This window comes from Niallia endozanthoxylica (genome assembly GCF_008710145.1).
GTDB lineage: Bacteria > Bacillota > Bacilli > Bacillales > Cytobacillaceae > Bacillus_BD > Bacillus_BD endozanthoxylica.
Map to the genome: position 1 here is coordinate 1 of NZ_VYKL01000030.1, position 57,197 is coordinate 57,197.

Annotated in this window: 59 protein-coding genes, 1 pseudogene and 1 riboswitch (1 of these 61 running past the window's edge); of the genes and pseudogenes, 19 read left to right on the top strand and 41 right to left on the bottom strand. The window is 38.5% G+C overall.

The window, feature by feature from the left end:
- The first annotated feature begins 395 nt into the window (after positions 1-395).
- Together F4V44_RS18640 and F4V44_RS18645 are read left to right on the top strand one after the other, a co-directional pair.
- Complete coding sequence (locus F4V44_RS18640) at positions 396-2,120, top strand: ABC transporter ATP-binding protein (RefSeq protein WP_150441529.1); 1,725 nt, start codon at positions 396-398, stop codon at positions 2,118-2,120.
- Positions 2,117-3,988, top strand: coding sequence for an ABC transporter ATP-binding protein (locus F4V44_RS18645; protein ID WP_150441530.1), 1,872 nt, complete (start codon positions 2,117-2,119; stop codon positions 3,986-3,988). The genes F4V44_RS18640 and F4V44_RS18645 overlap by 4 nt, the downstream gene beginning before the upstream one ends.
- 74 nt (positions 3,989-4,062) lie before the next feature.
- On the opposite strand, the gene F4V44_RS18650 is transcribed toward F4V44_RS18645, so the two are convergent.
- From F4V44_RS18650 to brnQ, 7 genes are all read right to left on the bottom strand, one after another.
- Positions 4,063-5,187 carry a Ger(x)C family spore germination protein gene (locus F4V44_RS18650; RefSeq protein ID WP_150441531.1) on the bottom strand — a complete coding sequence of 375 codons (1,125 nt, stop codon included), beginning with the start codon at positions 5,185-5,187 and terminating at the stop codon, positions 4,063-4,065.
- Positions 5,184-6,278, bottom strand: coding sequence for a GerAB/ArcD/ProY family transporter (locus tag F4V44_RS18655; protein WP_150441532.1), 1,095 nt, complete (start codon positions 6,276-6,278; stop codon positions 5,184-5,186). The genes F4V44_RS18650 and F4V44_RS18655 overlap by 4 nt, the downstream gene beginning before the upstream one ends.
- Before the next feature lie 2 nt (positions 6,279-6,280).
- On the bottom strand, positions 6,281-7,642 hold the full coding sequence (locus tag F4V44_RS18660) for a spore germination protein (RefSeq protein ID WP_150441533.1): 1,362 nt from the start codon (positions 7,640-7,642) through the stop codon (positions 6,281-6,283).
- Positions 7,643-7,831: 189 nt separating this feature from the next.
- On the bottom strand, positions 7,832-8,377 hold the full coding sequence (locus tag F4V44_RS18665; RefSeq protein ID WP_150441534.1) for a shikimate kinase: 546 nt from the start codon (positions 8,375-8,377) through the stop codon (positions 7,832-7,834).
- A 120-nt stretch (positions 8,378-8,497) separates the two neighbouring features.
- Entirely contained in the window at positions 8,498-9,412 is a 915-nt protein-coding gene (locus F4V44_RS18670; RefSeq protein WP_150441535.1) for a proline dehydrogenase family protein, read from the bottom strand.
- A 119-nt stretch (positions 9,413-9,531) separates the two neighbouring features.
- Entirely contained in the window at positions 9,532-11,079 is a 1,548-nt protein-coding gene (pruA, locus tag F4V44_RS18675; RefSeq protein ID WP_150441536.1) for an L-glutamate gamma-semialdehyde dehydrogenase, read from the bottom strand.
- A 150-nt stretch (positions 11,080-11,229) separates the two neighbouring features.
- Positions 11,230-12,588 carry a branched-chain amino acid transport system II carrier protein gene (gene brnQ / locus F4V44_RS18680; protein WP_150441537.1) on the bottom strand — a complete coding sequence of 453 codons (1,359 nt, stop codon included), beginning with the start codon at positions 12,586-12,588 and terminating at the stop codon, positions 11,230-11,232.
- Between the two features lie 326 nt (positions 12,589-12,914).
- Positions 12,915-13,102: riboswitch (Lysine riboswitch) on the top strand.
- Between the two features lie 66 nt (positions 13,103-13,168).
- On the opposite strand from brnQ, the pseudogene F4V44_RS18685 reads away from it, so the two are divergent.
- Positions 13,169-13,858, top strand: a pseudogene (locus F4V44_RS18685) (amino acid permease); the annotation flags it as partial.
- Between the two features lie 73 nt (positions 13,859-13,931).
- Here the strand turns inward: F4V44_RS18685 and F4V44_RS18690 are convergent.
- Entirely contained in the window at positions 13,932-14,960 is a 1,029-nt protein-coding gene (locus F4V44_RS18690) for a glycosyltransferase family 2 protein (protein WP_150441539.1), read from the bottom strand.
- A gap of 164 nt (positions 14,961-15,124) precedes the next feature.
- Positions 15,125-16,801: a DUF6044 family protein gene (locus F4V44_RS18695; RefSeq protein ID WP_150441540.1), complete on the bottom strand. Its 1,677-nt coding sequence runs from the start codon at positions 16,799-16,801 to the stop codon at positions 15,125-15,127.
- Positions 16,802-17,194: 393 nt separating this feature from the next.
- Here F4V44_RS18695 and F4V44_RS18700 point away from each other — a divergent pair, with 393 nt between their 5' ends.
- Entirely contained in the window at positions 17,195-17,407 is a 213-nt protein-coding gene (locus F4V44_RS18700; RefSeq protein WP_150441541.1) for a methionine aminopeptidase, read from the top strand.
- A gap of 127 nt (positions 17,408-17,534) precedes the next feature.
- Here the strand turns inward: F4V44_RS18700 and F4V44_RS18705 are convergent, their stop codons facing one another.
- Genes F4V44_RS18705 through F4V44_RS18715 form a run of 3 tightly spaced genes read right to left on the bottom strand, consistent with a single transcriptional unit; the run spans position 17,535 to position 20,519 of the window.
- Positions 17,535-18,632: an FAD-dependent monooxygenase gene (locus tag F4V44_RS18705; RefSeq protein ID WP_150441542.1), complete on the bottom strand. Its 1,098-nt coding sequence runs from the start codon at positions 18,630-18,632 to the stop codon at positions 17,535-17,537.
- Between the two features lie 24 nt (positions 18,633-18,656).
- A complete protein-coding gene (ribD, locus tag F4V44_RS18710) occupies positions 18,657-19,760 on the bottom strand; it encodes a bifunctional diaminohydroxyphosphoribosylaminopyrimidine deaminase/5-amino-6-(5-phosphoribosylamino)uracil reductase RibD (RefSeq protein ID WP_150441543.1) in 1,104 nt (367 codons plus the stop codon).
- A gap of 12 nt (positions 19,761-19,772) precedes the next feature.
- Positions 19,773-20,519, bottom strand: coding sequence for a GTP cyclohydrolase II (locus tag F4V44_RS18715; RefSeq protein WP_150441544.1), 747 nt, complete (start codon positions 20,517-20,519; stop codon positions 19,773-19,775).
- A gap of 141 nt (positions 20,520-20,660) precedes the next feature.
- On the opposite strand from F4V44_RS18715, the gene F4V44_RS18720 reads away from it, so the two are divergent.
- Positions 20,661-20,999 (top strand): winged helix-turn-helix transcriptional regulator, encoded by a 339-nt coding sequence (locus tag F4V44_RS18720; RefSeq protein WP_150441545.1) that lies wholly within the window; start codon positions 20,661-20,663, stop codon positions 20,997-20,999.
- 191 nt (positions 21,000-21,190) lie between these two features.
- Positions 21,191-22,180 carry a potassium channel family protein gene (locus F4V44_RS18725; RefSeq protein WP_150441546.1) on the top strand — a complete coding sequence of 330 codons (990 nt, stop codon included), beginning with the start codon at positions 21,191-21,193 and terminating at the stop codon, positions 22,178-22,180.
- A 75-nt stretch (positions 22,181-22,255) separates the two neighbouring features.
- Here F4V44_RS18725 and F4V44_RS18730 read toward each other — a convergent pair whose 3' ends face one another.
- A complete protein-coding gene (locus F4V44_RS18730; protein ID WP_150441547.1) occupies positions 22,256-23,605 on the bottom strand; it encodes a glucose-6-phosphate isomerase in 1,350 nt (449 codons plus the stop codon).
- Between the two features lie 191 nt (positions 23,606-23,796).
- Here F4V44_RS18730 and F4V44_RS18735 point away from each other — a divergent pair, with 191 nt between their 5' ends.
- Positions 23,797-24,027: a DUF378 domain-containing protein gene (locus tag F4V44_RS18735; protein ID WP_150441548.1), complete on the top strand. Its 231-nt coding sequence runs from the start codon at positions 23,797-23,799 to the stop codon at positions 24,025-24,027.
- Between the two features lie 49 nt (positions 24,028-24,076).
- On the opposite strand, the gene F4V44_RS18740 is transcribed toward F4V44_RS18735, so the two are convergent.
- The 6 genes from F4V44_RS18740 to F4V44_RS18765 form a co-directional block, all read right to left on the bottom strand.
- Positions 24,077-25,276 carry an ornithine--oxo-acid transaminase gene (locus tag F4V44_RS18740; protein WP_150441549.1) on the bottom strand — a complete coding sequence of 400 codons (1,200 nt, stop codon included), beginning with the start codon at positions 25,274-25,276 and terminating at the stop codon, positions 24,077-24,079.
- A 120-nt stretch (positions 25,277-25,396) separates the two neighbouring features.
- Positions 25,397-25,798 (bottom strand): S1 domain-containing post-transcriptional regulator GSP13, encoded by a 402-nt coding sequence (yugI, locus tag F4V44_RS18745; RefSeq protein WP_150441550.1) that lies wholly within the window; start codon positions 25,796-25,798, stop codon positions 25,397-25,399.
- Positions 25,799-26,041: 243 nt separating this feature from the next.
- On the bottom strand, positions 26,042-27,220 hold the full coding sequence (locus F4V44_RS18750; protein ID WP_150441551.1) for an aminotransferase: 1,179 nt from the start codon (positions 27,218-27,220) through the stop codon (positions 26,042-26,044).
- Positions 27,220-27,720: an Lrp/AsnC family transcriptional regulator gene (locus tag F4V44_RS18755; RefSeq protein WP_150441552.1), complete on the bottom strand. Its 501-nt coding sequence runs from the start codon at positions 27,718-27,720 to the stop codon at positions 27,220-27,222. Before F4V44_RS18755 ends, F4V44_RS18750 begins: the two co-directional genes overlap by 1 nt.
- A gap of 190 nt (positions 27,721-27,910) precedes the next feature.
- Positions 27,911-28,438: a superoxide dismutase family protein gene (locus tag F4V44_RS18760; RefSeq protein WP_150441553.1), complete on the bottom strand. Its 528-nt coding sequence runs from the start codon at positions 28,436-28,438 to the stop codon at positions 27,911-27,913.
- 119 nt (positions 28,439-28,557) lie between these two features.
- Positions 28,558-28,761, bottom strand: a complete 204-nt coding sequence (locus tag F4V44_RS18765; protein ID WP_150441619.1) for a hypothetical protein — start codon at positions 28,759-28,761, stop codon at positions 28,558-28,560.
- Positions 28,762-29,127: 366 nt separating this feature from the next.
- Between F4V44_RS18765 and F4V44_RS18770 the strand changes: the two genes are divergently transcribed.
- The gene (locus F4V44_RS18770) at positions 29,128-29,508 is read left to right on the top strand and encodes a kinase-associated lipoprotein B (protein ID WP_150441554.1); all 381 of its coding nucleotides are present in this window, start codon (positions 29,128-29,130) and stop codon (positions 29,506-29,508) included.
- 82 nt (positions 29,509-29,590) lie between these two features.
- On the opposite strand, the gene kapD is transcribed toward F4V44_RS18770, so the two are convergent.
- The 3 genes from kapD to F4V44_RS18785 form a co-directional block, all read right to left on the bottom strand.
- A complete protein-coding gene (gene kapD, locus F4V44_RS18775; RefSeq protein WP_150441555.1) occupies positions 29,591-30,211 on the bottom strand; it encodes a 3'-5' exonuclease KapD in 621 nt (206 codons plus the stop codon).
- A 205-nt stretch (positions 30,212-30,416) separates the two neighbouring features.
- On the bottom strand, positions 30,417-30,803 hold the full coding sequence (locus F4V44_RS18780) for a hotdog fold thioesterase (protein WP_150441556.1): 387 nt from the start codon (positions 30,801-30,803) through the stop codon (positions 30,417-30,419).
- Between the two features lie 172 nt (positions 30,804-30,975).
- Complete coding sequence (locus F4V44_RS18785; RefSeq protein ID WP_150441557.1) at positions 30,976-31,170, bottom strand: hypothetical protein; 195 nt, start codon at positions 31,168-31,170, stop codon at positions 30,976-30,978.
- Between the two features lie 306 nt (positions 31,171-31,476).
- On the opposite strand from F4V44_RS18785, the gene F4V44_RS18790 reads away from it, so the two are divergent.
- A complete protein-coding gene (locus F4V44_RS18790) occupies positions 31,477-31,827 on the top strand; it encodes a DUF1450 domain-containing protein (RefSeq protein WP_223881966.1) in 351 nt (116 codons plus the stop codon).
- An 86-nt stretch (positions 31,828-31,913) separates the two neighbouring features.
- Here F4V44_RS18790 and F4V44_RS18795 read toward each other — a convergent pair whose 3' ends face one another.
- The gene (locus tag F4V44_RS18795) at positions 31,914-33,422 is read right to left on the bottom strand and encodes a leucyl aminopeptidase (protein WP_150441558.1); all 1,509 of its coding nucleotides are present in this window, start codon (positions 33,420-33,422) and stop codon (positions 31,914-31,916) included.
- A gap of 162 nt (positions 33,423-33,584) precedes the next feature.
- Here F4V44_RS18795 and F4V44_RS18800 point away from each other — a divergent pair, with 162 nt between their 5' ends.
- A complete protein-coding gene (locus F4V44_RS18800; RefSeq protein WP_150441559.1) occupies positions 33,585-34,064 on the top strand; it encodes a divergent PAP2 family protein in 480 nt (159 codons plus the stop codon).
- A gap of 84 nt (positions 34,065-34,148) precedes the next feature.
- Here the strand turns inward: F4V44_RS18800 and F4V44_RS18805 are convergent, their stop codons facing one another.
- The 3 genes from F4V44_RS18805 to F4V44_RS18815 all read right to left on the bottom strand — a co-directional run bounded on the left by F4V44_RS18805 (position 34,149) and on the right by F4V44_RS18815 (position 36,822).
- Positions 34,149-34,862 carry a 3D domain-containing protein gene (locus F4V44_RS18805; protein WP_150441560.1) on the bottom strand — a complete coding sequence of 238 codons (714 nt, stop codon included), beginning with the start codon at positions 34,860-34,862 and terminating at the stop codon, positions 34,149-34,151.
- A 282-nt stretch (positions 34,863-35,144) separates the two neighbouring features.
- A complete protein-coding gene (locus F4V44_RS18810) occupies positions 35,145-35,468 on the bottom strand; it encodes a YuiB family protein (RefSeq protein WP_150441561.1) in 324 nt (107 codons plus the stop codon).
- 127 nt (positions 35,469-35,595) lie between these two features.
- Positions 35,596-36,822: an NAD(P)/FAD-dependent oxidoreductase gene (locus tag F4V44_RS18815; RefSeq protein ID WP_150441562.1), complete on the bottom strand. Its 1,227-nt coding sequence runs from the start codon at positions 36,820-36,822 to the stop codon at positions 35,596-35,598.
- Positions 36,823-37,280: 458 nt separating this feature from the next.
- Between F4V44_RS18815 and F4V44_RS18820 the strand changes: the two genes are divergently transcribed.
- Positions 37,281-38,276 carry an NAD(P)/FAD-dependent oxidoreductase gene (locus F4V44_RS18820; RefSeq protein ID WP_150441563.1) on the top strand — a complete coding sequence of 332 codons (996 nt, stop codon included), beginning with the start codon at positions 37,281-37,283 and terminating at the stop codon, positions 38,274-38,276.
- Positions 38,277-38,394: 118 nt separating this feature from the next.
- On the opposite strand, the gene F4V44_RS18825 is transcribed toward F4V44_RS18820, so the two are convergent.
- Positions 38,395-38,757 (bottom strand): HesB/IscA family protein, encoded by a 363-nt coding sequence (locus F4V44_RS18825; RefSeq protein ID WP_150441564.1) that lies wholly within the window; start codon positions 38,755-38,757, stop codon positions 38,395-38,397.
- Between the two features lie 167 nt (positions 38,758-38,924).
- Between F4V44_RS18825 and F4V44_RS18830 the strand changes: the two genes are divergently transcribed.
- Positions 38,925-39,611: a DUF2225 domain-containing protein gene (locus F4V44_RS18830; protein WP_150441565.1), complete on the top strand. Its 687-nt coding sequence runs from the start codon at positions 38,925-38,927 to the stop codon at positions 39,609-39,611.
- Between the two features lie 28 nt (positions 39,612-39,639).
- On the opposite strand, the gene F4V44_RS18835 is transcribed toward F4V44_RS18830, so the two are convergent.
- A complete protein-coding gene (locus F4V44_RS18835; protein ID WP_150441566.1) occupies positions 39,640-39,879 on the bottom strand; it encodes a YuzB family protein in 240 nt (79 codons plus the stop codon).
- Positions 39,880-40,234: 355 nt separating this feature from the next.
- On the opposite strand from F4V44_RS18835, the gene F4V44_RS18840 reads away from it, so the two are divergent.
- On the top strand, positions 40,235-41,302 hold the full coding sequence (locus F4V44_RS18840) for an NAD(P)/FAD-dependent oxidoreductase (RefSeq protein WP_150441567.1): 1,068 nt from the start codon (positions 40,235-40,237) through the stop codon (positions 41,300-41,302).
- Between the two features lie 57 nt (positions 41,303-41,359).
- Here F4V44_RS18840 and F4V44_RS18845 read toward each other — a convergent pair whose 3' ends face one another.
- Positions 41,360-41,695 carry a YuzD family protein gene (locus F4V44_RS18845; RefSeq protein WP_150441568.1) on the bottom strand — a complete coding sequence of 112 codons (336 nt, stop codon included), beginning with the start codon at positions 41,693-41,695 and terminating at the stop codon, positions 41,360-41,362.
- Positions 41,696-41,844: 149 nt separating this feature from the next.
- Between F4V44_RS18845 and F4V44_RS18850 the strand changes: the two genes are divergently transcribed.
- Positions 41,845-42,081 carry a NifU family protein gene (locus F4V44_RS18850; protein ID WP_150441569.1) on the top strand — a complete coding sequence of 79 codons (237 nt, stop codon included), beginning with the start codon at positions 41,845-41,847 and terminating at the stop codon, positions 42,079-42,081.
- Positions 42,082-42,343: 262 nt separating this feature from the next.
- Here F4V44_RS18850 and thrB read toward each other — a convergent pair whose 3' ends face one another.
- The 3 genes from thrB to yutH all read right to left on the bottom strand — a co-directional run bounded on the left by thrB (position 42,344) and on the right by yutH (position 46,016).
- On the bottom strand, positions 42,344-43,255 hold the full coding sequence (thrB, locus tag F4V44_RS18855; RefSeq protein WP_150441570.1) for a homoserine kinase: 912 nt from the start codon (positions 43,253-43,255) through the stop codon (positions 42,344-42,346).
- A gap of 97 nt (positions 43,256-43,352) precedes the next feature.
- Positions 43,353-44,648, bottom strand: a complete 1,296-nt coding sequence (locus F4V44_RS18860) for a homoserine dehydrogenase (protein ID WP_150441571.1) — start codon at positions 44,646-44,648, stop codon at positions 43,353-43,355.
- 366 nt (positions 44,649-45,014) lie between these two features.
- Positions 45,015-46,016 carry a spore coat putative kinase YutH gene (gene yutH / locus F4V44_RS18865; protein ID WP_150441572.1) on the bottom strand — a complete coding sequence of 334 codons (1,002 nt, stop codon included), beginning with the start codon at positions 46,014-46,016 and terminating at the stop codon, positions 45,015-45,017.
- Positions 46,017-46,309: 293 nt separating this feature from the next.
- Here yutH and F4V44_RS18870 point away from each other — a divergent pair, with 293 nt between their 5' ends.
- Positions 46,310-46,813 (top strand): phosphatidylglycerophosphatase A family protein, encoded by a 504-nt coding sequence (locus tag F4V44_RS18870; protein ID WP_150441573.1) that lies wholly within the window; start codon positions 46,310-46,312, stop codon positions 46,811-46,813.
- 87 nt (positions 46,814-46,900) lie between these two features.
- On the opposite strand, the gene F4V44_RS18875 is transcribed toward F4V44_RS18870, so the two are convergent.
- From F4V44_RS18875 to F4V44_RS18885, 3 genes are all read right to left on the bottom strand, one after another.
- Entirely contained in the window at positions 46,901-47,668 is a 768-nt protein-coding gene (locus F4V44_RS18875) for a TIGR01457 family HAD-type hydrolase (RefSeq protein WP_150441574.1), read from the bottom strand.
- 51 nt (positions 47,669-47,719) lie between these two features.
- A complete protein-coding gene (locus F4V44_RS18880) occupies positions 47,720-48,343 on the bottom strand; it encodes a helix-turn-helix transcriptional regulator (protein WP_191090771.1) in 624 nt (207 codons plus the stop codon).
- 65 nt (positions 48,344-48,408) lie between these two features.
- Positions 48,409-48,855 carry a DUF86 domain-containing protein gene (locus F4V44_RS18885; RefSeq protein WP_150441576.1) on the bottom strand — a complete coding sequence of 149 codons (447 nt, stop codon included), beginning with the start codon at positions 48,853-48,855 and terminating at the stop codon, positions 48,409-48,411.
- Positions 48,856-49,095: 240 nt separating this feature from the next.
- Between F4V44_RS18885 and F4V44_RS18890 the strand changes: the two genes are divergently transcribed.
- On the top strand, positions 49,096-49,362 hold the full coding sequence (locus F4V44_RS18890) for a DUF3055 domain-containing protein (RefSeq protein WP_150441577.1): 267 nt from the start codon (positions 49,096-49,098) through the stop codon (positions 49,360-49,362).
- Between the two features lie 62 nt (positions 49,363-49,424).
- Positions 49,425-49,712, top strand: a complete 288-nt coding sequence (locus F4V44_RS18895; RefSeq protein WP_150441578.1) for a cytosolic protein — start codon at positions 49,425-49,427, stop codon at positions 49,710-49,712.
- Positions 49,713-49,785: 73 nt separating this feature from the next.
- Here the strand turns inward: F4V44_RS18895 and F4V44_RS18900 are convergent, their stop codons facing one another.
- The gene (locus F4V44_RS18900; protein WP_150441579.1) at positions 49,786-50,061 is read right to left on the bottom strand and encodes a YutD family protein; all 276 of its coding nucleotides are present in this window, start codon (positions 50,059-50,061) and stop codon (positions 49,786-49,788) included.
- Between the two features lie 283 nt (positions 50,062-50,344).
- Here F4V44_RS18900 and F4V44_RS18905 point away from each other — a divergent pair, with 283 nt between their 5' ends.
- The gene (locus tag F4V44_RS18905) at positions 50,345-50,983 is read left to right on the top strand and encodes a YhcN/YlaJ family sporulation lipoprotein (RefSeq protein WP_150441580.1); all 639 of its coding nucleotides are present in this window, start codon (positions 50,345-50,347) and stop codon (positions 50,981-50,983) included.
- 55 nt (positions 50,984-51,038) lie between these two features.
- Here F4V44_RS18905 and lipA read toward each other — a convergent pair whose 3' ends face one another.
- Positions 51,039-51,956, bottom strand: coding sequence for a lipoyl synthase (lipA, locus tag F4V44_RS18910; protein WP_150441581.1), 918 nt, complete (start codon positions 51,954-51,956; stop codon positions 51,039-51,041).
- Between the two features lie 329 nt (positions 51,957-52,285).
- On the opposite strand from lipA, the gene F4V44_RS18915 reads away from it, so the two are divergent.
- A complete protein-coding gene (locus F4V44_RS18915; RefSeq protein WP_150441621.1) occupies positions 52,286-53,215 on the top strand; it encodes a M23 family metallopeptidase in 930 nt (309 codons plus the stop codon).
- A gap of 310 nt (positions 53,216-53,525) precedes the next feature.
- Here F4V44_RS18915 and yunB read toward each other — a convergent pair whose 3' ends face one another.
- The 4 genes from yunB to F4V44_RS18935 form a co-directional block, all read right to left on the bottom strand.
- Positions 53,526-54,284, bottom strand: a complete 759-nt coding sequence (yunB, locus tag F4V44_RS18920) for a sporulation protein YunB (protein WP_150441582.1) — start codon at positions 54,282-54,284, stop codon at positions 53,526-53,528.
- A gap of 92 nt (positions 54,285-54,376) precedes the next feature.
- Positions 54,377-54,772: an IS200/IS605 family transposase gene (gene tnpA / locus F4V44_RS18925; RefSeq protein ID WP_150441583.1), complete on the bottom strand. Its 396-nt coding sequence runs from the start codon at positions 54,770-54,772 to the stop codon at positions 54,377-54,379.
- Positions 54,721-55,980, bottom strand: coding sequence for an RNA-guided endonuclease IscB (iscB, locus tag F4V44_RS18930; RefSeq protein ID WP_150441584.1), 1,260 nt, complete (start codon positions 55,978-55,980; stop codon positions 54,721-54,723). Before iscB ends, tnpA begins: the two co-directional genes overlap by 52 nt.
- Before the next feature lie 304 nt (positions 55,981-56,284).
- Positions 56,285-57,197, bottom strand: the 3' portion of a protein-coding gene (locus F4V44_RS18935) for an HD-GYP domain-containing protein (RefSeq protein ID WP_150441585.1). 188 nt of this gene lie beyond the right edge of the window; 913 of the gene's 1,101 nt are visible here — the last part of the coding sequence; the start codon falls outside the window, past its right edge — the gene reads right to left on this strand; its stop codon occupies positions 56,285-56,287.

Genomic DNA, 57,197 nt, shown 5'->3' on the forward strand with positions numbered 1-57,197 from the left:
CACTATCAACCAAGTTTAGTTCCCGCTAACTCTTTTATTTCACCTGCTCGGGCACTATCAACCAGGTTGAGTTCCCTCTAGCTCTTTTATTTCACCGTTTCGGCCACTACTTTTAACCAAATCCCAGCTTAAGTTGCCATTTTGGATCAAATGGTGAAAGTATGGACGTTCCGCTCGAACTATAGGACTTCCACATTCACATCCTCATCAATGAAAAACTTAACTAATTCCGTGGGTGTTCTAGTAATCCAATGGACACCCTTTTTGTAATTTCCACAGCCACATTCGCCTCTGCAAAACACCCAAACACCACACCCTAGAAATTTACTTTAGTACCAATTTTTATAGTATGATAAGTAAGGTCTATGACGAAAGTAAATGGAGATGAATTTAAATTGCTGAAATTAATACGTTATTTAAGGCCGTATCAAATTCTGATTGTGCTTGTACTGCTACTAATCTTTTTCCAGACCTTATCAGAACTATATTTGCCGACATTGATGGCTGACATTATTGATAAAGGAGTTGTCCACCAAGATGTCCCCTATATCTGGAAAATTGGCGGCTTGATGCTACTAGTTACTGCCATTGGAACCCTCTGCTCCATTGCAGCTAGTTACTATAGCGCAAAAATATCCATGTCCTTTGGTAAGGACTTACGCTACAAAGTTTTCTCCCATGTTGAAAATTTTACGTTACAAGAGTTTGATCAATTTGGAACTGCGTCATTAATTACAAGAACGACAAATGATATTACACAGGTCCAAATGGTTGTCAATATGATTCTGCGTATGATGGTAACAGCCCCAATTATGGCCATCGGCGGGATAATAATGGCCTATTCGCAAGACGCCGAGCTGACAAAAATCTTTCTAGTTGCGATACCCGTTCTTTTTGCTGTCATTCTACTAATTGTATGGAAAGGGATTCCATTGTTTAAACTCGTTCAAGTACGGCTTGACCAAGTGAATCGTGTACTACGAGAAAACCTAACTGGTATTAGAGTGATTCGTTCTTTTAACCGAGCCGTCTATGAAAAGAATCGATTTCAACAGGCAAATGCTGATTTAACGGATACATCGATTCTAGTCAATAAAATGATGGCACTATTAATGCCAGTATTAATGCTTATTATGAACTATACCGTTATATCAATCATCTGGTTCGGGGCCGTTCGCATCGACGAAGGGAATATGCAAGTTGGTGGTCTGATGGCCTTCATTCAATATGCGATGCAAATCATGTTCTCAATGATTATGTTATCAATGATGTTTGTATTGATTCCACGTGCCTCTGCATCGGCTATAAGAATTCACGAAGTACTGCAAATGCAGCCTGCCATGCAGGAAACGACAAGTCCAGTGGCTGCTACTCAAAAAGGCTATTTAGAATTTAGAAATGTAACATTCAGCTATCCAGGAGCAGAGGTTCCAGCTCTTAAAGACCTCTCTTTTCAAGTAAAACCAGGTGAAACAACAGCAATTATTGGGGGGACAGGTTCAGGAAAGTCTACACTGCTCAAACTGATTCCCCGCTTCTACGAAATTGATTCCGGTTCTATTCTTATTGATGGAATTAATATTAAAGAAATGACACTCCAGGCCTTGCGGGAGAAAATTGGTCTCGTTCCGCAAAAAGCAGTCCTTTTTACTGGCACTGTGAAAGAAAATTTATTATTTGGCAATGAAAACAGTACAGATGAAGAATTGCTTCAAGCTATCAAAACAGCCCAAGCCTATGATTTTGTAGTTAAAATGGAAAAAGGCTTGGATTCGTCCATTTCACAAGGAGGAACCAATCTTTCAGGGGGACAGAAACAACGCCTTTCCATTGCAAGAGCACTCGTAAGAAAACCAGAAATCTATTTATTCGATGATAGTTTTTCAGCATTAGATTATAAAACAGATGCGAAACTGCGCTCAGCTTTAAAACAAGAAACGGAAAACGCAGCTCTATTAATTGTTGCCCAGCGTGTTTCCACTGTCATGTATGCGGACCAAATTATTGTTCTTGATGAAGGAAATATCGCGGGTATCGGTACCCATAAGGAGCTTATAAAAACCTGTGAAGTCTATCAGGAAATTGTCTCTTCTCAAGTCTCAGAGGAGGAATTAGCATGAGTAATCAAAAAAGTGCAAGAAGTCAAGGTCCAGGGTTTGGGCCGCACGGGGGTATGGGGGCCCCGGTTCAAAAAGCGAAGGATTTTAAAGGCACGTTAAAAAGATTAATTCGTTATTTAGCTCCCTACCGGTTTAACTTACTGGCTGTATTCATCGCATCCATATTAAGTACTGTTTTTTCTATACTTGGGCCAAAAATCCTTGGAATGGCTACAACAAAAATTTTCGAAGGCTTGATGGAAAAATTTAATAATATTCCTGGAGCCGGCATTGATTTTGACTATCTTTTCCGGATTCTTGGGCTGTTAGCCGGACTGTATTTATTCAGCTCCTTATTTGCCTGGATTCAACAGTATATTATGGCGAGTGTAGCACAAAAAACAGTTTATTCACTCCGAGAAGAAGCGGAAGAAAAAATTCACAAATTACCACTAAAATATTTTGATGGTACAACAACGGGAGAAACATTAAGCCGAGTTGTAAATGATGTTGATAACATTAGTACAACACTGCAGCAAAGCTTAACTCAAATCATCACATCTGTGGTGACCATTATCGGGATTATTATGATGATGATTACAATTAGTCCTGTTATGACCCTTATTTTGCTTTGCACATTGCCGTTAAGTGCAGTTGTTGCTGTGCTTGTAGCGAAAAAATCACAACCTTATTTTGTGGGACAGCAGAAAACCTTAGGACAATTAAGTGGTCATGTGGAAGAAATCTATACAGGACACGAAGTTGTCAAAGCTTTTGGCCATGAAAAAAAAGCGCTTGAGAAATTTACTGCTGTTAATGAGGAATTATATCAATTCGGCTGGAAAGCTCAATTCATTTCCGGTGTAATTATGCCGTTAATGACTTTTGTTGGTAATCTTGCCTACGTACTCATAAGCATTGTCGGGGGTGTCTTTGTCACAAAAGGATTTATTACAATTGGGGATATTCAAGCATTTATTCAATACTCCCGGCAATTCTCACACCCTATTGCGCAGACAGCCAATATCGCGAATATCATTCAATCAACTGTTGCTTCGGCCGAGCGGGTGTTTGAATTTTTAGATGAAGAAGAGCAGGTTCCAGATGAGCAGGAGGCACAAGTCATTCATTATCCAAAAGGCAGAGTCTCATTTGAGCATGTTGACTTTGGCTACACAGAGGACCAATTGTTGATAGAAGATATGAACTTAGAGGTACAGCCCGGTCAAACCGTTGCGATAGTCGGCCCTACAGGAGCAGGGAAAACAACACTTGTTAATTTACTCATGCGCTTTTATGAGATTAACAGCGGTACCATTCAGATTGATGGAGTAGATATTACAAAGCTGAAGCGAAGTGATTTACACAGCTTGTTTGGAATGGTGCTTCAGGATACATGGCTGTTTCATGGCAGTATTGCCAACAATATTGCCTATGGCCGTGAGGGTGCTGCTGAGGAAGAGGTCATTCAAGCAGCACTAGCTGCTAATGCTGATCATTTTATCCGTACCCTGCCGGAAGGCTATGCTACGATACTAAATGAGGACGCAACCAATATTTCACAGGGACAAAAGCAATTATTAACGATTGCCCGCGCCATTTTAGCGGACCCTCCAATCCTCATTTTAGATGAAGCCACCAGCAGTGTGGACACACGAACAGAGGTACATATCCAAAAGGCGATGAATCATTTGATGGAGGGCCGAACGAGTTTTGTGATCGCCCACCGATTATCGACGATAAAAGATGCGGATGTGATTCTCGTTATGAATGAAGGAAAGGTGATTGAACAAGGAAATCATGAGGAGTTATTGGCTCAAAATGGTTTTTATGCTGAATTATATCACAGTCAATTCTCCGGACAAAAAATGGATGAATCAATAGGATAACTGACAGTAAGCAGCGCTATAGGGACATTTTCACATGAACTGCAGCGCTGCCTCTTAATCTTGGTAGGTATCTTTTATTCAATAACCCCAGTACTTTTTATTCCTACCTTAACCGAAACATCCAGCTTCATATTAGGATAAACCTCTTGTTCCCACTCTGAAACAAGATTCTTGTGATGTAATCTTGTTGCTTTATAACGCAGTCCAAGGCCCAAAGGATCAACCTTCTGTTCTTGAAGACGCTTGAGTAAAGCTTCAATCGCTTTCTCTATTTCTTTAGAGGCATGTTTTCCCAATCGATTTAAGTTTTTACCATTTATATGCTGATCAGACTCTTCTATGATTCCTATAAGCTCAACATTCATTTTTAGTATAGGATTTTGATTATCTGAGCTCAAAATCTTATACTTCGAATTCAATGAATCAATGGATATCATGCATTCGTGATCTTCCTTATTAATCAGAAGTTCCATCTTCTTAAGTTTATTCCGCAGCATATTGTAAAGTAGTGTTTGGTTTGAGTTTAATTCCAATGACTTCTTATCATTTAAAATAATAGAATGATCAACGATTAATTTTGTGCTTTTTTTATCTACTTTTATAATAGGCAGTACAGGATCAACCCCCCCTTCGACCATCTTTCTTCTTAGGTCAAAAAGATGTGTTGTTACAATATAAGGACTCTCGACCCCTGTTTCGGAAAAGAAATTAAATAGAGACACGGATGCAGGCATTTCCGATTTTGGTTCTGTCTTTAATACTTTTTCTGCTGTTGGCTTCCCAACAGAAACCCATGAAATTCTTTGAAAGTCCCTTCTTCTTAAAAAAATATCTGTAATTTCAGTAATATCATCATCCAATAACCTTTTGCCTATAACAATTGTCTTCAAATGGCCAAAGTCAAACTCCTTATCAACCTGGTTTTTTAAGGATCTAATCGCATCCGCCACTTTAGTGCTCTCTTTCGTTAAATAGGTGTACATGGCCCCTTTTGATTCTTTTAAGGAGCCTGAAGGAAGAGCTAATTTCAAGGTTACTTTAAAATGATTCTCCTCGCTCTCAGCTTGATCAATTCCGATTGCTAATACGAACAGCCTTTTATCAATGTCCTTAAATCCACAGCCGGTTTGCAGGATACTGTTCCCAATCAATATCGAAATAAGTAGAATGAATTTCACCTTTTGTAATAAGATCTTCATGTCCTCGCCCTCCTTCTTATCACCCAAAAAATCAAGAACATGACGATGAAAAGAGGCGGAAATAAATTATAAAAGTAACCTGTATATTCTATCAACTGATACTCAGTTAAATATGTAACCACCCTTACACTCAATACCCAAAAAACCATTAGGAAAAGATGCGGGGTCAGATTGTGTTTCTTCCATTTAAATCTATTAAAATAGATGGCATTTTTTAATAATTCTACAGCCACATGCCAATGAGTTAAAATGCTGCCAAATGTGATTGCTAAACTAAGCATTAAAACCACATATACAACACGTTCAATAATCCAATAACGAAAATGCATGGTATCTGCAGTAGTCACAGCCGGATAAACAATCATTCCTGAGCTTTCAAACCCTAACATGCCGATTGGCCCGAAATAACTCGCCAATAGAACCCCTGTCCCGAACAAACCAATGAAGCTGATAGACCTCCATGTCATGGATTGCTTATGGTTCAACACTCGATTAAAAATAATTAAATTTGCCGGTCCCCAAAAAATAAAAGCCGCAGCACAAATCGTATGATATGCTGGGTAATGTTGTATATACATAATGGATTCTTTCACAAAGTCCACTTCAAAGTGATCATTTGTAAACGCCTTGATGATAATGAGAAAGACGAATGGTACAGTAAAGATAAAAATCATTTCAAGTACATAAAGAACATTTTTCGATTTCATTAAAGCCCCATAATAAATAAAGAACAATATTAATGATACAATATAAATTAAATTCGTATTTGGGGCCAAAAAGCGTTTGACATAAAAGGAATAAGTGATAACAGAAAGAAGCCCTGCAGCATACCACACAATACCAACTACAAGAAGCAATACGATTTTGAAAAACTTTGGTATGTATGCATCCATCAATTCAGGTAAGCCTTTACCGGGAAAACCCTGAAAAAAACGCCCAATTATATAACACACAAGCAAACCAATCGGAATTGATACAAGTATTGAAAAAATAGCTCCTTCCTCTTTTTCACTTAACAGAATTTTGGGCATGGATGCAACCATAGTCGCTAACGTATTAATAAAGGTTATATAATAGAAGTAACGGCTCATATCTAATCCCCCTTTACTTCCGCTGTTTTCCTTTGAACATACAGCTTAAAATATGGCTCCCCGAAACTATCCATATTCGATAAATACATGATAAAACCAAGTAGAAACAAGGCTAATCCAAGCAAACCACCTATCGTGGCAAAAAACAGCACTCCATATTTAATAATCCGAATCGCAAAACTCATTTCGTTAATTGGAATAACAAAAGTCGAAATCGCCATTGCAGATACAATAATAATCATAATGGTCGATGTTAAGGCGGCTTCAGTTGCGGCAGTCCCCAAAATCAGACCACCCACGGTGGTAGCCGTACCTGCAATCATCTTTGGCAGCCGAATACTTGCTTCGATTAATAATTCCATCACGATTAGCATGAACAGAACTTCAATAAAGGACGGATATGGTACTCCAATACGGCTGCCGGACACAGATAGTGCTAACTCAAAACGGAAAACTTCAGGATTATAGGACGTAATGGCAACATAAAGTGCCGGTAAGGTTAAACAAATAATTAATCCTAAATAGCGAAGGGCTTTATTAAAAATCGTCACCCAAAAAGGGCGGTAATTATCTTCTGTTGCCGACATAAAGTCAAAAAATATAGCTGGCGCAATTAATGATACGGGATTTCCATCTAGTAATAGAACAACCTTTCCGCCTGCAATATTGTAGATGATGCGATCTGTTCGTTCAGTTAGCATGCTGATTGGTAAAAGGGAACGTTTCTTTTCGTTTAATAGGCGCTGCATTTCAGCTGTTGTTTGAATTAATGGAGTATGTTTGATAGATGTAATTTTATTTTTTATTTTTTCTAAAACAGCATCATTAACGGACTGGCTGTCATATATAATGGACAGAGATTGATTTGATTTCCCCCCTATCTCTTGTATTTCAACTACAAGTGAGGGCTTGTGGTAGCGCTGCCTGATTAAATTGATATTGGTTGCAATGTCTTCACTTAATGCTAATTCCGGTCCCTGAATAGTTGGTTCAAGATTGACCTGCTGAACCGAATCAGTATTTACCTTTTTTATATCTAACAGCAGAAGACTGCCTTGTACGACAACAACAATGCTGCCTCTTGTCATTTCATCAAGAATTTGTTCCTTTCCTTTTATTTCTTGTTGCTGCGGTAGAGATGTTAAGTATGACTTATAATGATGTTCTGTAGGAAGTTCAAAAAATGGCTTAATGATAAATTCTTGTAAATCCGCACCATTTACCACCGTTTTAATGTATAGAAGCATAGCTGTTTTTTCATCAATATGTAATTTTTTTTCAATAAAATCAAAGGAAGTTTGAAATTTCTCCGTGATTAAGTTAATGATTTCATGTATAGATTGAGCTTCTTTAGCCCTTCTCATATAAAACTCCCCCTTTCATCCTGCTTTAAGCTGTATATCTTCATTTCTAACTTCCGATCCAAGGCTAGTTTATGCTTATCGTTACCAAAATTGGTCATTTAATGCCAAAACATGTGATCTATAGAGCAAAAATGACATGAAGAAGACCCGCTTACCAAATGGTAGCGGGTCTTTACTATTTACTCCTATTTACGCATATAATTCCCATGTTAATTTCAAGGATTCGATAAGATATTCAGCTGCTTCCTCTTCGTTCATATGATCTGTTTGTAGTTTTGAATGATGATGGGAGTAGGCACTTTGCCTGCTGTAATATAATTCTTTCATTTCTTCTAAGCTTTTATTTTGCAGTACCGGCCGGCTGTCGATAATTAGGCTGATTCGCTCTTTCCACGAATCCCATGATAAATCCAGAAAAAATACAATACAATTCTCTAAACAGGCTTTTCTGATTTCTTCATTTAGAAAGGCTCCCCCTCCTAACGAAATGACATTCAACGGCTGCTTGCTCAAACTTATTGTCAGGGATTGCTCTCTTTCCCGAAATGTCTTTTCTCCGTAGGTTTCAAAGATTTGTCTTGGAGGCATACCGAACTCCTTTTCAATTTCTTCATCCACATCAATAAAGTCACGATATAATTTTTTGGCAACCAATTTTCCAATAGTTGTTTTTCCAACTCCCATAAATCCAACAAATACAATGCTTTTCTCACGCAACGATAATCTATGACTCATCCTATTTATAATCTCCTCTTTATTTTTCAGCCAATTAAATATTTTCATTATATAGTAGACAGATGAATTTGTAAAAAAGAAAAAAAGCAAACCATCCTCATTGCGAACGGTTTGCCTTTTTTATTTTAAAAATAATCCCTTTAATGCAAATGATACGTTCTGCGGTCTTTCAGCCAGCCGACGCATATAATAGGCAAACCAATCGCTGCCGTAAGGTACATATACCCTCATTTTATAGCCCTCATCTGCCAGGCTCTGCTGCATTTCCGTTCTGAATCCATAAAGCATTTGAAATTCAAACTGGTCTCTAGGAATCTGCTGCTCCTCGACAAATTGTTTTACCTTTGCAATTATATGATGATCATGGGTCGCAACAGCGGTATAGTTTCCGCCTAATAAATGAATTTTTATCAGCTTCATAAAATTTTCATCAATCTCTTTTTTATGCTGAAAAGCGACCTTTGGAGATTCTTTATACGCCCCTTTCACTATACGAAGCGGAATTCCTTGAAGCTTTTGCATATCCTCCTCTGCGCAAAATAAATAAGCTTGCATGACAGTCCCAACATTTTGAAAGGTTTCCCGCAGCTCTTGTAAAATATTTAGCGTTATTTTGTAGTGTAAATAATCTTCCATATCAATTCTGACAAAATTTTTAAATTTTTGGGCTGTTTCTAAAATGCTGCGCATATTGTTAACGCAGAATTCTCGGTCAATATCCACTCCTAACTGGGTTAGTTTTACAGATAAATGGCTGTTTAGGCCTTCCTTCTCGATGGCCTCTAATGTCCTAATAGCCGCTGCTGTTGCAGTAGCGGCTTCCTCTTTACTAGAGACAAATTCACCTAAATGATCAAGGGTACATACCAAATCCTTCTCATTTAATTCCCGCACCTTTACAATCATCGCCTCAATAGAATTTCCCGCAACAACTTGTGACGCACCAAGCTTTAATCCCCATTTTTTAGCTGCTCTATTCAAGGTTCTATTTTTTGATAAAAAGAGAAAAAATTCTTTTGATAAGGCCGATATCATCGTAAGATCCCTCCTTCTAGAAGGTAACTGATCCTATGCCAAAAGGGATCCTTTCAGCCGCCTCGACAAAGATCCCTTATTTTTAAAAATACCTCTATTATATAACTGCTAATATACGTTTATAACGCTTCCGATATGGTTTGAGCCTGCATATGCAGAAGGAGATAATCCGGGCCTCCGGCTTTTGAATCCGTTCCAGACATTTGAAAGCCGCCGAATGGCTGATATCCCACAATTGCTCCCGTACAGGTTCTGTTAATATATAAATTCCCTACATGGAATTCCTTGCGGACTCGTTCGATATGCTCGCGATTTTTTGAAATGAATGCCCCGGTTAGACCATACTCTGTGTTGTTGGCAATATCTAAAAGATGGTCGATGCTTTCGGCTTTACAAAAAGCGATAACGGGTCCGAAAATTTCCTCCTGCATAATGCGGGCTTTTTCATCCACATCAGCTATAATAGTAGGCTGGATAAAAAATCCCTGCGTTTGGTCTCCTTCGCCTCCAGCTGCCAGTCTGCCTTCTGTTTTCCCAATGTTAATATAGTTCATAATCTTATTATAGGCCTTCTTGTCAATGACAGGTCCCATATAGGTTTCTGCCTCTTCCGGATTTCCAACCTTTAGGGATTTTGTTAAAGTAAGTGCTTTTTCTAAAACCTGATTATATATTTTCTCATGAATAACGGCTCTAGACCCGGCTGAGCATTTTTGACCAGAGTAGCCAAATCCCGAGTAAACAATAGAAGCCGCCGCTAAATCAATATCGGCGTCTTCATCTACCACAACGGTATCTTTTCCGCCCATTTCTGCGATGACCCGCTTTAACCAAATTTGACCGGGATGTACTTTTGCTGCACGCTCATAAATCCGGCAGCCTACTTCACGTGAACCGGTAAAAGAGACAAATCTAGTTTTGGGGTGGTCAATTAAGAAATCACCGATTTCGGCACCACTGCCAGGGATATAATTCAGGACTCCTTTCGGTAGACCTGCCTCCTCCATTACTTCCACAAATTTCGCTGCAATAACCGGTGTATTATTGGAAGGTTTTAATAGAACCGTATTTCCTGTTACAATCGCTGCAACCGTTGTTCCAGCCATAATGGCAAACGGGAAATTAAAAGGTGAAATAATGACTCCGACGCCAAGCGGGATATACGTATATTGATTATTTTCCCCGGCTCTACTGTTAACCACTGCTCCATCCTTTAAGGCCAGCATTTGCCTGGCATAATATTCTAAAAAATCAATGGCTTCTGCCGTATCAGCATCTGCTTCTCTCCATGGTTTGCCTGCTTCCTTAACTAGGTACGCAGAAAATTCATGCTTTCGTCGTCTAATGATAGCAGCTGCTTTCAGCAGAATATGCGCTCTTGCTTCAGGAGACCATTTTTTCCATACTGAAAATGCTTTGAGGGCCGCCTGCATTGCCTGCTCGGCATATTCTTTATTTGCTGCTGACACGGTGCCGATACATTCCGTTTTTCTTGCTGGATTATAGCTCGCAATCACTTCTCCGCTCGTCATTCGCTCTCCATTAATAATTAGCGGGTAATCTTTCCCTAATTGTGTATTGACTAATTTTAGAGCTTCCATAAAAGCCAATTTATTTTCACCCATAGTAAAATCTGTCAATGGTTCATGCTTATAAGCGGTTACCATTTAATCCCCCCAACTATTTATTAATAAAGTATATGATGCAAATTTTAGACCAATAACCTTTTACAAGGGGATTAGGACTTTTATAGCCCGAAATAAAATAAATTCCATCAAAAAAGAGAACAGCTTATAAATACTGTCCTCTTTTTTGATTTAATTATATAAACTTATTTTATCTTTCGTCAGGGAATCAGGCTTTTTCGTCGATGGAAACATTAGTCCAATCACGGCACCGGCCAATGCTGGTAACACCCAACCCATTCCTGCTTCAAACAGTGGTAAATATTGATTTAATAGGCTGTATAAACCTTCAATTTGGATGCCAGCTGCCTTAATCCCATCAATGGCACTAAATATTCCTGTGAACAGCATACTCCATCGATAAACGGATACACGGCCTTTGAAAAGCGGATCAGTAAAGGTTAAGAAGATTAATACAATCGCTAACGGATAAATCGCGACAAGCACGGGAACAGAAATCGTAATTAACAGGCTTAACCCTACGTTTGCAACCGCTGCACTGAAAATAGTAAATACGATTGCTAATGTTTTATATGAGAAGCGCGGGAACATTTTTGAAAAATAGCTTGCACAAGATGAGATAAGTCCAATTGACGTTGTTAAGCAGGCAAATACTATGGCGAAACCTAGGATAGCGTTACCCCACACTGAGAAATGAGCATTTGCTGCATACGTTAATATTGCGCCCCCATTATTTGCTTGTCCTGATGCATAATTGGTTGTTGCCCCAAGATATGCAAGTCCAAAGTAGATTACTCCTAATGCTCCTGCTGCAATCAGGCCTGCTTTAATCGTTGATTTTGCAATACCAGCCTTAGTTGTAATTCCATTTTCCTTAATGGCATTAATAACAATAATCCCGAAAACAAACGATGCAAGAGTGTCCATTGTTAAGTAACCTTCTTGGAACCCTTTAAAGAACGCGTTATCTACATAACTTCCGATAGGAGCTGCCGGTTCATTAATCGGGTTAATAACCGTAGCAATGAGTACAATTAATAAACAAATTAATAAAATAGGTGTCATTACTTTTCCAACACGGTCCACTATCTTACTTGGATTTAACGATAAATAGCCGACTATAGTAAAATAGATAATGGTATAAATTAATAATGCAACATTAAAACCGCCAGACATGTCCGGAAAGAACGGAGCAATCCCAATTTCAAAGGATACTGTTCCTGTACGCGGAATCGCAAAAAACGGTCCAATAGATAGATATAAGACAACGGTAAAAATGAGTGAAAAGGCAGGATTAACTTTATTCGCTAGTGACTGAACATCACTATGTCCCGACACTCCGATAGCAAGTACCCCTAATAAAGGTAAGCCGACACCCGTTAATAAAAAGCCAATCATTGATGGTAAAAGATTCGTACCTGCTGCTTGTCCTAGTGCAGGCGGAAAAATTAAGTTTCCTGCACCAAAAAACAAAGCAAAAAGCATAAGCCCGATAGCTACTATTTCATTTCGAGAAATTTTTGATTTCATAGCTTTCGCCTCCCCTAATATGTAAAATATCTCCCCAAGAAAAGGTTGTTTTTAATCTTCAAATAATTTATTTTAATCTATCTCTTATTTCAAAACAACATTGCCTATTATTACATAAATGAAATAATAAAGTAAACAGATATATTGAAATAATATATATTTTGTCGAAATTTGTTACAATACGATGAATTAACAAACTATATTACAAAGTTTTTTCTTTATTATGGGAATAACTTTCCATTGGTTTTTCCAAGTTTTTTTAAGTATAATGGCATAGGGTTAATTTAGACTATATTTGAATAATAAAAAGATATCCTCATCATAACCGGTGAGGTAGAGGTTGCAGCTTTTATTAGTAGGTCGGAAGAGATACAGAGACTATCCATGACTCCTTCTGAAAGGAAAGGCTGCCGAAGCGTGTATCTTTCTCTGAAGATACACGCTGGGGCTGTTTTCGAATAGAAACAGAACTGTCACGGTTAACATTCGTTAATCGTGTTGAGCTATCTTACGGAAGGTTTGATGCGGGACTTGAAGCCGTCGAAGCCTCTTTGACGGTTTTTATCTTCCCGCTCCTTCTAGTTTTGTGATTGGATTATTAATCCCTTATACGAATGAAAGTCTCGCTAGCGGCGAGGTCACAACAAGTCCCTTTACTCTTGTATTTGAAAGAGCAGGGATTGCCTTTGCTGCCTCTGTTATGAACGCCATTATTTTAACAGCGGTTCTATCTGCCGGAAACTCAGGCATGTATGCTTCAACACGTATGCTTTGGAATTTAGCTGTAGAAGGCAAAGCTCCAAAATTCCTTGCAAAATTAAATAAAAATGGTGTCCCTGTAAATGCTCTAATTATCACTTCGCTAGTCGGTACACTAGCTTTCCTAGCTTCCTTGTTTGGTGAAGGTGCAGTGTATCTTTGGCTGTTAAATGCATCAGGTATGTCCGGCTTTATCGCTTGGCTTGGGATTGCTATCAGTCATTATCGCTTCCGTAAAGCCTATGTGGCACAAGGGAAAGACTTAAATAAATTACCATATAAATCTGGATTTTATCCGGTTGGACCGATTTTTGCCTTTGTGGTATGCGGCATCGTCATTTTAGGTCAAAATTATTCGGTATTTATGGGTGATGGGATTGACTGGAATGGTGTTCTTGTCTCCTATATTGGGCTGCCTTTATTCATTGCTCTATGGTTTGGCCATAAATGGGTTAAAAAGACAAAAATCATTCCATTAAACGAATGTGACCTTACAACTAAGCAGGAATAGTAACTGCTATATCTGCCTCTTTTCTTTTGTTTTACAAAGAAGCAGCCCGCTTTATCAGCCGGGCTGCTTCTTTTCAATTCATTTTAGACAAGCTATTATGCGAAAGCTTGTCTTCAGTAGCATCTCGGTCCTCCATATGCTCCGGGATAGCCAAGTTAAACAAATCCAAATCCACAATATACTTTGGTCTACGCTTCGATTCTTGATACACTTTACCGATATATTCGCCGATTAATCCAATGGCCATCAGCTGTAATCCCCCTATTAGCCAAATGGAGGCAATTAATGATGTCCAGCCGATCTCGGTTTTACCGAAATATTTCAACACTAAGAAATAACTTAATACAAGAAGGCTGACAAAGAAAAAAGTACAGCCCGTTAACAATACAAAGCGAATCGGAGTAACGGAAAAGGACGTGATTCCGTTAAAGGCAAAGGAAAGCATCTTTTTTAGTGGATATTTGGTTTCACCTGCAGTCCTTTCCTTACGATCATAATACACAGATGTGGATTGAAATCCAATGAGAGGAACAATCCCTCGTAAAAATAAGTTCACCTCATCAAACCGTTCAAGCTCTTCTAGAGCACGCCTGCTCATTAACCGGTAATCTGCATGATTATAAACTAAATTGACACCCATTTTCCCCATTAGCTTGTAAAAGCCCTCGGCAGTTTTCCGTTTGAAAAAGGTATCACTGTCTCTTTTTCTGCGCACTCCGTAGACGATTTCATACCCTTCATTAAACTTTTTAATAAACTCACGAATCACCATAATATCATCCTGCAAATCGGCATCTAGAGAAATCACACAATCCGATATAGACTTTGCTGCGAACAAACCAGCTAATAAGGCATTTTGATGACCTGCATTTCTGGCAAGCTTTAGGCCGCGAATAGTCTCCTTCTTCAGGCTTGCTTTATATATGAGATTCCAGGTTTCATCCTTGCTGCCGTCATCAACAAACAACAGTTTACTCTTATCAGAAATGAGTTCTTCATGTATTAAGTCCCGAAGATATTGCTCTAATACCTCCATTGTATATGGCAGTACGGCTTCTTCGTTATAGCAAGGCACAACAAGTGTGACAACCGGTGTAGCCATGTCTGTTCCCTCCAAGATGTTTGTATTGTACTATTTTCTAAATTTTAAGCTTTGTTTATGAACATTGTTGATTTTTGACTCATCTGCATGATTTATTAACATAACCAACTTTTAAAAAGGTGCGGTCATTACCCCAAATTCCGCTGATATAAGTAATTTTCAAATTAAACGACCTTATATAAGTAAATTTTCCAAACAGATTCTTTATTAGAGAACACTTTTTCAAGCTGTAACTGATTCTGCTCAGCATTTTTTATCGGAACGGATGAAAAGATATGTGTTCCACCCATTTTTTTAAACGGTTCGAAGTTAAATTGAACATGCTCCAACTTCTTTTTCGTATTTTTTTTAAACATATAATGTTTTCCTAACTCATCCGTAAATAAATAGCAACGTCCGCCCCACTCATCGAAATAGATTCGTATTTGTTTGTTTTTGTTCAATTCCTTTTCAATTATCTTTCGAAATTCATGTTTATAGGACAACGGATAGAAATTGTTATAGGTATCTAATGTATAGAACCCGTTGTACTGGGCAATAGCCGGATGCAGGCCGATACTTGCGACTCGATATTCTTCAACCGGCAGACCAATATGATTCTTTATCTGAGAAAACAACTCCTCAGCATAGAACTCCTTCACTGATGGCTTTGACCGGTAAAAGATTTCTTCGTTAAAAAGTCCTAATATGAACAGCTGGGCAGCAAGACTAAAATAAATGACGGATCGAAGTTCCTTTTTATTCTGCCAAATAATTTTCAATGCCAAGGCAAAGGACATGTAAATCACGAGAGGTCTCAGAAAGTGAAAACGGGCAAAATTAAAGGTATTCATAAAATGAAATTTCTCTGTCAGCGGCTGCCAGCCTTTATAGAACCAAAAAGCATACCATAGTGACAAAATAAAATTAAGAATAAATAAAAACACAAAATACTTTTCTTGTCTCCACCAGCCCTTTTTCCATACCAGATAAAAACCTAATAGTAAAATTGGCAGAATAATTAAGCCGTGAACCGTCATCACATGAGTATGTCCAAGAACATAATTTTTAAAGGTCAGGCGAATGGCCCTCCATAAAGATAGACGGGCGTGAATATATTCGTCCCTGCTGTTTGGCTCTGTAGAGAAAAGGAATGAATAGACAAGCCTGTATTCAACGAAACAATAGACAATCGACATATATATCAGTGATAATAACAAAGCTAAATTGTACCTTTTACGTCTGATGACATCGATTATCCAGAGCACTCCCATCGCAAATAAAAAAAAGAAAAAGCCTAGAACTATACTTGAATAAAAGGGCAGCAGGGTTAGAACCAAGTAATCTTTCCATGATTTTCTCCCCTTGCGAATATGGAGAAACGCCCATAAAGCTAACGGCATGCCCAACGTACTTAGCATCCCAGATGGCCAAAACGGCGTTAAGGCGAATGCTAAAGAAGTTCCAATCGTGATGATTCCCCATTCTTTCTCTTTTAAAAAATGATCACGTAAAAGCAAATACATACCCAAAAAGGCCGCCAGTCTTGTAATGGTTTGACTTAATGCATAGGCCGTCATGGTTGGAAATAAAGCATAGAGCCAAACGATCCCGCTATATTCGGTTCCATATGCATTTCTTGGTATTCCATTCATTACTTGCGGAATAACAGCATTAATAGGCCCAAATATTTGGCCGCTTTCCCGCAATACTTTATACCAAGCTAAGTTTGAATCGAGATTATCATGGACACGAATATGGGCATTTTCTCCTAAAATAAACAAAGGTGAGACGTATAAAGCTAGAACAATAAGAGCAAATATGATTAGTTTTTTCTCCCTTTGAGCATATAAAGAATCCAATTGCTAACACCCCATGAATATACGTAATTTCTCTTACTTTTTACAAACACGGCTAAAATTATCCAAAACCGTTATCTTTCGCCACAAGTAAGAAAAGCAGAAGCGCCTTGCCCAGCCTCAGGCATAGCATAAGACGAGCCGGCAGGAAGGTTGTTCTTTAACCTTCTTGTCGGATTGGATGATGACCTCGAGGGGCTAGGCGCTGGAGCTAGACAACGCAAAAAAAGCCTCGTAAAAGGCTTTTTATTCACTAAAATTTAAATTCTCTATATTCCTCTGCTTAGTTGTATAAATCCCATGCTAAATCGTCATAATACAAATGTTGGCATATCATGCAGTTTCTCAAAAAGGATTTCATGCATAAAATAGTGAAAAAAGAGGAGGGTTTGAAAAATGGGGTTATTTAGTTACCTGTCTGATTGGAAAGCAAGCTTATATGAAAAGAAAATTGCTGAGGCACAAAGCTTAGGGCATTGTCCGGATTGTAATGGAAAAGGATTTCAGATTCCAATCGTCAATGAATATTCTTTCCCGGAATCATATGACTGCCCTAGCTGTCTTGGATCAGGATCCTTTTCTGATTGGAGCAGCAGCAATAGTCGTTAAAAAATCGCAAGGCTCGTCGGAAGCTTCCCTTCATTCAGCAGGGGTTTGAAATCCTACTGAATTAGAGAGCCTTTTTTTTGCATTCATCCCTTAACTTTAGAAGTGGAGGTCATCTGCTAAATGAAGTTTAAACCGGGATAAACTGATTTCCAAATGATTCTTCTTTCATTAATTGCTCTTTTTGCTGTTGTTCAACTTCATGCCTGCGAATCTGTTCAAACACTTCAAAATCCACACGACCAACCTGGTTAATTGAGCCTGCGTCCATCATAATTTGAAACAATACATCAGCATCCTTCATCGCACTATTAATACCAATTGCACCGGTTGGACTCATTGTATGGGCTGCATCTCCAATAATCACCAAATTATTTTTCACCCATGTCTCACACTTAGAGCTCTGCACTTGAAGTAATACAAAATCATCCCACGAATGGAGATATGCATGGACTGTATCTTCAAGCTGGGGAAATGCGTCAATTAACTGATTGACAAATTTTGTTATCGGCTGCTTCCTTAACTCAGGATACGAGCCTTCCTTTATATTCCATCCAATTTGAATATAACCACCCTGCTGTGTAAACAAGGCCAGCTGCTCATTTTCAATTAGTGCCATGCGTACTGTTGGCTCCCAATCCTTTGGAGCCGGGATGCGCGCCCAGAGAAGATCATACCCATGCTTGATTTTCTCAAAAGGAATATCCGCCAATTTGCGGACTGTTGAAAATCGTCCGTCTGACCCAACAATCAAAGAACTTTTGATTGTTATTTCTTGTCCATTCTTTACAGCTTTCACGCCTGAAAATTGGCCATCTTCCTCAAGCAATTCTACTACTCTAGTATTTAATAATAGGTTAAATGACGGGAGAGGTTCACTTTTTTTCAATAAAAGCCCAAGCAGGTGCTTCTGCGGGACATGGATACCGCAATGATTTACACGTTCATCGGGCATAATTGTTTTAAACACTTCCCCATGATCCCAATATTCAACCCGATCCATTCTTAACAAGCCAACATCTTCAAGCTCATCAAACAGTTTATACTTTCGTAGAATGGCTTCACCTGTCTCGTTTAAATGTTCACCTCTGAACTCTTTATTAATATTTTCATTCCGTTCTACTAATATCACAGAAATATTATGACTTGAAAGCAGATAAGCAAGTAAAGCGCCGGCAGGTCCAGCGCCTATGATACAAACATCTGTCTTAAAATCATATGCCTTCATGTTGATCACCCGTTATGTTTTGTCTTATGATTCTGTTTGTTGTTTAGGATAAGCCGTAATAAGCAAGTCTTCACCAATATGCTCAACAGAATCAAATTCTAACTCCACAGCTTCAGCCATTGTCTCCACGTCCTTGCCTGTAAAAGGAGTTAATGAATGACGGCCGCCCAATACCTTAGGTGCAATATATACCTGAAACTTATTAATCAGTCCCTCACGTAAGAAAGCACTATTCACTTCTCCTCCGCCTTCAACCAACAAATCCGTAATACCTAATTCATATAACTGCTTTAATATGAACGTTAAATCGAGCCCTTCCCCTTGTGGAGCCGCGTATACTTGAACACCTTTAGCCAACAGGGCAGCTTCCTTTTCTTCATCCACACCTTCGTGAGTAAATATCCACGTTTCCGCTTCTGAACAATCTGTAATTTTAGCCTCCAACGGTGTACGCAACCCAGAGTCAATTATAATTCGAATTGGATTTTTACCACCTTCCGGAATTCTGGTCGTTAGCATAGGGTCATCCGCAAGAACCGTACCAATTCCGACAAGGATAGCATCGACTTCATTCCGTAAATAATGAACCTTCTGTCTTGACGCTTCACCTGACACCCATTTTGAATCTCCATTATAGGCTGCAATTTTTCCATCAAGGGTCATAGCCACTTTTGAAATGACAAATGGCATTTGTGTCAGCATGTTATGAATAAAACGTTCATTCAATCTTCTCGCTTCCTGCTCGAGGACACCGACCTCCACTTCAATTCCAGCATCTTCTAAGATTTTGATTCCCCGACCAGCTACAAGCGGATTTGGATCCCTCATAGCAATCACCACTCGGGATACCCCAGATTCTTTCACCAGATTAGCGCAAGGAGGCGTTTTTCCAAAATGGGAGCATGGTTCGAGTGTGACATAAAGTGTTGCTCCCCTTGCATGATCGCCGGCCATATGGAACGCATGTACTTCAGCATGCGGTTCACCTGCTTTACGATGAAGTCCTGAGCCGACAATCATGCCGTCCTTGACAATGACCGCTCCAACAAGAGGATTTGGATTTGTTTTTCCTTTTGCAGTAGAGGCTAAATCAAGCGCAAGCTTCATAAAATAGTGATCATTAGTCATGATTAACTCTCCTTAATTGGTTATGCTTACTTCGTTATTAAGAATATGCCCCGACTTTTCTACCTTCGTCGCTAAATAAAAGCTGTTGTACTCAGACTCACCGCCCCATAGTGGAAGGTGGTCATGAATAGTCAGGCCTGCAGCCTTTAGTGCAGCAATTTTTTTCGGATTATTTGTAATAAGAGTAACCGGGCTTTTTCTTAATCCCTTTATTACTCGAATAGCTTCCTCATATGAGCGAAGATCATCCGGAAAACCAAGGGCATTATTTGCCTCTACTGTATCATACCCTTCCTGCTGAAGGATATAAGCGAGTGATTTCGTAAATAATCCAATGCCGCGGCCTTCATGATTGGCTAAATAGAATAATGCGCCGCTCCCTTTACCCACAATCATTTCCATAGACTGACGCAGCTGATAACCGCAATCACAACGCTGGCTGCCAAAAATATCTCCGGTATGACAGATGCTGTGCATTCGGATATAGGCTTCTTCAGCCTGCTTAAAATCACCATAGACTAAAACAGATGATTGCTGAGCATCTGCAAGGTCTGCTGTTAGCAGCGACTCAAGTAATTTTTCCTTATCAGACGGCATCCCATCAAGCAACAGCCATGTATACCATTGAAAAGTTACCGTTTTACCGTCTAGTTGAACCGGAAGATTAACTGGTCCGACTAGACAGATATCTTTTTTATTTTCCTGTTTCAAGATTATCATTCTATCTATAAGTATATCTCTAACTTTATCTGAAATCATTAAGATCATCCTTTCGGAAAAGAATACACTATCCTTATATTACTTACTATATGTAAGTAAGTATAAATTCGTAAATAGTTGACGTCAAGTAATATATTCACTATTATTATAGTAATAATGTTTTTAACAAGGAGGTTGCCAATGGAGGAAAATACACTCTGTCCCAAATTTCATAAGGCTGTAGAAGTCCTTAGTAAACGCTGGAATGCATTAATTATTAATCAGCTCATGTTGGGCCCGCAGCGTTTCTGTACCATTAACTCCTCCATGCCCATCAGCGGCCGACTTCTATCGGAAAGATTAAAAGAATTAGAGAATGAAGGGATTGTATCAAGAGAGGTCTTCCCTGAAGTTCCGGTAAGAGTTGAGTACACATTAACTGAAAAAGGCTTTGCACTCCAAAATGTTTTTAAAGAAATTAACCAATGGGCGCAAGAATGGGTACGGACAAATACGAATTCAAAAGAGGATGGGATCTAATCGATCATCCTCTTTTTTTTATGTCTCCATTTTCCCTTAATTTGATTAGACCACCAATGAATGGTATTAGCAAGAAAATCGAATTGTCACGAGTCGAAAATACTGTAGATTAAATAACCTTCTCCTCTTATGAAAGTTCACTTTTTCGTCCATAATGAAAAAATGATTCTAACTACCTGAGGTGAGGAACTTTGCCGCATCAATTATTTATAAGCTTTGTCCGGCTGCCTCTTTTACTGCGGACATTTTTGATAGCTATTTCATTAATTGCGTTTTTTGGTATCATTGTTCACTTCCTAGAGCCTGAAAGCTTCCCAACCATTTTTGATGGAATTTGGTGGGCTATTATTACGGCATCAACCGTTGGATATGGAGATTATGTCCCCCATTCCGTTATAGGGAAAATCGCAGGTATTCTTTTGCTTATCACCAGTGCAGGTTTTCTTTCTTCTTTTTTTATTGTCTTAGCCACAACAGCTGCTTCAAGACAAAACGATCACTTAGAAGGAAAAATTAAATTTAAAGGGGAAGGACATTTCATCATTGTCGGTTGGAATGAACGCTCAAGAGAAGTAATTTATTCTTTGATTAATGAACAGAAAACAGCTTCGATTGCCCTAATTGACGATACACTTAAGAAGAATCCATTGCCATACAGTAATGTTCATTATATTCAAGGACGACCCAACCTAGATGAAGTGTTAATGCGCGCTAGTATACAAACAGCCGATAAGGTCATCATAACAGCAGACCCCACAAAAGATGAATTACAGGCAGACATGCATACGATTCTAACTTTATTAGCCGTAAAAGGACTGAATCCTCATGTTGAGACAATTGTTGAAATACTGACTAATGAGCAAATTGCCAATGCAAGCAGAGCAGGCGCAGACGAAATTATTCAAACGAATATGCTTTCTAGTTTCGTTATGCTCCAAAGCCTTGCATCCCAAGATATGGTTACGTCTTTTTTAGATTTATTGTATCAGCTTACAGAGAAAAAGCTTGTCTACCTCGAAGCCGGCAAAGACCAGCTGGAAGAAGGGTTCACCGATGTAAGCGTTCAGCTCTTACAGGAGGGGAAAATTCTTTTAGGCGTAAAAAGAGGCGGAGCAACCATCTTAAATCCACCGCAGCCATTCTCAATTGAAAAACACGATCAGTTAATAATCATTAAATAAGTAAAGGTGTCAGGCACCACAGATGGACAAATGATATCATTTCGTCTTTTTATGATGCCTGACACCTTATTTTGATTATTTTAATCGTTTTTCGAGCTCTGCTTTCTTCTCTTCATAACCTGGCTTCCCTAATAAGGCGAACATATTCACTTTATAGGCTTCTACCCCTGGCTGGTCAAATGGATTTACACCTAATAAATAACCGCTCATAGCACATGCTTTTTCAAAGAAATAAACAAGATATCCAAAGGTATATTCGTCAAGCTCTGGTATGGATACAATTAGATTTGGCACACCACCGTCTGTATGGGCAAGCAAGGTTCCCTCAAACGCTTTATTGTTGACGAAATCAACTGTTTTTCCAGCAAGATAATTTAAACCGTCTAAGTCATTGTCAGCTGCTTCAATTGTCAGCTCGTGTCTTGGTTTTTCTACCTTGATAACTGTTTCAAAAAGATCACGGCGGCCTTCCTGTACATACTGGCCTAATGAATGAAGATCTGTTGAGAAGTTTGCAGAAGACGGATAAATTCCTTTCTGATCCTTCCCTTCACTTTCACCAAACAGCTGCTTCCACCACTCATTAAAATACATCAAGCCTGGCTCGTAGTTAATAAGCATTTCGATTGTTTTTCCTTTGTTATAAAGGATATTTCGAATAGCAGCATATTGGTATGCTGCATTTTCAAGCAGCTCAGAACGGCTGAAATCTTCACGTGCTGCAGCAGCACCCTTCATCATTGCTTCAATGTCAGCACCGCTTACTGCAATTGGCAACAGCCCTACTGCAGTTAATACAGAGTAACGACCGCCAACATCATCAGGTATGACAAATGTTTCAAAACCTTCTTCATCTGCAACGGTTTTTAGTGCTCCTTTTGCTTTATCTGTTGTTGCATAAATTCGTTTGGTCGCTTCTTCTTTTCCATACTTTTCTTCCAGAAGTTTACGGAAAATCCGTAATGCAATTGCCGGTTCAGTGGTCGTACCTGATTTAGAAATGACATTTAGCGAGAAATCCTTTCCCTCTAAAAGATCCATTATGTCTTTCATATATGTAGAGCTGATATTATTTCCAACAAAAATGACCTGAGGGGTTTTGCGCTTTTCTTTTGGCAATGCATTGTAAAAGCTGTGCTGCAATGCCTCAATAGCAGCACGTGCACCTAAATAAGAACCGCCGATTCCGATTACTAATAACACATCGGAGTCATTTTTAATTTTTTCTGCAGCCTTTTGAATACGAGAAAACTCATCTTTATCATAGTCAATAGGTAAATCAATCCAGCCTAAATAATCACTTCCTGCACCTGTTTGTTCATGTAAGGAATGATGGGCAACCTTAACGGCGTCCTGTAAGTATGTAATCTCATGCTCAGCAAAGAAAGATAGAGCTTTTGAATAATCAAATTGAATATGTGTCATTGTAGCCTCCCATTATTTTAATCATTTACACTTTACCGAAAGCTGACCATATAATCAAGGAGCTCCCTCATATGTAAGCGTACCCAATTTCGACAAATTTTTATCAATCATTTTTTTATTCATGAATAATTCCCTAATCATTTAAACAACCTAAAAGTGTAGCTCACATTTTAATACGGAGGCGGTTTTATTTGAGCACTATACAACGAATTGCTTTATTTCTTACGATTATTGGAGCAATAAATTGGGGATTAATAGGATTCTTTGGTTTCAACCTAGTCGAATCCCTTTTTGGGGATGGTACAACCCTTTCAAGAATCATCTACAGTCTTGTTGGAATTGCCGGTCTAATCAATTTAGGCTTATTATTTAAGACAAGTAACGAAGCTGAAAGATCACCTGAAGCACGACCAACGAGATAATACAAACAAGCACCCAGCAAAAAAGGTAGTGCAGCTGCACTACCTTTTTTCAGATTGGTTTCATAACCCGAGCTATTTTTTCCAATGCCCCGTCAAGCTGTTCCATTGTAATCACAAGTGGCGGCGCAAAGCGGATCACTTTTGCATGAGTTTCTTTACATAATAATCCTTCTTCCTTTAGAGCTTCACAATAAGGCCGTGCAGCCTCTGTCAGCTCCATCCCGATAAAAAGCCCCCGGCCCCGAATTTCTTTAATCTTTGAATCCGATATTTTGTTTAATTCACCCAGAAAATAGTTTCCCAGCTCAAGTGAACGCTCACAGAGTTTCTCATCTAAAAGCACTTGGATCGCTGCAACCGAAACTGCACATGCGAGTGGATTCCCTCCAAAAGTTGAACCATGTGAGCCCGGATTAAACACACCTAATATATCCCTATTGGCTACGACACAGGATATTGGAAATACTCCGCCACCCAATGCCTTCCCTAATATATACATGTCCGGCTCTATATTCTCCCATTCACAGGCAAACATTTTCCCTGTCCTGCCTAAACCAGTTTGAATCTCATCAGCCAAAAATAACACTTGATTTTGTTTACATAGCTTATAGGCCTCTTGTAAAAATCCATTAGGAGGTATCACAATACCTGCCTCCCCTTGAATCGGTTCAATTAAAAAGGCAGCTGTATTTGGTGTAATGGCTTTTCTTAATGCATCAAGATTACCATAAGGGATTAGCTTGATGCCAGGCAGCATCGGACCAAACCCTGACTTATATTCTTCTTCTGAGGAAAGAGAAACTGCTGTCATAGTCCGGCCATGAAAGTTACCCGTACAGGCGATAATTTCCGCTTGATTATCCGGGACCTGTTTCATTTGATAGGCCCATCTTCTTGCTGCTTTAAAGGCTGTCTCAACTGCCTCCGCTCCTGTATTCATCGGCAATACCATCTCTTTATTCGTCAGCCTGCACACTACCTCGTACCACGGCCCAAGCTGATCATTGTGGAAAGCGCGCGACGTTAATGTTACGCGATCCGCTTGCTTTTTAAGGGCAGCAATAATTTTCGGGTGGCGGTGTCCCTGATTAACCGCTGAATAAGCACTTAACATATCTAAATACTTATTTCCCTCCGGATCCTCTACCCATACTCCCTCAGCCTTTGCCACAACAATCGGCAGGGGATAATAATTATGCGCACCATATTGATCTGTTTGCTTAATAATTTCGTTTGACATATTATCCATCTTGTTCCCTCCATTTCTGCAATTCACATATAGTTCAAAACATCATTCTCTAAATAAATGCCAAAAAAAAAGAAGTATAGGACATTATATGAATGTCCTATACTTCTTGATTAATGGAGATTACTTATTAATTAGGTTTTCAGCTTTTGATTGTTCAATCCACTCTTGAAGCTTGTCTTTAAGTGTATTGAAGCCTTGTTCAGTTTCTGTAGTGATAGGTGCAGCAGCCTGACGTTTGCGAGGCTTTTTCACTTTTACTTCTGCCTCTTGTACAGGTGCTTGTTCTGTTGCGCGGATTGATAATCCAATTTTGCCAGCTTCCTCATCAACTGACAATACTTTTACCTTTACTTCATCACCGACTTTAAGATGCTCATTAATATCCTTCACAAATCCGTGCGTAATTTCTGAAATGTGAACAAGTCCTTGGTTTTTTTCATCAAGTGCTACAAATGCTCCGTACGCTTGAATTCCGGTCACTTTACCCGTTAATACGCTTCCTACTTCGATCTTTTCTGACATGGAAACACTCCTATTTATTATTATTTTAGTTCATATTTATACGCAATATAAAATTATAGCATAACAATTAGATATTATCAAAAATTAGTATTTGGAAAAACCAATGGATTTAACCAAAAAATCAATAAAAAAGAATAAAAAAGGAGAAACTGGAAAGACTTATACTGTAAGACTTTCTAGTATTCCCCCCCCCCTTTTTGAAGTGGACAACCTATACGGCTGTCCTTTTTTTATTCTATATCTTTACTTCGATTGCAGATTTTCAATAAAATGTTTCATGCGTTTGACAGCTTCTTGAATTTGCTCTAATGAAGTTGCGTAGGAACATCGGATATGTCCATTTCCGCTTTCACCAAATACATCTCCAGGCACAACCGCTACACTTTCTTGAAGCAACAGCTGCTCGGCAAATTCCTGTGAGCTTAAACCAGTCGATTCAATCGAAGGAAATGCGTAGAAGGCTCCGCCAGGCATATGACAGGTCAGGCCAATTTCATTAAAAGACTGCACAATAAAATTTCGGCGTCGTCTGTAGCTTTTTACCATATCATCTACATCTGAACGCCCATTACGAAGTGCCTCAAGAGCCGCGTACTGAGCCATCGTTGGTGCGCACATGATAGCATATTGGTGAATTTTTAACATTGCACTTGAAATTTCCATCGGCGCACAAACAAAACCAAGTCTCCAACCAGTCATCGCAAACCCTTTTGAAAATCCAGAAATTAAAATAGTTCTTTCCCTCATCCCTGGTATAGATGGCAAGCTCGTATATTCTTCATCATAGACAAGCTCAGCATAGATTTCATCTGCAATGACAAGCAAATCATGCTTTTCTACTATTGCAGCCAGTTCCTCTAATTCCTTTTTATTTAACATAGAGCCTGTTGGATTGTTTGGCGAGCAAAGCATAATTGCTTTCGTTTTCTTTGTAATGACTTCTTCCAATTGACTCGGCAGAATTTTAAAATCATTTTCTTTTAATGTCTGAACTTGAATGGGAACACCGCCAGCCAGTTGCACCATTGGAACGTATGAAACGAAGCAAGGTTCAATTATGATGACTTCATCTCCAGGATCGAGGATCGCCCGCATGGCAATATCAATGGCTTGACTTGCTCCTACAGTTACAATGACTTCTGAATTCGGCGAATATTCAATCCCAAACTGTTGTTGCATATAGTGTGAAATCTCATTACGTAATTCCGGCAATCCGGCATTAGCAGTGTAAGAAGTATTTCCTTGTTCAAGAGAAAGAATAGCCGCTTCTCTTACGGACCAGGAAGTCACAAAATCAGGCTCACCGACTCCCAGCGAAATCACTCCTTCCATTCCGGCTGCGAGATCAAAGAACTTTCGTATTCCTGATGGTTTAAGCTCTCTAGCAATTTTGGATAGATGTGAATTTTTAGCTAATTCCATTATGGTGACACCACAATTCGTTTGTCTTTATTGTCAGGCTCAAAAATAATTCCGTCATGTTTATATTTCTTTAAAATGAAATGAGTAGTGGTTGATAAAACTGAATCTAAAGTAGATAGTTTTTGTGAAACAAAGCTTGCCACTTCATTCATTGATTTTCCTTCAATAATAACGGATAAATCATACGCACCTGACATTAAATAAACAGAAGTGACTTCTTTAAAGCGGTAAATTCTTTCTGCGATTTCATCAAAGCCGACACCTCTTTTTGGTGTAACCTTTACATCAATCATGGCCTTAACACCTGTATTTTCTTCTACTTTTCCCCAATCAATCAGTGAAATATACCTGACAATCACTTTATGATCCTCAAGCTTTTTAATTGCTTGCTCTGTTTCCTCAACACTTAAGCAGACCATTTTCGCTACATCTTCTGTTGTTAGGCGAGCATCTTTTTCAAGAATCTCAACTATTTCCATTTCCTTTTGCGTTAACTTCATGGAAAGACCTCCAGATATTTTTAAATAGTTACATTATAGCAAAATTCCAACGAGAATTTACTGCTAAATATAGATATTTTCCCCAAAATCTAAAAATTAATAAAATACATGACCAAACAGGGTCATGCATTATTTAAGTCTAAATTTGCCTATAAAAAAGAAGCAGTACGATGACTGCTTCTTTTTTATACTATCTTTTCTTAATCTCACCGCATGCAATCCGGTCACCAGCGTTGCCGGCAGGCTGGGACATTCCATCATCTTTTTCACTATGAATGACAATTGAAAGTCCCTCCTTCGTTAGCAATGAGGTCCGTCCTTCTTTAAAGGTTACCTTGGGAGCCATCAGTTCAGCCTTTGCTGTCCCATCATCCTGGACAATGATATTTGGCAAATCACCTGCATGAGCACCTTTTGGATGCATTAATCCATGTTCCTTATCTTCTGGGTTATAATGTTCACCAGCCGATTTGAAATCAGGTCCCTTGCAAGAGCCTTTATCGTGAATATGTATAGCATGCTCTCCTGGGGGCAGGCCGTTTAAGTCAACATTCACCTTAACGCCGCTTGATTGTTCCTCCAACTTAACCGTTCCAAGGGAATCACCGGAAGGATTATACATCACAACATCCATCTTTGTAACTTCCTTTTCCATACAGCCCGCTAGAAATAAGACTGACAGAAATAAGATTGAAAGCAATAGCCATATTTTCTTCATAAACAAATAATCCTCCGTCAAGACAATTTGTATCTAGTCTTGACAAATGCAATAGAATTTAAACGAAATATAAAAGCTGAAGGTGTCTCTTAGGATGATAAAAAAGAATAGTAAGAAGGTTAACTGTTCTTTTCGTGCGATTTTATTTGTAATTTTTCTTCTAATTCCTTTGCTTTTTTTTCTTCTCGTCTTGACATTTTGATAAAATATTTTACCGTAAAATAAGCTAACAAAGAAATAATAGCAAGTTGAATAAAAGCTGGAATATACTCTGATTTGTCTTCAGGAAAATATAAAAATAAACCTAGAACATATGAAAAAATCATTAGCTACGTTCCTTTCCTATAAGCATTTAATCTTGAGCCTATTATAACAGTTTTTTTTAAATCCTTCTAATTTTCCGATACTTTATCGTAAAGAACGTATAGCTTATTATTTTGTTTTTCTGCTTATATACGTCATAATAAACATATATAAAGTGAAACTTCCATCAGTGGGGGTTTTCTTCATCCTCCACTGATGGTTAGTTGAGGCCCACAGGACGTGGGTCACACAGACGTTGCCACGAATGGACCTTTACGGGCAGTTGGATCTCCCACCTACCTTCTTTACATCCTCACAATATTGAGGTGGGAGTCTTACTGCCCGTTAAGAGTGAGATAAACAGTTAATTAGGAGGTTTTATCAAGTTGGATTCATTAAAAGTAGGCGATACTGTTACCGCCATTTATAAAACAGGCAAATACATAGGAGAAATAACTCAGATTCGACCTGAACATTATTTAGTAAAGGTTCTTGCAGTAATTAAACATCCCATGCAGGGAGATTTACACCACCCTAAAGATGCAGCTGTACCGTTTTTCCATGAAAGACGTGCGCTCGCCTTCAGAGAGCAGACAAATGTCCCGAAAAAGATGGTGAAACTCTTTGATGAAGAAGTACCAGATTACGAAGGTTCATTAAAAGCAGCAGTCAGCCTGCTGAAGGAAGAATTATCAAGAGATTCCTCCGAGTGGGCTCAAGCAAGCTTAAAAAATATGGCCCAATTAGAAAAAGACTATTTTAAATAAGAACCATAGAAGAGATCCGCCGTTGTCCAGAGCATAACTGGAAATAGATAAAAAGCCAAATCAACATAAGTGATTTGGCTTTTTATGCAAATTTATTAAATAGCTGTGAAAGGTCGATACGGTCTCCGATTGTAGTCTGCTCCGGATTGTGCAGATATCGCTTATCTTTTTCTACTAATTTAAAAATATGGTAGGTTGTCAGAGCATCATCTAATGCACGGTGATGTTTACCAACCCCGTCTTTACCATATTCCTGAACCGCCTTCCATAGGCCTGTTTGATTTTGATCGCCAAAGAATCGTTTATACTCCATGGAGAGATCCATTTCCTTTGCTCGAAACGGAAAGGATAAAGATGCCTGCTCGCAATTCTGCCTGAGTACCTTCATATCCATATTTCCCCATGTGACAACTGTATTATTAAACCCTTGGGCTAATGATGTGAACTTATTGATAAGCTCCATAAAGGTGATTCCTTGATCAACCTGATCTTGTTGGATTTGAAGAAATGATTTACAGCGATTTGATAGGATTGGAAAACGAACGGGTGTTACGAAGGTGGAATATTTCTCTTGAATTTGATTATTAACAACCGCAACAACTCCAGCTTCTATAATTTCTGGATAAAACCCTCTTGTTCTTTTCCCTTTTTCCGGCATAGTAAACTCAAAATCAATAAATAAATATTGCTGATCTTCTGCCAACCTTCCACCACCTTTATCTCTCAAAATAGAGTTACAAAGTATTAGATTCCCTGCTACAATAAGTAAAATCAATTTATTCTCTTATTATATCATAAATAAGCCCAATTTTTCATATTTCTATCCACTTATTCTGCCAAATAGTGGCAAGAAGGAAACAAAAAAAGACTGACCTTTTTAATAAAGAAGTCAGTCCGTATTCCAGGATTTATTTTTTTATTTTAATGATTGCAAGTGTACAACGGGAAATACAGATTAATTGATCCTGTTCATCTTTTATTTTGACTTCCCAAATCATCGTTGCTTTTCCTCTATGAATGACCTCACCGACAGCAGTCACCATTCCGTCCTTTTTCCCTTTGATATGATTAGCATTGATTTCAAGTCCTACGACCGCCTCATTTTCTTTATCGACTAATTCATAACCTCCTGCACTTGCCACTGTTTCTGCAAGAGCTACACTTGCACCACCATGTAGAAGACCGAATGGCTGACATGTTCGATCGTCAACCGGCATAGTCGCTGTTACTCTGCCTTTTTCTATTTTTATTACTTCAATACCGAGTGAATGAAGCAGTGTTTTCTTTAGATCCATATATAATTCCCCTTTATCGCCTATATATGTATTACTATCATCATCATCATATTACTATGTATACCACAATTTTATCATATAAAATTTCTCTATTATAACATAATGATTGTGTATCTACTGTAAAAAAATGAAAAGAGGCTGAATACATAAATTCAACCTCTTAATAGGCTATTTAAAAGGGAGTTCCAAAATAAGGCGGATATGCTTGATATGGCGGATATACTGGATATGGCGGTGGATAGAATGGATATGGACGCGGACGTGGGTAAGATAACGCTCCCCCTAGAAAGCCGCCTAATAATCCACCAACAAACGGTGCAGCAAACCATATTCTTTGATCTTGTTGAGGGCCTCTGTATCCGTACACTCGGTTTACCTCCTTTTTTATCTTGCTTACTTTATTTCATATGCAAGCAGCAACTGTTTGGAATAGGCAGTCGACCAACTTATCCCAAAAAGTTTCCCTCAGGCTGGTTTCTGTTACAAAGAATCAAATTCGCTCCATCGAATTTGCGCCGGAATTTTTATCGAGCTTGCTCGATAAATTTCCCTTAAAAAATTCGTGGCATCCGCCGAAGGCTTAACTTCATTCAGCCAGGGTTTGACACCCCACTTAATCAGACAGCCTTTTTTCATTTATCCCTTAACTTTAGAAGTGGAGGACTCCTGCTGAATGAAGTTATCCATTTTTCTTGACTACGCTTTATATAAGACTGATATATTGATAGTATCAAATAGCATTTTACCTCGGGGGCCGTTACTAATGAAATCCATGTTGCGAAAAATATTTCAAAAAAAGAAAAAGTTTAACATCGAGTTTTGTGAAAGGAATTTAGACCAATTTTTGGAAGAAGAGTCATTTGCATTATTTCAGGCATTTTTCAATAAAAACCAAGTTACGGTAAAAGAATATTCATGCTTAAGTCAGTGTGAATTATGCCAGGAAAGTCCATATGCAAAAGTAAATGGAGAAATGATAAAAGCAGAAAATTCGAAAGAACTTATTAGTAAACTAAAAGAATAGGTGAATTAAAGGAAAGGGTGTCAAGCACCGTAAAAATACCTTATTTGTCTTTTTACGGTGCCTGACACCTAACTGACTAATTCTCTTTATTTCTCTGGCTTTTCGAAACGTTCAACAATCAAAGCCAAGGTTCGGGACATCACTCCGGTTGCCCCTGAAGGTCCAAGACAACTTGTTTTATTTGTCGTTGCTGTTCCTGCAATATCTAGATGAACCCAAGGCGTATCTTCGGCAAATTCGCCGATGAAAGCACCGCCCATAATAGCATGTCCTTCGCTTCCGGGCGAGTTGTTTAAATCAGCAATTTTACTGTTTCGCACTCGTTTTTTATGGCTCTCAAAAATCGGCAGGCGCCAAATCGGTTCACTAGCTTCACAGGAAGCCTCCAACACTTGTTCAAACCATGATTCATTATTGGTAAGAGCACCTGTTGTATCCGTACCAAGCGCCGTGATGACACCGCCGGTTAAGGTTGCGACATCAACTAAATAGTTAGCACCATGGTGCTTAGCATAGGTCATTGCATCGGCAAGCACTAGGCGTCCTTCTGCATCCGTATTTAATACTTCAATCGTTTTACCGCTCATAGAGGTAATCACATCGTCCGGCTTTAACGCCTTACCGTTAATCATATTATCAGTTGATGGAATGACTGCCACAACATTTTGCTCCGGCTTTAACTCACCGATAATTTCCATCGCCCCAAAAACTGCCGCTGCACCTCCCATATCTGTTTTCATCCCGACAATTCCGGCTTTGGTCTTAATTGAATATCCTCCGGTGTCAAAGGTGATTCCTTTTCCTACCAATCCTATGACATCCTTCCATTCTTCTTTCCCCTGATATTTCAATACAATCATTTTCGGAGGCTCATCTGACCCTTGATTAACGGCTAATAACGCTCCCATGCCAAGCTTTAACATATCCTCTTTTTCTAATATCTCAACTTCAAAATCATATTTAATAGCTAATGCCTGTGCGTGCTTGGCAAGATCTGATGCGGTTAATAAATTTCCAGGAGTATTAACAAGCGTCCGTGCTGAGTTTGTTCCTTTTCCATAAACATACCCAACCGTCAGAGCAGCTTTGATATCTTCTTCATCCACACTTTCTGAATACACAGTTATACTGTCCAGTGCCTTTTCCGGTTCATTAGATTTTTGTTTGTAGCCTTCAAATTGATAGGTAGATAACATAAATGCTTCACTTAATGCGTGTGCAGCATCTAATGCATCTACCCCTTCAGAGATAAATGAATCTAGATAAACAGCGGTTTCCCCCCGCTTATCCTCCTTAATGTTTTTAAAAACAGAACCAAAAGCTTCCCGAGCCTTTTCAAAAGAAAATTCCTTTTCTTTTCCTAAACCAACAAAATACATACGTTTTGCTGCCAATCTGCCAAACGTATGTATTTTAGATATTTTTCTTTCTCTTGCGCTAATATCACCGCTTTTCACCAATTCAGTCAGTTCACCTGAGAAAGCTTCATCGACAACTGTAAGACTTCCGGCAAACTTCAAAGGCTGATCGAATAAACCAATAATCAGGCTTTCATGTGCTTTTAAAAACGGCTTTTCTTTTTGAACAGTAAACATTCTAAACCTCCTCCTTAAGTTAATATTATTATTATATCCTAAGGCGGAAATATTTTCCGGCTTAAACATTGCCGTAGAAAACTATAAATGATAAAGCATATTTGTTAAAATGAAGAATACAATAGAGCACTTCTTATTCTACTTAAAGGAAGGTCTGCATGCATGAGTTTGTTTGAAAATTTTCCACTTTGGGCCTCATTAGCTGCGATTTTTTTCGCCCAATTTATTAAAGTACCTATTCAGTTTATCGCAACGAAAAAGTTTGATTGGTCATTATTGACGAGTACCGGCGGGATGCCAAGTTCCCATTCGGCTGCCGTCACTGCGCTCTCTACCGGAGTAGCTCTTGAATCAGGCTTAGATTCACCAATATTTGCTGTTTCTGCTGTATTTGCGATTGTTACCATGTTTGACGCATCTGGTGTCCGAAGGCAAGCTGGTAAACATGCGACTGTCCTTAATCAGCTCGTTGCTGAGTTTAGTAAATTAGTTGAAGATGCTAAAACATGGCAAGATAAGCCAGAGCAAGAAAAAAGAAAAGAATTAAAGGAATTACTTGGCCACGAACCAATCGAAGTATTTTTCGGCGGTCTGACAGGCATTCTTCTCACTTTAGCATTACACTATTTTTTCCATTTATAATGTGAAACTAATGGAAATAAAGAAGGTGTCAGACACCACAAATGGACAATATCAATTACGTTGTCTTTTTGTGGTGCCTGACACCTAATTTTGTTCGGATTTTATATATTGTTGACGGAATACTTGCATGGCTTTGTCTTCATTTAGCAGCTGCAAATCGGTTTCTGTTAATGTTCCATCGCCCATTTCAATGACATACACATCAATCTCTTTCTTACCCCAATTGTTATATACATCATCTACTGTTTCGTAATAAAGATCGACCCGATTCCCTTTAATGGCCCCACCTTTATCGGCCACAACGCCATATCCGTACCCAGGAATAAACAAAATAGTCCCGATTGGAAAAATATTCAAATCTGCTGCTACTGTTGAAAACAAATCTCTTTTTACCATTACACCGGAATACGTAATCCCGTATTCTGGGTGATTTGGATCTTTCCCTGTAGATTCATATCCCGCTGTATAACCGGTTGCAACCACTTTCTTAATGGGATATTTCGACCAATCGAAAGCGTCCTCGAGTGCAGGAGTTTTGGTTACCGCTGCTTCAGTTAGTCCAGCGTTTTCCTTTGCAGCTGTATTTACTACTTGTGTTTTCGATTGGAACCCTGCTCCAAGTGACATGAGTGAATGAGATAAATAAAACCGATCTGAATTCTCATTTATTTTTTCGCTAATACTAGAAACGAGAGATTTCACCTCCACCCCAGTAATGGAGTGGAATGTTGTTGACAGAGCAGCCAAAAATAAAATCATCATCATTAAACGGGTGGTTACCACCTTTAAACTATTCATGTTAATTTCATTCCTCCCAAAACTATTCTTTTCCTACGGGGAATGAAATTATTCATGAATATGAAAAAGATACGATATATGGAAAAGTGGAACGTCTACTAAAAATCGCCACGTCCTGTGGCGAACGTAGACGTCAGCACATCCTGTGCAAGTCCGACCAGCATAAGACGCGCCTGAATAGAAGGCGTTCTTTGCCTTCAATTCGGACATGGCTTATGACTCGAGGGGCTAGGCGCTGGAGCTGGACAGACAAAAAAACCTCCGCATCTGCGAAGGCAATTGTTAAAACATCTGATACCCTCTTTTACGGAGAGCTTTAATACTGACCCCAGCAACAAGTGCGCCGCCCCAGCCGCAAGCCAAAATCAATATATCTGCTAAAGCTAAATTAGCCATACGTGAAAATAAATCGGAAAAAGATTCTTGGCTGTTTGTAAAATATTCTATAAACCGGACTTGGTCTACAATAAAAATAGAAATAATTGGATAAATAATAGCCATAATCCAAGACATTCTTAATAACATATTGAGAATAAAACCGATTCCAAAAAATAATACAAAAAAAAGCAACATTGATATGATAAGTACAACAATATTCATCTGCATGTTTCGTTCTTCTCCTCCCTGTACTATCCATTTTAAGTTTACTGAATGTAAAAAGAAGCGTCAATTTTATAACAATATACTTTTTCCACTTTAACAAAAATAAACAGGACAAATTTTGTCCTGTTTATTAACTAAATAAATTTAATTTCCCTTTTTTAAATACAAGCGAAGCCCCGCCCATCATATATAAAGCCCGATTATCAATCACTTTTTTCATAAAAAGAGCTCTAGAGCCAACTACTTTCTTTCCATACACAATTCCAATGGCGTCATTTTCTCCTAACGAACACACACTGCCTCTAATATTCGGAACAAATGCCTCCAAATCAGATTTCTTACGGATAAGCTTAGTTAAATTTGCTGCGCAGGTGACTCCTTGCTGCATCGCAATTTGTGCAGTTGGCGGATAATGACTGTTATCTGTTTTATTTACAACAATTGAACAATCACCGATGATGAATACATTATCCTTTCCAGGTGCCCGCAGGTCAGGTTGTACAATGACACGTCCTTTATTTGCTTCAAATCCAGAGCGGTCGATGACAGAATTTCCGCGTACACCTGCTGACCAAATAATAGTTTTCGCTTTAATTTCCTCTTCTTCTTCACCTGACTGGACAATAACGGCGCCTTGTTTACATTCCTTAATCCTCGTACCCAGTTTGAATTGGACGCCTCTTCCTTCTAAATAGGCCATTGCATACTTCACAAGATCAGAATCAAAGCCTGCTAAAGGTGAATCGGCTGCCTCAACACAAATGATTTTTACTTGATTTTCTTCAATATCATAATCACGACAAAGCTTCGGAATTCGGTCAGTAATTTCACCTAGAAATTCCATACCGGTAAAACCTGCACCGCCGACAACTATCGTTAATTTATCATCAGACTTTTCGCCTTCTGTATGATACGTAGCAAATTGATACTCGATATGGTTACGAATCTTTCGTGCCGCATTTACGCTGACTATTGCAAAAGAATTTTCTTTTAATCCTTTAATGCCAAATGTTTCAGACTCTCCGCCCAATGCAATAACTAGATAATCATAGGATAGTTCATCATTTTCTAATATGACTTTATTCTTATCCGTGTTTATTTCAACAACCGTTCCCTGGATAAACTTTACTTTATTTCGGTCAATTAAGTTATTTATATTAAAGCGGACTCTGTCATGATGCAGTGTACCGGCTGCAGCATGATGAAGCCAGGTTGTTTCATAATGATAATCATGTTTGTTCACCAATACAATCTCAGCCTCATTCACACTAATCGTTTTTTGCAGACGTGTGAGCGTCATCAAACCTGCATAACCGGCACCCAAAATAACGATTTTTGGCTTAAGCAAAATGATCATCCCCTTTAAATTAGTTTGCCCCACCTTAACAATCAGTAAGACCCCCACCTCAAGATTTAAAAATAAAACAGATGTTAGGCGGGGGACAACTCCCCATAAAGGTCCGACAAGTTCGACTAATCATCAGTGAAATAAAGCCTCCACTGACCGAAGTCTCCTTTGCCGAAAAAATCCTCCTTGTTACATAAAAAGGGAAATTAATTTGTGATGTTTTTCACTAACTTAGACATGAAGATAAAAGTTGTTCACAAAAAATTAACTACTTCTCTTCCCATTATCATATTCGATTTCCAAACGTTTATCAATAGACGAATGTTGATATTTTAATGATATAATTAACTATTCTAAATAATTTAAATTAAAAGTAAAATAAAAATATTATCACTAATATTTCACTTTGAAAACGATTAGGTATGGTATGATATTTATTAATATCATTAATAAATGGGGGTATTCTAGTGAGGGAAGATCAGAACATTTATGATATCACCGTAATTGGCGGAGGACCGGTCGGACTGTTTACTGCTTTCTACGGAGGGATGAGACAAGCTTCGGTCAAATTAATTGAAGCTTTGCCGCAATTAGGCGGTCAATTGACTGCTTTATATCCGGAAAAATTCATTTATGACATTGCAGGCTTTCCAAAGATACGAGCTCAGGATCTGATTGATAACCTTAAAGAACAGATGTCTAAGTTTGAACAAAACATTGTACTTGAGCAATCAGTGGAGAAGATTGAAAAAGGGAAAGATGGCATCTTCAAATTGACCACAAATAAAGAAACCCACTACTCCAAAGCAATTATTATTACAGCAGGAAACGGAGCATTTCAGCCACGCAGGCTTGAATTAGCCAATGCTTCTCAATTCGAAGGAAAAAACCTCCATTACTTTATCAATGATTTAAATCAATTTTCGGGTAAAAAGGTCGTTGTTTTTGGCGGCGGAGATTCGGCTGTAGACTGGGCATTAATGCTTGAACCAATTGCTGAAAAGGTAACGATTATTCACAGACGTGAGAAATTCCGCGCTCATGAGCATAGTGTTGAAAACCTTGAGAACTCAAAAGTTGGTATTAAAACCCCCTTTGTACCATTACAATTAATAAATGATGATCAAGGGATTACGAAAGTTTCAATTCAAAATGTAAAAACAGAAGAAATCGTGACCATTGATGTTGATGCTGTAATTGTTAATTATGGATTCGTCTCATCACTGGGTCCAATTAAAAAATGGGGTTTAGAAATTGAAAAAAACTCGATTGTTGTAAACACCAAAATGGAAACGAATACCCCTGGAATTTATGCTTGCGGCGATATTTGTACGTATGATGGAAAAGTGAAACTGATTGCCAGCGGATTTGGTGAAGCACCTGTTGCCATATCGCAAGCAAAAATCTTTATTGACCCAACAGCCAAAAAACATGTCCCTCATAGTTCGGATTTATTTAAATAAAAAACCTTATTTATTCACATTTTTGATTTTTAACTCATCAACATGATTCGTTAACATAGCCAAATAAAAACACATAATAAAAAGCGGACAGTTGACATTGTCCGCTTTTATGACAGGTTTAGCAGTTTTCCGGTGTTCCAGTCTGTGTGGCTGTTCGGAAGGATGATCCGCACCCACATGTTGCAATGGCATTTGGATTATCGATGGTAAACCCACCGCCCATCATGGATTGCTTGTAATCTATTACTGTTCCATTTAATATAGCGGCATCCTCTTTCTTTACTACTACTTGGATGCCATTCTGTTCAAATTGGATATCATCTTCTTCAGCTTCCGGAACAAACCCCATTCCATATGTTAGGCCGCTGCAGCCGCCGCCTTTAACGGCAACTCGTAAAAGCGAACCTTCTTCATCGTTTTGTTTCATCATTTCTTTTATCTGAAGAGCAGCTGCTTCTGTAATCTTAACTGATTCACTCATGCACTTTCCTCCTTTAACACCTTATTTATATTATTATATACACTTCCCGAAATCTACTCAACTTAAGTTAACTAGAAAAAAAGGATAAACAATAGTTGATTTTTCTCTATGTACGCTATAATAATAGTACTAAAGAATCATTTCCGCATCTGAAAGAGGTGACTAGCTTGGCAGAACTCGATGCTTTATTTGATAAAAAATGTAATTGCCCTATGTGCGGGAATTCTTATACATCTAAAAAACTTCGTTCACGTTTTATTAAATTAATCCGTACTGATACTGATTTTTTCCCGCAGTATTCACCCCCTGAAAATAACCCATTACTCTATCATATTATGGTTTGTCCTGCATGCGGATTTTCATTTTCAGACGAATTTTCCCCTTACTATCCTCCTGGTACAAAAGAATCGATTCAGGAGAAGGTATCTTCACAATGGAAATCGCATAGTTATTCCGGCAAACGGACAATAGAAGATGCTATCAAGACATATAAGCTAGCTCTCTATTGTGCATGGTTAAAAAAAGAAAAGCACATTATACTGGCAGGAATATCTCTAAAAATTGCCTGGCTTTACCGTTCACTTGAGAATCAGGAACAAGAGCTCCGCTTTATAAAGCTGGCTATTAACGAATACGAGGAAGCCTATAGTACTCAGGATTACCAAGGTACAAAGGTTTCGGAAATCCGCGTCCTGTACCTGCTGGCAGAACTGTCTTACCGGGCAGGCAACACAAATGCTGCAGGCAAATACTTTTCTAAGGTTATCGAGGGACAGAGCAGAACAACGGAAACTAAAATTGTTGAAATGGCAAAAGATAGATGGCAGGAAGTTAGAAGTGATATCAATAAGTAAGGGTGCCGCATTGGCACCCTTCTCGTTTTTAAAATAGAGGATTCTCTTCTAGATATTGATAAATATTATCTACAAGCTGTTCAGGTGTTTCCCCTGTCACAATCTCACCATTTACAAGAGCAAATAAAGAATGTGCGCACTTTCCGCAGTAACCCAGGCATCCATACTCAATCACATCTAAATCATAATCTTTTTCCAATTGTTCCAATGCCTTTTGTGAGCCTGAGGCTAAATTACTCACACAAAATTCAATAATAGATTTAATCATTTTTTCACCTCGTACTATAACAACTATATTACTTTTATTAAAAATTCTTCGCAACTGTATCGCTTGTCACGATTTGTCTTTTTCAAATAGTATATAAGTAATTTGTCAATATTCTGCCTCATAACTGTTGTTATTTTGTCACAATTTAGATATACTTTGGATATCAATATAATTATTTTTCTTAAAAGTTTTTTTGTTCATTCAAAAAAGCTTTTCTCAGCATGCCTTTTAATAATTGTGCATGCTGCAAATTTGTAAATATTATACTATGTAAGGTAAAAGAATGACTTCCTTCATCTATTACTATATAAAGATAGTTTTCACTAGATGAATGAAGTAAAAAGGGGAAATTGAAATGAAAAACCTTGTTATACTTGGTGCAGGCTATGGTGGAATGAGAGTTCTTGCCCGGTTGCTGCCTAATCAATTACCAGAAGATGTATCCATTACTTTAATTGATCGATTACCCTATCATTGTCTTAAAACAGAGTACTATGCTCTTGCAGCAGGTACAATCTCGGATCAACATGTACGTGTTGACCTTCCGGAACACCCAAAATTAAAGGTAATTTATGGTGAAATTGAAAAAATTGACTTGGAAGATAACAAAGTAATTATAGCCAATGCAGATCCGGTATCCTATGATGATTTGATTATCGGCTTAGGCTGTGAGGATAAATATCATAATGTGCCTGGAGCTGCCGAATACACTTACAGTATTCAAAACATTGAAAAGGCCCGTGAAACCTATCAGGCGTTAAATAACCTTCCTCCAGGTTCTGTTGTATCAATTGTCGGCGCTGGATTAAGCGGTGTGGAACTTGCTTCTGAACTGAATGAAAGTCGTAAAGATTTAAAAATAAAATTATTTGACAGAGGCAATTATATCTTATCTTCGTTCCCAGAGAGACTAAGCACATATGTTCAGAATTGGTTTGATAATCATGGTGTAGAAATTATCAACAACTCTAATATTACAAGAGTTGAAGATAAGATTCTCTATAATCATGATGAACCAATAGACTGTGATGTCATTGTATGGACAGCAGGAATACAGCCAAACCGAGTGGTTAGAGAAATGGATGTTCAAAAAGACAAACAAAACAGAGTGGTCTTAACCGTTCATCATAATATCCCTGGCAATGAACATGTGTACGTAGTGGGAGACTGTGCCAGCATGGAGCATGCCCCAAGTGCTCAATTAGCTGAAGGTCAAGCAGAACAGATTGTACAAATTCTGCAAAGCCGCTGGAAAGGCGAGCCGCTGCCTGAATCCTTACCTACGATAAAGCTTAAGGGAATTCTCGGCTCACTCGGTAAAAAGCATGGTTTTGGTCTCGTTGGTGAAAAACCAGTAACCGGAAGAGTTGCCCGCTTAATCAAATCAGGTATACTTTGGATGTATAAATATCATAACGGTTAATAGAAGTAACGTAAGAAACAAATCCGCAAATTTCTTCATTATTTGCGGATTTGTTTCTTATTCTCCACTATCTTCCTTATACCCATAGCTTTTCAGTTCGGCGACAACGTTTTTTAAACGAATGTTTCCTTCTCCAACTATTTTCCCTTCTATAACAACCACTGGATAGAATAAGTCCTCTTCCACTATTTTCTTTATCATTTGTTTTTTCTCTTCCACATCAATCGGTTCAAAAAGGTCTATATAAGTAAATATAAATGGCTGATTGGGAAATTTCCTTTTTACAGCAGATTCAAGCCATTCATAGGTGTCCTTTGAAGAAGGTAAATTCACACAGCTGGCGCAAACCTGCTCAGCTCCAAATACAGCTATTTCCACCACTTTTTGTTCCATACGACACCTTCCTTTATTTTTTATATCATTATACTAAAATGTGAGCGTATAAAGTAAATAGCAGTTGTTGGTTTTTGATTCTGATTAATAGCTTTTTCCTAAACTTCTTATTATAATAATAATGATGAGAAGGAAAGGAGATGATTGGCATGTCAGAACAAACAATGACAGAGCAGGTACAAGAAGTTTTAGATAAATTACGCCCGTTTCTTCTTCGTGACGGAGGAGATTGTGAACTTGTAGATGTTGAGGATGGTATTGTAAAATTACGCCTGCTAGGTGCTTGCGGCAGCTGCCCAAGCTCAACTATTACACTAAAAGCCGGTATTGAACGCGCATTACTTGAAGAAGTACCAGGCGTCGTAGAAGTTGAACAAGTCTTCTAATTTAAAAACTAGATGAAAGAAAGCGACCTTACATAGTCGCTTTCTTTTTTTATCCCACTCTTAACGGGCAGTAAGACTCCCACCTCAAGATTCTCAGGATGTAAAGAAGATAGGTGGGAAATCCAACTGCCCGTAAAGGTCCATTCGTGGAATCACAGACTAAAAACGCCACATTTGTGGCAACGTCTGTGTGACCCACGTCCTGTGGGCCTCAACTAACCATCAGTGGGAGATGAAGCCCCCCACTGATGGAAGTTTCACTTTATATACCTGTCATTGAATAGACTTTACTGCCCGTTTGATCAATCTCTAAGCTTAAATAATCCATGTCCGGCAGAACCTTCTGTAAGCCTGCAATCAGGCCTTGAGCAGCACCAGGCTTTGTTAAGCATAGAATCGTTGGCCCTGCTCCGCTTAAAGCTACTCCAAAAGCGCCATATTGCGGTGCATGCTCTTCAATGACTGCCATATGCGGAACAAGTTCTCTTCGATATGGCTGATGATAACGATCATTCTTCATCATCTTCCCAACTAAATCATAGTTGCCGCTGTATAAAGCAGCAACAAGAACATTGGAGACTGCACCGGCAGTGACCGCCTCCTGAAAGGTTACTTCTTCTGGAAGGACACCTCTTGCTTCTTTTGTTAAAAGCTCTTTACGTGGAACGACGGCAACAATTTCAAAATCAATATCATGAGAAACTACTGCATCAACAGAATCAGCTGTCTGACAAGCAATGAGCAATCCTCCGAATACAGATGCACCTGCATTATCAGGATGCCCTTCAATCTCTGATGCGAAGGCAAACTTTTCTTGACGTGACAGGTTTAGATTGCCCAACACATCAGCAAGTTCAATTCCGGCTACAATAGCAGAAGCACTTGATCCAAGTCCTCTTGCAAGAGGAATCTCACTTTTTACCCCAATTTTTGCTGGCCGTAATTCTTGATTATAACGTTCAGCCGTTTTCATTGCTATTTGTATGATAAAATTGCTTTCATCCTTTGGAAAAGAGGCCATTTCCTCACTTAGAGGAATAACTTCCCATTTATCCGCTCTTTCTACTTCAAGTGTTAAATAAAGATTTAACGCCATTCCTATCGAATCAAAGCCGGGGCCAAGATTAGCAGTACTGGCGGGAACTTTTATGATAAGCATGTCGCTTTCCTTCATACCTTGACAACTCCCTTAATATATTCATCCGCCGATTTTCCGCCATTTAGCAGATTAACAGGAGTAATTGTACTAGAATCAATACCCTTCCAGCTCATTAATTAGAACTCCTTTCAACCCGGTACGTACTCTTTATATCTTTTACTGATTTTAAATCCCTTAGTCTTACTAAAATATCCTCAAAATCTTGCTTGGATGCATGGTGAGTAACCAAGACGATTTCGGCTGTTTCTCTTTTCACAATCGGCAGCTGAAGGATTTTTTCAAAGCTGATATTATGCTCTGCAAAGAGAGAGGTTATTTCAGCAAAAACACCTGTTTCATCGGAAACATGTAAGCGTAAGAAATATTTTGAGAAAATTTCATTATCCTGCTTTAATTTTTTTGGATATTGTGGTGATACAATGCTTTTACCGTTGACACCATCGCGCATATTTTTCATCACAACAACCAAATCTGATACAATCGAAGTGGCCGTTGGCAGACTGCCCGCTCCCGGACCATAAAACATCGTTTCGCCAACCGCTTCTCCGCAGACATATACTGCATTATATTCATTTTGAACAGAAGCAAGCGGATGGGAGTCAGATAAAAGTGTGGGTTGTACGCTGACTTCCACTTTATCGTCTTCCTGCTTTGCCATTCCAATTAATTTCATTGTATAGCCAAGCTGCTTTCCATATTGAATGTCTTCTTCTGTAATAGAAGTAATTCCTTGAACAGACACATCATCCAAATCAATTTCCATGGAGAATCCCAACGTGGCAAGAATAGCCATTTTACGAGCTGCATCCAAGCCTTCTACGTCTGAAGTTGGATCTGCTTCAGCGAACCCAAGCTCCTGTGCCTCTTTAAGAACTTCCTCATAAGCCGCACCATTTTTGCTCATTTTAGTTAAGATAAAGTTTGTTGTTCCGTTAACAATCCCCATGATTTTGGTAATTTTATCTGATGACAGTCCATCTACAATACTTCTTAAAATAGGGATACCCCCGGCAACACTTGCTTCGAAGAACAAATCACATTCATTTTCAGATGCAGTCTGCAAAAGTTCCGCCCCATGAATAGCCATTAAATCCTTATTAGCTGTTACGACATGCTTTCTATTATTCAATGCCTGCAGAAGATAATCTTTTGTCTTCTCAACTCCGCCCATTACCTCAATCACTACGTCAATTTCCGAATCTAGCAATATGTCATTAACATCTGTAGTTAACACAGATGGATCAATATCTATTGGGCGTTCTTTATCCAAACTTTTTACTAGTATTTTTTTCACTTTAATTGGACAGCCAACTTGATGCATAAGCTTATCCTGGTGATCTTCTATTATTTTTACGACACCTGAACCCACTGTGCCTAGTCCTAATAAACCAATTGAAATCACATTCACTGCTAGCCCTCCCCATTTGCTGTGCTTTATAAATGTACATTTGTATGTCTATAGTAGACATTATAGTGTGAATATACTGGTTTTACAAGGAATAATTTTCAATTAAATAGCAGTGAAAACGTTTCCTATTGTTATTTAACCTTATCCCACGTTGATTTTATTATTTTATCTTTTCTTTATACATGGCATAGTTCTACCTATTATACCCCCATACATATTATATATGGCAAAATTACTCAACCCTCCTTATTTTCTTATTTTTTTCACTATTTTTATTATACTGCGAAAACAGCCTGTTTTCATAATAAAACGAAAAAAGTCTAAATAAAACGAGACGATTCCATATATAAGAATCGTCTCAGACAGTTACAGCCACTCAATAACAGGTATTTGAAGTTTATGGACAGGAACTTCTATTAATGGATAAAAGTCCCTTAAGAATTTCTCATGATTATTAGAGTGCTGTAAATAATTTTCCAACCGTTCTGTCAGGAGCCGCTGCTGCTGCTCTGAGGTTGTTGAATAATAATCCTCAATACACTCCACATAGTGAAGCGGAAATAAAATTCTTGCATATAATAATCTCCAAGCAAAGGAGCTTAACGGTTCTATGGACTGATAATCCTTAAAGAACTTCTGGATTTCAGGCTGATAGGTTTGATAATTATGGAAATAACACTCTCTCGTCCATTCAGCTAAATCACGACTGCAATGATCAAATACCCAATCAAATGGATTTCTCAGCAAAAAGTCTTTACCCCAGGTATGGTTTGTATAGCGATGATGACAAACGGTTCCATTATCTATTGCTTTTGGGTCATCATCCAGCTCAGTATCCACTAAATATTGAATCGCATTTTCACTAATTGCCATATAATATGGAAAAGACTCTATAAACATGCGGTCAAACTCATTTTCTGGGTGTTGGTAAAGCATATTGTTCCATACCTTTTCCATTTGATCGATTCTCTTTTCCCAAAGGTTTTTCCATTGCCCGATTCTGCTTGTCTTTTGAACCGGAAATGAAATAGATCTACCTCGATAATGGAACTTTGCCAGTTTTCTTCCCATTCGTCCCGTTGTTTGTGAATGGGGCTGATAACAAGTGAGAACACAATATTTTTCTGATTCCAAAGCCAAGATTCTGCTATTTTCTTTTGTATTGAGAAATGTACTTACTGAGCGGTCTCCACACTTTTGTAAGTGGTTCGCTATCTGCTCTAATTCAGCTACTTCTTCTTCATTTACATGATTAACTGGAATCAAAATAAACCGCTGATTGTCTTTTTTACAGGAATGATAGTGACCTATTGGCATGGCTTCGATTGCATCTATTCCATAATGCTTTTTAAGAAGCTTTTGTAACATACTTCCCCACCTCATTCTTTATGAACCAATTGTGAACCAGAACCGTTTATTAGAAAAATAATTTGTGCTCATTTTTGGCAGAGTGACACAAAAATTGATAGAATAATTCTAATACTATTTATTTTTTAGCTCCTTTAACCAAATAGCTGATGATTTATATTTATGATGAACCATCAGAAAACTTGTGCATTTCTTGAATAATGGCATATTACACGGAAATGATGAAGATGTGGAAGAGTATTCAATAGGTCCAAGTAAACAGCTGTGAAAATCTTAGGAAAAAGGTGAAACGTATGAGCGAAGAAGGAAAAGTTATGGATATAACAGAACAAACAGCGAGAAAGTGGCTTAGTGACAGAGGAGTCAAAACAGAGGATATTGCTGAACTTGTTTATTATTTGCAAAAGGATTATCATACGGATCTAAAAAAAGAAGATTGTTTGCATAATGTAGAGCGAGTCATTTCAAAAAGAGAAGTTCAAAACGCCATTTTAACAGGAATACAGCTTGATATCCTGGCGGAAAAGGGACTTCTTGAAGAACCTTTGCAGTCTATTATCAAGACAGATGAAGGTCTATATGGAGTGGATGAAATTTTAGCCTTGTCCATTGTCAATGTATACGGGTCAATTGGATTCACAAACTATGGCTATATTGATAAACAAAAGCCAGGCATTCTAAAAAATCTTAACGATAAATCATCAGGTTTCTGCCATACCTTTCTTGACGATATTGTAGGTGCCATTGCTGCTGCTGCTTCAAGCCGTCTTGCACATCGTGCTGAAAATGTAGAATAAGATGATCTGAATCTGTCTTCACCCAGCCATTTAATGTGCCGGGCTGCCAATTGCATCTCAAGCAAAAAAGCACGCGTCTGCGTGCTTTTACTCTATTTCCCATTGATAAAGACTATCCAAAACATATGTCGGCTGCTTTTCATAGCCTTTTAACATCTCTTTTGTGGTCACACCCGTATGAACAAGCAATGTATCCATACCAGCATTTATCCCTGCCATAATATCAGTATCATAATAGTCACCTATCATTAAGGTTTCTTCTTTTTTGGTTCCAATGACCTTTAAAGCCTGCTCCATGATGATTGACTCCGGTTTACCAATGAAAATAGGCTTAATTTGTGTGGAAACAGAAATAACAGACGTAATGGATCCATTGCCAGGGAGCAGCCCTCTTTCCGTTGGAAGCGCAATATCGGCATTTGTCGAGATAAAGACAGCACCTTTACGGACAGCTAAACAAGCGGTAGCCAATTTCTCATAGCTGATGGCACGGTCAATCCCCACCACAACATAATCGGCCTCTTTGTTTGCAAAGGAAAAACCCTTTTCTCGAATCGCTGTCATAATCCCTTCCTCACCAATAACATACACAGCGGCATCTTTCTTTTGTCCATATATATAATTCGCTGTAGCTAAACTTGTTGTAAACACCTGCTCTTCTGTTGCTTTTACACCGAAACCACGAAGCTTTTCAGCCACTTGCGCGGGAGTTCGAGAGGAATTATTTGTTACAAACAAATAAGGCAGGTCCCGGTCATTCAGTTTGTTAACAAAATCAACCGCTTCTTGAATCACTTCTGTTCCTTTGTAAATGGTGCCATCTAAATCAATTAAATACCCTTTATATTGTTTCATTCATTCACCCTCATTTTTTGCAGCAGCAGATTGCTGTCATTAGAAACACCCTTAATTTTCTCGGATAGAATAATGACAGCAAGTATGACCTTCTGCCATCGATTCCAAAGTAGTTAATTCAGTATCAAGGAACTTCTTGATGAACTCCCGCTCCGCCTGGCAAATCTCTGGAAACTCTTTTGCGATTTCTACATACGGGCAGTTGAGTTCTTTAAAATGCAGTTTACCATTTTGTTCCTCAATTTGCGGCATATAGCCTTCACGCTCTTGAATCCGCTTTAAGCTTTCAAGCTTTTCGGCTAGCCCTTCATTCTTATTTTCCATTTTATATTGTTCTAGGAATTGGTCTCTTTTCTTCTGAAATATGACTTTGATTAATTCTTCCTGGCCAGCTTCTTTTAATCCATGAAGAATTTCAAGACTAAACTCTTTATACCTTTTCGGAAAAAAGTTTTCTCCCCCTTCAGCAAGTTGATATACTTTAGAAGGTCTGCCCATTGTTTGCTTTTTAATGTCAGAACGAATCAGTTTGTCACGCTCTAAAGTTTGAACATGTCTTCTTACAGCCATTTCAGTTATTTCCAATTTAGTTGACAGTTCCATAATCGTTAAGCTGCCATATTGCTTTAAGAGCGCTAATATTTGTTCCTTTGTATTCCGTGTATTAATTAACATTTCTTCCACCATCCTTGTAAGAAAAGCATGATCAAATTCACCCTACTGAATGAAGTTAGCGTTCTTTATTTAACAGTTGGTTTAAAAGCTGTAACTGGACCAAGTTCATTTTCCAAATATTCACGAACCTTTGCTGTAAATTGCTTCAATTGTATAAGCTCCGCCTGGAAGCCTGCAAGCAGCTCTTGATGATTGATATTAGTATATTGCTGCTGTAGATTTTTTCTAAACTTGATGACTCTTTTATAGCTCATGCTCATTTCCTTTGTAATGACCTTTTCATCCTCTAAAATATCAATAATATCATCATAGCTTCCCGGATCACGCATAATAAAACCGTCGATTAAACCATTACCGACATCAAGTATCGACTCAAGCATCATATGTAGAATTCTTTCCAAAGCAGCTTTTTCAATTGCTGTGTCCCATTCTTTATTTTCTTCTAATAAACCAATTTGGCCTTCAAGATAGGTTAATGTTTCTTCAATTTTATCTCTGTCAACAAAGTACATTTCGAACACCCTTCCCTAAATTCATCCGGTCTGTATCATCTTTCATTTATTTTTTAAATTATCACATCTTAATAATATACTTATGTTTATTGTACCATAATTTTTACTAAATCTATTTATGAAAAGTATCATATAGGTCTCAACTATTAGTGTATAACGAATGTTTCTGCTAATATAGGGATAACAATATTTTTTTGTGAAAAATTTGTAACTTACCGTTAATAAAGGGGAGAAAAATAGATGGCAGAGCGCTTTTATTTATATGACGATACAGAAAACACAAAAACGAGGTTTGTTAGCTTTATGGGCGAAAATACTCGCTTTGATTTAGCAATTACGTACTCTGACCGTTATTACGGAAAACTATTGGTTCTCGATATTCAAGGCGGAAACTTCGCTATTATCGGTCAGGATGATTTAGAAGAGGAAGGATATTTAGAGCATGTTTTCCGTTTAGATAAAGAGGCTGCTGAAGAACTTACGGATTTTCTAGCGGAAATCGTCTAAGCGGGCTGTGATCACTTCATATTTTCACTAGAAACGTGAATACTAATGATGAGGTGATTGTAATGGACGATAAAGAAACGAAGGAATATACGAATTTTTCCAACGTTGAAACAATGAGAAATTTTATCATTCCTGAAGAATTCCCAGAAGGGCCCGTCGGTTCACCGGTTGGAAAGAATACACCGGTTGAAAATAAAAGCACCCCTTGGAAAGAGGGACAACGTAGCTATAGTGCTTTTAACTGGGAGTTCAAGTCCCTTCACCAAAATCTGCCGAGGCAGATGGAAGGTGCTCATCCACCGCATGATGACCCGAACAAAAATGAAGAACCCCCTTATACAGGGAAATAAGAAAAGTACACATAAAAACAGTGTCAGGCACCGCAAAATGACAGCATTTTGTCTTTTTGCGGTGCCTGACACCTTAGTTTTTCACCTTTTTCACAATGAAGTAAGCACAACCAAAGTTGCAAAACTCATAAAGGTATTCTGATGCTGTACTGATTTTCGTGTCAAATGAAGCTTTTTGATTTTGGTCATCAAAAAAGCCTTTTAAGCGAAGCTGACCATATCCCCAGTCACCTACAATATAATCATACTTTGTTAGGATATCACTGAACCGGCCGCGAAAGGCCTCTTCGTTAAAGCCATTTCCTCTTTCCTCAACGACCTCGTAACAAGTGTTTTCAATACAAACCATTCTTTTCACCTCTCAAAATTACGTCTCTCTATTTAACAGAACTTTTGATCCTTGAGTATAGGTCATGTCGTCATGGCCATATATCTATACGTTCTCATATCCATTCCAAGAACCACAACATTTGCCAAACACGCTCAATGTTAGCAATTCTTGAAACGATTGCTATAAGAAGATTTAGCCATAAAATGAGGAAAAGTGCAAGCTGCTAACGTAATCGCCAACAATTACTAAGTGGAAAATTTTTTACATCGGTCACCCTATACATAAGGAGGTAGATAAAAAAATGAACAAATCATGGATGATTATTGGTCTTTGCAGTCTTACTTTCATGACAGCCTGCCAGAAGGATGCAGCAAGTGAAGATATATATAAAGACAGCGGTAATACAATTAATGTGAACGATGACCGTCGTGAGTTATACAAGGAGCATAATAATGGGAATAAAAGTGAGAACTTCGGCTATGTACGTCATCAAAAAAGTCCTGTTTTAGGCGAGAATATGTCAGACAACCATTATACGGAGATTGACCGTGAGAAAGTAGCAGATACCATTTCAAAGTACTGTACCGACCTGCCAAATGTACAGGATACTGCTACACTTGTAACAGATGAAGAGGTACTCATCCTTTATGCTACTGATACAAAGGACCGGAACTTGACAGCTGATCAAGTAAAGAAAACGGGCATGTCTGTTGTTCCTCGCTGGTATCGCGTGTATGTCAGCGATAATTTTAACCTGAGGAAAACAATGGAAAGCTATGCCTACCTTGATTCCACCAGCACAAATGCCGAAACAGGAATTGATAAGCTGATAAAAGAAATGGTAAAAGCCCCGCAAGGTCAGCCTGTCAGTGATGAAGAAAATGCCAATGGTGACATTAAGAATATTTCTAACCAGTCAAACCATATGGAAAAAGAATGAAGAGAATCCAAATCAAAAAAAGAGTTCAGCCTTGGTTAAGCTGAACTCTTTCCATTTAAGCTTTTTTTAACTGTTGGTCTTCCAATGAATGCTTTTGTTTAGCCGCTTCATTTACCTGTTCATCCGCATGGTAGGAGGAACGAACAAGAGGACCGGATTCACAGTGACTGAAGCCTTTTTGCATGGCTATTTCTTTTAGCTCTTTAAATTCATCTGGATGATAATATTTTTCAACCGTTAAATGCTTTTTTGTCGGCTGCAGGTACTGGCCAATCGTCATGATATCCACATGGTTGGCACGAAGGTCATCCATTGTCGCCAGTATTTCTTCTTTTGTTTCACCGAGACCTACCATTAAGCTTGATTTTGTCGGGATAGTTGGCTGAAGCTCCTTCGCACGACGCAAAAATTCTAAAGAACGTTCATATTTTGCTCTTGCCCTCACCCTTGGTGACAGTCTTTCTACTGTTTCGATATTATGATTTAGAATATCCGGCTTGGCATCCATCAGCATTTTAAGATTCTCATATATTCCGCCCATATCAGATGGCAAAACTTCAATCGATGTGAATGGATTTTTCTTTCTAATGGCACGGACCGTTTCTGCAAAAACGGCGGCTCCTCCATCCTTTAAATCGTCACGAGCAACAGCCGTTACAACGACATGCTTTAAATTCATGAGATGTACCGAATCAGCCACTCTTTCCGGTTCCTTCCAATCCAATTCGGTCGGGAGCCCAGTTTTAACTGCACAAAAACGGCAGGCTCTTGTACAGGTATCACCAAGAATCATAAAGGTAGCTGTTCTTCTTTCCGCCCAGCATTCATGGATATTCGGACAACGCGCTTCTTCGCATACTGTATGAAGATTATTTTCCCGCATCATCTTTTTTAATCCTGTGTAATGTTCATTTGTATTTAATTTTATTTTTAACCAATCTGGTTTTCGCTGTATTTCTTTATTGCTAGACATACTACCGCTCCATTTCTATAGCAATATAGTATTACATAAAAAGTTTTTTATCATTCCCACTTTAACATTAAAAGGATGGTACGACAAGAAATCGAATCGCAAGGATATTTCCAAAATTTTATATTTATGAAATCCTTTTGTACTTTACAAACTAATCAAGAAGATAAAAGTGCAGGCTTCCCGTTAGATCAGCCTTTATAGTTGAGGTTCTGAAAACGAATGCTACTAATGTTATACTTTATCTTTTGAAGACGGAAGGGAGGATTCGTATGCGGCAGGCTTTCATATGTTCGATTTGTTTCATACTGCTTTTTGTAAATAACCCACTAATGGCGAAGGCTGAAAATGAACAAAACGATCTTTTTGCCAGGAGAATGGAACTATATCAAAAAATAGAATCCGTTACAAATATCCCCTGGTATTATTTAGCTGCTGTTGACCAATATGAAAGAAATGTTCGCCAGTCCCGCAAGGATTTACCGAAAGCAGAAGGAATAACAGGAATTTATTTTCCACCGGAAAAGTGGGTTGGAATTATGAATCCTAATCCGACTGATGAAAATCCACTTTCAATCGAATTTTTTGACGGTATTGGCGCAGATGGAGACGGAGATAATAAAGCATCGCTAAAGAACGATGCTGATGTCCTTTATACCTATGCCCGCCACGTTTTAAATTATGGTACTGATCATGACAATATTAAGCTGGCTTTATGGGATTATTATCAAAGGGATAAAACAGTCAGTATTATTGTTGGAAAAGCAAAAATCTACAAACACTTTGGCCACTTAAATTTAGAAAGCCATGCATTTCCTGTTCCTATTCGAAGCAATCACAGCTATAAAAATACATGGGGAGATGCGCGAGGTTGGGGTGGAAGAAGGACTCATGAAGGAACAGATATCTTTGCCAGCTATGGTGTTCCGGTACGCGCTACCTCTTACGGTATTGTCGAAATGAAAGGCTGGAATAAGTATGGCGGTTGGAGAGTGGGTATTCGTGATATTAATAATAATTATCACTATTTTGCTCACTTGAACGGTTTTTCCAAAGACTTACATATCGGACAAGTGGTTGAACCAGGGCAATTAATTGGAAGTGTTGGAAGCTCAGGCTACGGCCCCCCGGGTACTTCAGGAAAGTTTCCTCCTCATTTACATTATGGTATGTATAAGGACAACGGAAGAACAGAATGGTCTTTTGACCCGTATCCTCATTTGAGGCTCTGGGAAAGACAAGAAAGACAGCGTACGAAATAAGAAAAGCGGAAGCGCCTTGCCCAGCGACATATGGACTGACTTGCACAGGATGTGCTGACATCGACGTTCGCCACAGGACGTGGCGGTCTTTAGTCGATGTCCCTCTACTTCCGGACTGAGATAAAGAAAACACGAAGAACGCGCTAGCGTGATTCGATGTTGACACAATCGTTGCGGAGGAAGTGTGAAGTCCACTAGGCGCTGGAGCTAGACCACTATCAAAGTTTAAAAAGTTATTTCTTAAAAATAGTGTCAGGCCCATAAAAAGACAAATGGCAGTCATTTGTCTTTTTATGGTGCCTGACACCTGTTATTCGTTTTTAGGTAATTGAATGGCGGGGGTGCTGTTACCATTACCATTGTAGAATTGAGGAACATCCCCTCTGAATACGCCCATGCCAATTGGAATATTACGCTTTACAACTGTGATATCGGAGGAAAAAGGAACAATAATCTCAATATTGACTTGAACTTCAATATAAATTTCAATAATACCGCCATTGATTCCAAATTCTTCAATTTTGGTTTTGACATCTGATGTTACGTCTCCAATAGCATAAAATTCAACCGGTATATCTGGACCTAAGTTACCTAGTAAGGCATTGTCAGTTGCCCGTCCTAGTGGAATTGAGAAATTGATTCCTTTCGCTTCCTTTGGTTTTTTCTTATCAATTTCAACATCTGTAAGGGAATGAAGAACATCTGTATTTCCTTCTTCTGCTTCCTTTATATTTTCATGAATCAGACTGACGATTTCTGTTTGTTTACGGATAATTTTTTCAGTATCTAATTGAATATTATTGGAACCATCTGTATTGGGAATCGTTCGAAAAAGATCTTCGGATTCTGCTTCTTCAAACTGCTTATCTACAGCATTATTAATGACTAATGTGGCAATATTTCTTGATTCTGATTTAGCATAGCTCATCAGTGTCGGCTCTAATTCTTTTTCAATTACCCATAGACAGATTAGGGTTGAACAGATAAAAAACACTAGCGTCAACAATAATACGTATCGAACCGGCAGCGGTCCTCGTTTCTGTAAACGTCTGCGAAAAAGCTTCGCCAAGACACTTCCCCCCTCTATATGCTATATGTATGCAGTAGAAGAGAGACTAACGCTAAATTTATCGTAAAAACAATAAAATTCTTTACCTGCTTTTAGCCTTGTTCTTGTATGTATTTTTGAATCGTTTCTCTACTAACGTTTCCAATGGAACAAGCGAAATATCCGTCACTCCAAAAAGTTCGTTTTTTCCAAAAATGCTTAGAAAGATACGTTTCATGTTGTTTCCAAATGTGAAAGGTAGTCATTTGCTTTAGTAGCCTTACAATCTCAGGTATACTCATCTTAGGTTCATACTGAATAAGTAAATGAATAGGTTCCTTATCTACTTCCATTTCGACGATTCTAATATGATATCTATTAGCTATATCGTGCATGAGTTGTTTCACATCATTTCCAAGTTGAATCAACAACTTCTTGCGATATTTACACACGAATATCAAGTGGCACATAAGTAAAAACTTGGAATGGTTTTTTGTATGGTAATCCATGATGTTCTAGCACTCACTCTCTGCATCTTAGAGAATTTTGGAATCGGCTTTAAAGGAACTTTGTTTCCTTCTATATCCATCAAGATAGCGTAGCCACTACTCATTCTTCCTTTGATGAAATATTTTTCCCCTTTGTATTGAACCTTATCGAATTTACGAAAACCAAAGAGTTTTCTCATTGGTATCTTTTGTTCACTACGAACTCCTTTGGTTTGTTGATAATCACCATCAGATACACATTTCTTAAATAAGATGTTGTTTGATTTAAAAGTAGGAGTTACTCCTTTTGTTGCAACCGCAACAGCATCAAAGTAGTGTTCTTTTGGTAATCTCGTAAGTTGACGGTGTTCCTTCGTAATAAACCCAAAGGTTTCTTCCGCATTTGTTTGCCTTAATAGTTGAATGCGAATACTATTCATTTGTGTAGCGTGATTGAGTTGCCCTTTTTTCTTCCCTCTCTTTTTAAGCTCAATCTTCCCATGATGAAGGGCATCATGACACGTTTTACAAAGAGTAAGAAGATTGGATTCTTCGTCTGAACCACCCATACTTCTAAAAATAATATGATGCACTTCTAATCGTTTGTCTTTTGATTTTCCTTTACAATGTTGGCAACGATAGGCATCTCTTGTTAAGACATATGCTTTCGTATTGGCATAACCGTAGTTCAATCCTTTTTGATAGAGCCATTTGTTTGTTAATACCGCTGGATTTTTTAACACATGTGGATCAAAAGTAGCCGTCTCTACGATTTGTCGCGTGATTGGAAGAATCGTAGAGACGAACTTCATTTCTTTCAGATGGGCATTGATTTTGCTAGTCATCGTTGGTGAAAAGCGGTTTTTTTTGATTGAGTTTTTTCGATTGAGCCATCTTGCTTTTCGATAACGAGTTTTGCGATTTCGTCTATTCCTTCTATATTTCGAGCGCTGCTTCATTTTGTCAGTAATATCATTGCGAATTTCGATTTGAGATAGATACAACACATTTCCCTTTTCGTCAGCAACAGCAGAGCCTACTTTTGCACTCCCTGTATCTACTCCATGAGTTAAAGTCTGTACATATTCTGTATCTGTTTTGTATCGTAATTGAATGGTAAAAGGTGTTCTTCGCTTCACTTTTGCTTTTCCTTGTTTCAAAAGCAATCTCGCAATTGCCGAAGAACAGGGCATCAAGGGCCTTCTGTCTTGAGTTAAAACATATACCATGTAAAACATCCTTTCGGATAAAATCTCTGCCCGAAAGCAGGTGATGCGTATCCTTGTACTATGACCATATAAGGAATCCGACCTCACCTCGACAATGATACATCAGCTTTTTACACTTGCATCACCGAGGTTTACCTCGCCTCTACTTAAATGCAAGCGACAGAGCAACGGTCTGGTGCGTCAACCGAAGGTGTCATGACCGATCTATCGTAGTTAGGATTTCTCCTATCTCAGTCTGGTAAACTTACCCTTGAAGGGACAATCCTAAAACCATGTCGCTTCTTTTTCAAAAGCCACGGTGCCTTTAGGCTCGTGGTAGTTCACATATAGTATCGCAGTCTGTTATCACCACTGAAAGCTTTTCCGCTAAATTGATTTCATACGGCTCCACAGGATGGTCATCTTCTTCCAAAATTCTTATAACCGGACGGTCATTCAACGATTTATTTTGTTTAACGACAACTCCTTTTCTTCCATCATTTAAGGAAACCGTGATTCCCACTGGATAAATGGCTACTGAATTTTGAAAAGCTTTCACAATCTCAGCTTGAAAGTGACGACCTGTTCCAGCATACAACATTTCCAATCCTTCATGAGGAAGCATTGCATTCCGGTAGACTCGATGAGAGGTCACCGCATCAAACACATCTGCCACTGCAACAATTCTCGCGTAATCGTGAATTTCATCACCTCGAAGTCCTCTTGGGTAGCCGGAGCCATCCAGCCGCTCATGATGCTGAAAGGCGCAATGAGAGACGAGCAGCGGAACTGCATGCGTGCCCCGAAGCAATTCAAAGCCTTCAGATGAATGTTTTTTTACAATCGCAAATTCTTCATCTGTCAGCCTTCCAGGTTTCATCAGAATTTCCTTCGGCACTGCAATCTTGCCAATATCATGCAAAAGAGCACCAAGGCCGATTGTTTCTAATTTAGCAGTTGGCAACTTAAGCTCCATCCCGAGCGCCAAAGAATACAGTGTCACATTTAATGAATGAGTAAAAATATAGGTATCGTGTACACATACATCCGAGAGAATAGACAACAATTCTGAACTGTTATTTAACTCGCTCATAATATGCTTAATAACTGTTTGATATTCTTTAATAGATTTTTCCATAATGAACGATTTAGATTCAAGCGGCTCTGAATAAATTTTTTTAAAAGTAGTGGCAATAGTAGCTAATGCTTCCCTTTTTAACGGATCTGATATAGGTTCC

What these genes read in the sequence shown, in the direction of transcription:
- F4V44_RS18645 (WP_150441530.1), top strand. Translation starts at nt 2,117, where the DNA reads ATGAGTAATCAAAAAAGTGCAAGAAGTCAAGGTCCAGGGTTTGGGCCG.
- F4V44_RS18650 (WP_150441531.1), bottom strand. Translation starts at nt 5,187, where the DNA reads ATGAAGATCTTATTACAAAAGGTGAAATTCATTCTACTTATTTCGATA.
- F4V44_RS18655 (WP_150441532.1), bottom strand. Translation starts at nt 6,278, where the DNA reads ATGAGCCGTTACTTCTATTATATAACCTTTATTAATACGTTAGCGACT.
- F4V44_RS18660 (WP_150441533.1), bottom strand. Translation starts at nt 7,642, where the DNA reads ATGAGAAGGGCTAAAGAAGCTCAATCTATACATGAAATCATTAACTTA.
- F4V44_RS18665 (WP_150441534.1), bottom strand. Translation starts at nt 8,377, where the DNA reads ATGAGTCATAGATTATCGTTGCGTGAGAAAAGCATTGTATTTGTTGGA.
- F4V44_RS18670 (WP_150441535.1), bottom strand. Translation starts at nt 9,412, where the DNA reads ATGATATCGGCCTTATCAAAAGAATTTTTTCTCTTTTTATCAAAAAAT.
- pruA (WP_150441536.1), bottom strand. Translation starts at nt 11,079, where the DNA reads ATGGTAACCGCTTATAAGCATGAACCATTGACAGATTTTACTATGGGT.
- brnQ (WP_150441537.1), bottom strand. Translation starts at nt 12,588, where the DNA reads ATGAAATCAAAAATTTCTCGAAATGAAATAGTAGCTATCGGGCTTATG.
- F4V44_RS18690 (WP_150441539.1), bottom strand. Translation starts at nt 14,960, where the DNA reads ATGGCTACACCGGTTGTCACACTTGTTGTGCCTTGCTATAACGAAGAA.
- F4V44_RS18700 (WP_150441541.1), top strand. Translation starts at nt 17,195, where the DNA reads ATGGGGTTATTTAGTTACCTGTCTGATTGGAAAGCAAGCTTATATGAA.
- F4V44_RS18705 (WP_150441542.1), bottom strand. Translation starts at nt 18,632, where the DNA reads ATGAAGGCATATGATTTTAAGACAGATGTTTGTATCATAGGCGCTGGA.
- ribD (WP_150441543.1), bottom strand. Translation starts at nt 19,760, where the DNA reads ATGACTAATGATCACTATTTTATGAAGCTTGCGCTTGATTTAGCCTCT.
- F4V44_RS18715 (WP_150441544.1), bottom strand. Translation starts at nt 20,519, where the DNA reads ATGATTTCAGATAAAGTTAGAGATATACTTATAGATAGAATGATAATC.
- F4V44_RS18720 (WP_150441545.1), top strand. Translation starts at nt 20,661, where the DNA reads ATGGAGGAAAATACACTCTGTCCCAAATTTCATAAGGCTGTAGAAGTC.
- F4V44_RS18730 (WP_150441547.1), bottom strand. Translation starts at nt 23,605, where the DNA reads ATGACACATATTCAATTTGATTATTCAAAAGCTCTATCTTTCTTTGCT.
- F4V44_RS18740 (WP_150441549.1), bottom strand. Translation starts at nt 25,276, where the DNA reads ATGGATAATATGTCAAACGAAATTATTAAGCAAACAGATCAATATGGT.
- yugI (WP_150441550.1), bottom strand. Translation starts at nt 25,798, where the DNA reads ATGTCAGAAAAGATCGAAGTAGGAAGCGTATTAACGGGTAAAGTGACC.
- F4V44_RS18750 (WP_150441551.1), bottom strand. Translation starts at nt 27,220, where the DNA reads ATGGAATTAGCTAAAAATTCACATCTATCCAAAATTGCTAGAGAGCTT.
- F4V44_RS18755 (WP_150441552.1), bottom strand. Translation starts at nt 27,720, where the DNA reads ATGAAGTTAACGCAAAAGGAAATGGAAATAGTTGAGATTCTTGAAAAA.
- F4V44_RS18760 (WP_150441553.1), bottom strand. Translation starts at nt 28,438, where the DNA reads ATGAAGAAAATATGGCTATTGCTTTCAATCTTATTTCTGTCAGTCTTA.
- F4V44_RS18780 (WP_150441556.1), bottom strand. Translation starts at nt 30,803, where the DNA reads ATGGATCTAAAGAAAACACTGCTTCATTCACTCGGTATTGAAGTAATA.
- F4V44_RS18790 (WP_223881966.1), top strand. Translation starts at nt 31,477, where the DNA reads ATGAAGTTATCCATTTTTCTTGACTACGCTTTATATAAGACTGATATA.
- F4V44_RS18795 (WP_150441558.1), bottom strand. Translation starts at nt 33,422, where the DNA reads ATGTTTACTGTTCAAAAAGAAAAGCCGTTTTTAAAAGCACATGAAAGC.
- F4V44_RS18800 (WP_150441559.1), top strand. Translation starts at nt 33,585, where the DNA reads ATGAGTTTGTTTGAAAATTTTCCACTTTGGGCCTCATTAGCTGCGATT.
- F4V44_RS18805 (WP_150441560.1), bottom strand. Translation starts at nt 34,862, where the DNA reads ATGAATAGTTTAAAGGTGGTAACCACCCGTTTAATGATGATGATTTTA.
- F4V44_RS18810 (WP_150441561.1), bottom strand. Translation starts at nt 35,468, where the DNA reads ATGCAGATGAATATTGTTGTACTTATCATATCAATGTTGCTTTTTTTT.
- F4V44_RS18815 (WP_150441562.1), bottom strand. Translation starts at nt 36,822, where the DNA reads ATGATCATTTTGCTTAAGCCAAAAATCGTTATTTTGGGTGCCGGTTAT.
- F4V44_RS18825 (WP_150441564.1), bottom strand. Translation starts at nt 38,757, where the DNA reads ATGAGTGAATCAGTTAAGATTACAGAAGCAGCTGCTCTTCAGATAAAA.
- F4V44_RS18835 (WP_150441566.1), bottom strand. Translation starts at nt 39,879, where the DNA reads ATGATTAAATCTATTATTGAATTTTGTGTGAGTAATTTAGCCTCAGGC.
- F4V44_RS18840 (WP_150441567.1), top strand. Translation starts at nt 40,235, where the DNA reads ATGAAAAACCTTGTTATACTTGGTGCAGGCTATGGTGGAATGAGAGTT.
- F4V44_RS18845 (WP_150441568.1), bottom strand. Translation starts at nt 41,695, where the DNA reads ATGGAACAAAAAGTGGTGGAAATAGCTGTATTTGGAGCTGAGCAGGTT.
- F4V44_RS18850 (WP_150441569.1), top strand. Translation starts at nt 41,845, where the DNA reads ATGTCAGAACAAACAATGACAGAGCAGGTACAAGAAGTTTTAGATAAA.
- thrB (WP_150441570.1), bottom strand. Translation starts at nt 43,255, where the DNA reads ATGAAGGAAAGCGACATGCTTATCATAAAAGTTCCCGCCAGTACTGCT.
- yutH (WP_150441572.1), bottom strand. Translation starts at nt 46,016, where the DNA reads ATGTTACAAAAGCTTCTTAAAAAGCATTATGGAATAGATGCAATCGAA.
- F4V44_RS18870 (WP_150441573.1), top strand. Translation starts at nt 46,310, where the DNA reads ATGAGCGAAGAAGGAAAAGTTATGGATATAACAGAACAAACAGCGAGA.
- F4V44_RS18875 (WP_150441574.1), bottom strand. Translation starts at nt 47,668, where the DNA reads ATGAAACAATATAAAGGGTATTTAATTGATTTAGATGGCACCATTTAC.
- F4V44_RS18880 (WP_191090771.1), bottom strand. Translation starts at nt 48,343, where the DNA reads ATGTTAATTAATACACGGAATACAAAGGAACAAATATTAGCGCTCTTA.
- F4V44_RS18885 (WP_150441576.1), bottom strand. Translation starts at nt 48,855, where the DNA reads ATGTACTTTGTTGACAGAGATAAAATTGAAGAAACATTAACCTATCTT.
- F4V44_RS18890 (WP_150441577.1), top strand. Translation starts at nt 49,096, where the DNA reads ATGGCAGAGCGCTTTTATTTATATGACGATACAGAAAACACAAAAACG.
- F4V44_RS18895 (WP_150441578.1), top strand. Translation starts at nt 49,425, where the DNA reads ATGGACGATAAAGAAACGAAGGAATATACGAATTTTTCCAACGTTGAA.
- F4V44_RS18900 (WP_150441579.1), bottom strand. Translation starts at nt 50,061, where the DNA reads ATGGTTTGTATTGAAAACACTTGTTACGAGGTCGTTGAGGAAAGAGGA.
- F4V44_RS18905 (WP_150441580.1), top strand. Translation starts at nt 50,345, where the DNA reads ATGAACAAATCATGGATGATTATTGGTCTTTGCAGTCTTACTTTCATG.
- lipA (WP_150441581.1), bottom strand. Translation starts at nt 51,956, where the DNA reads ATGTCTAGCAATAAAGAAATACAGCGAAAACCAGATTGGTTAAAAATA.
- F4V44_RS18915 (WP_150441621.1), top strand. Translation starts at nt 52,286, where the DNA reads ATGGCGAAGGCTGAAAATGAACAAAACGATCTTTTTGCCAGGAGAATG.
- tnpA (WP_150441583.1), bottom strand. Translation starts at nt 54,772, where the DNA reads ATGGATTACCATACAAAAAACCATTCCAAGTTTTTACTTATGTGCCAC.
- iscB (WP_150441584.1), bottom strand. Translation starts at nt 55,980, where the DNA reads ATGGTATATGTTTTAACTCAAGACAGAAGGCCCTTGATGCCCTGTTCT.